At 58.7% G+C, this 56926-nt stretch carries 55 protein-coding genes and 1 tRNA gene (1 of these 56 cut by a window edge); 27 read left to right on the top strand and 29 right to left on the bottom strand.

All coding sequences use genetic code 11. From position 1 onward, the window contains the following. Window positions 1-1168, bottom strand: the 5' portion of a protein-coding gene (locus tag AC2FM5_RS06840; protein WP_170342821.1) for a metal-dependent hydrolase family protein. 218 nt of this gene lie to the left of the window's left edge; the window shows 1168 of its 1386 coding nt (coding positions 1-1168); the start codon lies at window positions 1166-1168; its stop codon lies beyond the left edge, outside the window. Between the two features lie 51 nt (window positions 1169-1219). Then, window positions 1220-2737: a metal-dependent hydrolase family protein gene (locus AC2FM5_RS06835; RefSeq protein ID WP_496734634.1), complete on the bottom strand. Its 1518-nt coding sequence runs from the start codon at window positions 2735-2737 to the stop codon at window positions 1220-1222. A 164-nt stretch (window positions 2738-2901) separates the two neighbouring features. On the opposite strand from AC2FM5_RS06835, the gene AC2FM5_RS06830 reads away from it, so the two are divergent. Next, window positions 2902-3972: a helix-turn-helix domain-containing protein gene (locus tag AC2FM5_RS06830; protein ID WP_170364437.1), complete on the top strand. Its 1071-nt coding sequence runs from the start codon at window positions 2902-2904 to the stop codon at window positions 3970-3972. Between the two features lie 340 nt (window positions 3973-4312). On the opposite strand, the gene terL is transcribed toward AC2FM5_RS06830, so the two are convergent. The 3 genes from terL to AC2FM5_RS06815 all read right to left on the bottom strand — a co-directional run bounded on the left by terL (window position 4313) and on the right by AC2FM5_RS06815 (window position 6089). Then, a complete protein-coding gene (gene terL / locus AC2FM5_RS06825; RefSeq protein WP_302477418.1) occupies window positions 4313-4969 on the bottom strand; it encodes a phage terminase large subunit in 657 nt (218 codons plus the stop codon). Window positions 4970-5045: 76 nt separating this feature from the next. Next, on the bottom strand, window positions 5046-5753 hold the full coding sequence (locus AC2FM5_RS06820) for an IS6 family transposase (RefSeq protein WP_496734631.1): 708 nt from the start codon (window positions 5751-5753) through the stop codon (window positions 5046-5048). 9 nt (window positions 5754-5762) lie between these two features. Next, window positions 5763-6089, bottom strand: coding sequence for a hypothetical protein (locus tag AC2FM5_RS06815; RefSeq protein ID WP_496734629.1), 327 nt, complete (start codon window positions 6087-6089; stop codon window positions 5763-5765). Window positions 6090-6328: 239 nt separating this feature from the next. Between AC2FM5_RS06815 and AC2FM5_RS06810 the strand changes: the two genes are divergently transcribed. The 10 genes from AC2FM5_RS06810 to AC2FM5_RS06765 all read left to right on the top strand — a co-directional run bounded on the left by AC2FM5_RS06810 (window position 6329) and on the right by AC2FM5_RS06765 (window position 21939). Then, window positions 6329-6994, top strand: a complete 666-nt coding sequence (locus tag AC2FM5_RS06810) for a hypothetical protein (RefSeq protein ID WP_496734627.1) — start codon at window positions 6329-6331, stop codon at window positions 6992-6994. A gap of 131 nt (window positions 6995-7125) precedes the next feature. After that, window positions 7126-7818 (top strand): MerR family transcriptional regulator, encoded by a 693-nt coding sequence (locus tag AC2FM5_RS06805; RefSeq protein WP_496734642.1) that lies wholly within the window; start codon window positions 7126-7128, stop codon window positions 7816-7818. A gap of 146 nt (window positions 7819-7964) precedes the next feature. Beyond that, window positions 7965-9275, top strand: coding sequence for a vWA domain-containing protein (locus AC2FM5_RS06800; protein ID WP_496734625.1), 1311 nt, complete (start codon window positions 7965-7967; stop codon window positions 9273-9275). Between the two features lie 87 nt (window positions 9276-9362). After that, on the top strand, window positions 9363-10223 hold the full coding sequence (locus tag AC2FM5_RS06795; RefSeq protein ID WP_496734623.1) for a BrxR family helix-turn-helix transcriptional regulator: 861 nt from the start codon (window positions 9363-9365) through the stop codon (window positions 10221-10223). Then, complete coding sequence (locus tag AC2FM5_RS06790) at window positions 10207-13230, top strand: sigma-70 family RNA polymerase sigma factor (protein ID WP_496734621.1); 3024 nt, start codon at window positions 10207-10209, stop codon at window positions 13228-13230. Before AC2FM5_RS06795 ends, AC2FM5_RS06790 begins: the two co-directional genes overlap by 17 nt. A gap of 25 nt (window positions 13231-13255) precedes the next feature. Then, complete coding sequence (locus tag AC2FM5_RS06785; RefSeq protein WP_496734619.1) at window positions 13256-14722, top strand: ATP-binding protein; 1467 nt, start codon at window positions 13256-13258, stop codon at window positions 14720-14722. Further along, a complete protein-coding gene (locus AC2FM5_RS06780) occupies window positions 14719-17607 on the top strand; it encodes a Z1 domain-containing protein (RefSeq protein ID WP_496734617.1) in 2889 nt (962 codons plus the stop codon). The genes AC2FM5_RS06785 and AC2FM5_RS06780 overlap by 4 nt, the downstream gene beginning before the upstream one ends. After that, entirely contained in the window at window positions 17591-18595 is a 1005-nt protein-coding gene (locus AC2FM5_RS06775) for a PD-(D/E)XK motif protein (RefSeq protein ID WP_496734615.1), read from the top strand. Before AC2FM5_RS06780 ends, AC2FM5_RS06775 begins: the two co-directional genes overlap by 17 nt. A 1-nt stretch (window position 18596) precedes the next feature. Beyond that, on the top strand, window positions 18597-20402 hold the full coding sequence (locus tag AC2FM5_RS06770) for an AIPR family protein (RefSeq protein WP_496734613.1): 1806 nt from the start codon (window positions 18597-18599) through the stop codon (window positions 20400-20402). A 217-nt stretch (window positions 20403-20619) separates the two neighbouring features. Next, window positions 20620-21939, top strand: a complete 1320-nt coding sequence (locus AC2FM5_RS06765) for an ATP-dependent nuclease (RefSeq protein WP_496734611.1) — start codon at window positions 20620-20622, stop codon at window positions 21937-21939. Window positions 21940-21990: 51 nt separating this feature from the next. Here AC2FM5_RS06765 and AC2FM5_RS06760 read toward each other — a convergent pair whose 3' ends face one another. After that, window positions 21991-23523, bottom strand: a complete 1533-nt coding sequence (locus AC2FM5_RS06760) for a DNA cytosine methyltransferase (RefSeq protein WP_496734609.1) — start codon at window positions 23521-23523, stop codon at window positions 21991-21993. A 67-nt stretch (window positions 23524-23590) separates the two neighbouring features. Here AC2FM5_RS06760 and AC2FM5_RS06755 point away from each other — a divergent pair, with 67 nt between their 5' ends. Both AC2FM5_RS06755 and AC2FM5_RS06750 read left to right on the top strand, forming a co-directional pair. Further along, entirely contained in the window at window positions 23591-24088 is a 498-nt protein-coding gene (locus AC2FM5_RS06755; RefSeq protein ID WP_496734607.1) for a very short patch repair endonuclease, read from the top strand. 79 nt (window positions 24089-24167) lie between these two features. After that, entirely contained in the window at window positions 24168-24437 is a 270-nt protein-coding gene (locus tag AC2FM5_RS06750; protein ID WP_496734605.1) for a hypothetical protein, read from the top strand. Here AC2FM5_RS06750 and AC2FM5_RS06745 read toward each other — a convergent pair. Beyond that, window positions 24434-25048: a ParB/Srx family N-terminal domain-containing protein gene (locus tag AC2FM5_RS06745; protein ID WP_496734603.1), complete on the bottom strand. Its 615-nt coding sequence runs from the start codon at window positions 25046-25048 to the stop codon at window positions 24434-24436. The genes AC2FM5_RS06750 and AC2FM5_RS06745 overlap by 4 nt on opposite strands. Before the next feature lie 398 nt (window positions 25049-25446). Here AC2FM5_RS06745 and AC2FM5_RS06740 point away from each other — a divergent pair, with 398 nt between their 5' ends. Genes AC2FM5_RS06740 through AC2FM5_RS06730 form a run of 3 tightly spaced genes read left to right on the top strand, consistent with a single transcriptional unit; the run spans window position 25447 to window position 27766 of the window. After that, a complete protein-coding gene (locus tag AC2FM5_RS06740; RefSeq protein WP_170404272.1) occupies window positions 25447-25677 on the top strand; it encodes a DUF3489 domain-containing protein in 231 nt (76 codons plus the stop codon). Then, entirely contained in the window at window positions 25674-26090 is a 417-nt protein-coding gene (locus AC2FM5_RS06735) for a DUF2924 domain-containing protein (RefSeq protein ID WP_496734601.1), read from the top strand. Before AC2FM5_RS06740 ends, AC2FM5_RS06735 begins: the two co-directional genes overlap by 4 nt. After that, window positions 26087-27766, top strand: coding sequence for a recombinase family protein (locus AC2FM5_RS06730; protein ID WP_496734599.1), 1680 nt, complete (start codon window positions 26087-26089; stop codon window positions 27764-27766). Before AC2FM5_RS06735 ends, AC2FM5_RS06730 begins: the two co-directional genes overlap by 4 nt. Window positions 27767-28145: 379 nt before the next feature. On the opposite strand, the gene AC2FM5_RS06725 is transcribed toward AC2FM5_RS06730, so the two are convergent. Then, a tRNA-Ser gene (locus AC2FM5_RS06725) sits at window positions 28146-28235 on the bottom strand. Between the two features lie 265 nt (window positions 28236-28500). Between AC2FM5_RS06725 and AC2FM5_RS06720 the strand changes: the two genes are divergently transcribed. The 8 genes from AC2FM5_RS06720 to AC2FM5_RS06685 all read left to right on the top strand — a co-directional run bounded on the left by AC2FM5_RS06720 (window position 28501) and on the right by AC2FM5_RS06685 (window position 35895). Then, window positions 28501-29604, top strand: coding sequence for an SPOR domain-containing protein (locus tag AC2FM5_RS06720; protein WP_496734597.1), 1104 nt, complete (start codon window positions 28501-28503; stop codon window positions 29602-29604). A gap of 13 nt (window positions 29605-29617) precedes the next feature. Next, window positions 29618-30784 carry a D-alanyl-D-alanine carboxypeptidase family protein gene (locus AC2FM5_RS06715; RefSeq protein WP_170357363.1) on the top strand — a complete coding sequence of 389 codons (1167 nt, stop codon included), beginning with the start codon at window positions 29618-29620 and terminating at the stop codon, window positions 30782-30784. Continuing rightward, window positions 30781-31407: a dTMP kinase gene (tmk, locus tag AC2FM5_RS06710; protein ID WP_496734595.1), complete on the top strand. Its 627-nt coding sequence runs from the start codon at window positions 30781-30783 to the stop codon at window positions 31405-31407. The genes AC2FM5_RS06715 and tmk overlap by 4 nt, the downstream gene beginning before the upstream one ends. Before the next feature lie 7 nt (window positions 31408-31414). Continuing rightward, on the top strand, window positions 31415-32536 hold the full coding sequence (locus AC2FM5_RS06705) for a DNA polymerase III subunit delta' (RefSeq protein ID WP_170404286.1): 1122 nt from the start codon (window positions 31415-31417) through the stop codon (window positions 32534-32536). Continuing rightward, complete coding sequence (locus tag AC2FM5_RS06700; RefSeq protein WP_496734592.1) at window positions 32533-33348, top strand: TatD family hydrolase; 816 nt, start codon at window positions 32533-32535, stop codon at window positions 33346-33348. Before AC2FM5_RS06705 ends, AC2FM5_RS06700 begins: the two co-directional genes overlap by 4 nt. Next, a complete protein-coding gene (locus AC2FM5_RS06695; protein ID WP_170341052.1) occupies window positions 33345-34142 on the top strand; it encodes an MBL fold metallo-hydrolase in 798 nt (265 codons plus the stop codon). Before AC2FM5_RS06700 ends, AC2FM5_RS06695 begins: the two co-directional genes overlap by 4 nt. A 61-nt stretch (window positions 34143-34203) precedes the next feature. Then, entirely contained in the window at window positions 34204-35136 is a 933-nt protein-coding gene (locus tag AC2FM5_RS06690; protein ID WP_170404291.1) for an AEC family transporter, read from the top strand. 63 nt (window positions 35137-35199) lie between these two features. Then, window positions 35200-35895, top strand: a complete 696-nt coding sequence (locus AC2FM5_RS06685; RefSeq protein ID WP_496734588.1) for a CbiX/SirB N-terminal domain-containing protein — start codon at window positions 35200-35202, stop codon at window positions 35893-35895. Between the two features lie 29 nt (window positions 35896-35924). Here AC2FM5_RS06685 and AC2FM5_RS06680 read toward each other — a convergent pair whose 3' ends face one another. The 5 genes from AC2FM5_RS06680 to AC2FM5_RS06660 all read right to left on the bottom strand — a co-directional run bounded on the left by AC2FM5_RS06680 (window position 35925) and on the right by AC2FM5_RS06660 (window position 40328). Beyond that, window positions 35925-36917, bottom strand: a complete 993-nt coding sequence (locus tag AC2FM5_RS06680; RefSeq protein WP_496734584.1) for a diguanylate cyclase domain-containing protein — start codon at window positions 36915-36917, stop codon at window positions 35925-35927. Continuing rightward, on the bottom strand, window positions 36917-37501 hold the full coding sequence (locus AC2FM5_RS06675; protein WP_170365909.1) for a heme NO-binding domain-containing protein: 585 nt from the start codon (window positions 37499-37501) through the stop codon (window positions 36917-36919). The genes AC2FM5_RS06680 and AC2FM5_RS06675 overlap by 1 nt, the downstream gene beginning before the upstream one ends. A gap of 144 nt (window positions 37502-37645) precedes the next feature. Continuing rightward, the gene (locus AC2FM5_RS06670) at window positions 37646-39205 is read right to left on the bottom strand and encodes a trimethylamine methyltransferase family protein (protein WP_170357356.1); all 1560 of its coding nucleotides are present in this window, start codon (window positions 39203-39205) and stop codon (window positions 37646-37648) included. A 119-nt stretch (window positions 39206-39324) separates the two neighbouring features. Beyond that, complete coding sequence (locus AC2FM5_RS06665; RefSeq protein ID WP_170357355.1) at window positions 39325-40017, bottom strand: HAD family hydrolase; 693 nt, start codon at window positions 40015-40017, stop codon at window positions 39325-39327. Between the two features lie 26 nt (window positions 40018-40043). Continuing rightward, window positions 40044-40328 (bottom strand): DUF3572 domain-containing protein, encoded by a 285-nt coding sequence (locus AC2FM5_RS06660; protein WP_093964931.1) that lies wholly within the window; start codon window positions 40326-40328, stop codon window positions 40044-40046. Between the two features lie 88 nt (window positions 40329-40416). Here AC2FM5_RS06660 and AC2FM5_RS06655 point away from each other — a divergent pair, with 88 nt between their 5' ends. After that, window positions 40417-41817: a diguanylate cyclase gene (locus AC2FM5_RS06655; protein ID WP_170434753.1), complete on the top strand. Its 1401-nt coding sequence runs from the start codon at window positions 40417-40419 to the stop codon at window positions 41815-41817. 5 nt (window positions 41818-41822) lie between these two features. Here the strand turns inward: AC2FM5_RS06655 and AC2FM5_RS06650 are convergent, their stop codons facing one another. The 4 genes from AC2FM5_RS06650 to AC2FM5_RS06635 are packed head-to-tail and all read right to left on the bottom strand — an operon-like array spanning window position 41823 to window position 43724. Beyond that, entirely contained in the window at window positions 41823-42293 is a 471-nt protein-coding gene (locus AC2FM5_RS06650; RefSeq protein WP_170341035.1) for a periplasmic heavy metal sensor, read from the bottom strand. Beyond that, entirely contained in the window at window positions 42290-42643 is a 354-nt protein-coding gene (locus AC2FM5_RS06645; protein WP_254429904.1) for a hypothetical protein, read from the bottom strand. Before AC2FM5_RS06645 ends, AC2FM5_RS06650 begins: the two co-directional genes overlap by 4 nt. Beyond that, window positions 42636-43250: an RNA polymerase sigma factor gene (locus AC2FM5_RS06640; protein WP_496734575.1), complete on the bottom strand. Its 615-nt coding sequence runs from the start codon at window positions 43248-43250 to the stop codon at window positions 42636-42638. The genes AC2FM5_RS06645 and AC2FM5_RS06640 overlap by 8 nt, the downstream gene beginning before the upstream one ends. A gap of 6 nt (window positions 43251-43256) precedes the next feature. Continuing rightward, window positions 43257-43724 carry an EF-hand domain-containing protein gene (locus AC2FM5_RS06635; protein ID WP_170340413.1) on the bottom strand — a complete coding sequence of 156 codons (468 nt, stop codon included), beginning with the start codon at window positions 43722-43724 and terminating at the stop codon, window positions 43257-43259. Window positions 43725-43942: 218 nt separating this feature from the next. Here AC2FM5_RS06635 and AC2FM5_RS06630 point away from each other — a divergent pair, with 218 nt between their 5' ends. Both AC2FM5_RS06630 and AC2FM5_RS06625 read left to right on the top strand, forming a co-directional pair. Next, on the top strand, window positions 43943-44341 hold the full coding sequence (locus AC2FM5_RS06630) for a DUF983 domain-containing protein (protein ID WP_496734573.1): 399 nt from the start codon (window positions 43943-43945) through the stop codon (window positions 44339-44341). A 24-nt stretch (window positions 44342-44365) separates the two neighbouring features. Further along, window positions 44366-45067 carry an NUDIX hydrolase gene (locus AC2FM5_RS06625; protein ID WP_496734571.1) on the top strand — a complete coding sequence of 234 codons (702 nt, stop codon included), beginning with the start codon at window positions 44366-44368 and terminating at the stop codon, window positions 45065-45067. Window positions 45068-45073: 6 nt separating this feature from the next. Here the strand turns inward: AC2FM5_RS06625 and AC2FM5_RS06620 are convergent, their stop codons facing one another. From AC2FM5_RS06620 to AC2FM5_RS06565, 12 genes are all read right to left on the bottom strand, one after another. After that, a complete protein-coding gene (locus AC2FM5_RS06620) occupies window positions 45074-46741 on the bottom strand; it encodes a ribonuclease J (RefSeq protein WP_496734569.1) in 1668 nt (555 codons plus the stop codon). Beyond that, complete coding sequence (locus tag AC2FM5_RS06615) at window positions 46738-47517, bottom strand: type III pantothenate kinase (RefSeq protein WP_093964922.1); 780 nt, start codon at window positions 47515-47517, stop codon at window positions 46738-46740. The genes AC2FM5_RS06620 and AC2FM5_RS06615 overlap by 4 nt, the downstream gene beginning before the upstream one ends. An 11-nt stretch (window positions 47518-47528) precedes the next feature. Then, window positions 47529-48278, bottom strand: coding sequence for a biotin--[acetyl-CoA-carboxylase] ligase (locus tag AC2FM5_RS06610; protein WP_496734567.1), 750 nt, complete (start codon window positions 48276-48278; stop codon window positions 47529-47531). Window positions 48279-48332: 54 nt separating this feature from the next. Then, window positions 48333-49775, bottom strand: coding sequence for an NADH-quinone oxidoreductase subunit NuoN (nuoN, locus tag AC2FM5_RS06605; RefSeq protein ID WP_496734565.1), 1443 nt, complete (start codon window positions 49773-49775; stop codon window positions 48333-48335). A gap of 15 nt (window positions 49776-49790) precedes the next feature. Then, window positions 49791-51332 carry an NADH-quinone oxidoreductase subunit M gene (locus AC2FM5_RS06600; protein ID WP_170340407.1) on the bottom strand — a complete coding sequence of 514 codons (1542 nt, stop codon included), beginning with the start codon at window positions 51330-51332 and terminating at the stop codon, window positions 49791-49793. Continuing rightward, window positions 51332-53458 (bottom strand): NADH-quinone oxidoreductase subunit L, encoded by a 2127-nt coding sequence (nuoL, locus tag AC2FM5_RS06595; protein ID WP_496734563.1) that lies wholly within the window; start codon window positions 53456-53458, stop codon window positions 51332-51334. Before nuoL ends, AC2FM5_RS06600 begins: the two co-directional genes overlap by 1 nt. A gap of 6 nt (window positions 53459-53464) precedes the next feature. After that, window positions 53465-53770: an NADH-quinone oxidoreductase subunit NuoK gene (gene nuoK / locus AC2FM5_RS06590; protein WP_005984024.1), complete on the bottom strand. Its 306-nt coding sequence runs from the start codon at window positions 53768-53770 to the stop codon at window positions 53465-53467. A gap of 4 nt (window positions 53771-53774) precedes the next feature. Further along, a complete protein-coding gene (locus AC2FM5_RS06585) occupies window positions 53775-54377 on the bottom strand; it encodes an NADH-quinone oxidoreductase subunit J (RefSeq protein WP_170340404.1) in 603 nt (200 codons plus the stop codon). After that, entirely contained in the window at window positions 54374-54796 is a 423-nt protein-coding gene (locus AC2FM5_RS06580; RefSeq protein WP_170341019.1) for a carboxymuconolactone decarboxylase family protein, read from the bottom strand. The genes AC2FM5_RS06585 and AC2FM5_RS06580 overlap by 4 nt, the downstream gene beginning before the upstream one ends. Continuing rightward, window positions 54793-55287 (bottom strand): NADH-quinone oxidoreductase subunit NuoI, encoded by a 495-nt coding sequence (gene nuoI / locus AC2FM5_RS06575; RefSeq protein ID WP_170341017.1) that lies wholly within the window; start codon window positions 55285-55287, stop codon window positions 54793-54795. The genes AC2FM5_RS06580 and nuoI overlap by 4 nt, the downstream gene beginning before the upstream one ends. Window positions 55288-55289: 2 nt before the next feature. Next, complete coding sequence (gene nuoH / locus AC2FM5_RS06570; protein ID WP_170340401.1) at window positions 55290-56327, bottom strand: NADH-quinone oxidoreductase subunit NuoH; 1038 nt, start codon at window positions 56325-56327, stop codon at window positions 55290-55292. Window positions 56328-56567: 240 nt separating this feature from the next. Then, window positions 56568-56926 (bottom strand): molybdopterin-dependent oxidoreductase (locus AC2FM5_RS06565; RefSeq protein WP_496734562.1); only part of this gene is annotated, 359 nt, incomplete at its 5' end.

The following is a 56926-nucleotide window of genomic DNA, read 5'->3' as shown; positions in this document are numbered from 1 at the left end:
GCAGAATGTCGAAGGGTTTGAACTTGGCCTCGTGCAGGTATTTGAACTCGTCGTTCATCTTCTTGTCCTGCTCAAGCGTCTGGTCCCAGTTGTTGATGAGATCGGTGCCCAGAGTGTAGAGGTCGATCATGCCCGGTGTCGTCTGGATCACCTCGATCATGTTGGCGGCGGCGTCACGGACACTCTTCCATTTGGCGAACGAGGCTGGCGTGTAGAAGGCTTCCGCCTGTTCGGTCGTCACCGAGTAGACCGGGGCTACCGCCGTCGCGAACATGATCTGCTTTTCGACCATGATCTCGGCGGCCTCCTTGGTCAGGAACGGGATGTGCTCAACGGTCTTTGCACCGTTGTCGATACAGTTGCGGATCGCCTGCTCGGTGAACACGTGGCAGGTGACGTAGGTGCCCCATTGCTCGGCGGTCTTGACCGCCATCTGGATCTCGTCCGCCTGGTACTGAAGCGAATGCAGCGGGTCGAACTCGGACGTGACCCCACCGCTGACCATGACCTTGATCTGGGTTGCCCCGCGCCGCAGGTTCTCGCGCACCGCCATGCGGATCTGCTCCGGGCCATCCGCGATGAAGCTCATGTCCGTGTCGACCCAATGCGATGGGCCTTGCCCCGACAGGGTTGGATGCCGGTCGTTCAGCTTGCGGAAATCGGCATGGCCCGATGTCTGCGTGATGAAGGCCTCCGAGGAATAGATCCTCGGGCCGGGGAACATACCGGTATCGATGATCCGCGCGATGGACTTTGCCGGTCCGCCGAGGTCACGAACCGTCGTGAACCCGTTCATCAGGATGCGCTCGGACCGGATCGTTGCAACGCCACCAAGATGGAAGGGCGTGATGTTCTGGCGCAACCCGTCACTGAGCGGGTTGAACACCAGCAAATGCACGTGCTGGTCATGCATCCCCGGCATGAGCGTGCGCCCGCCGCCGTCAATCATGGTTGCGTTGGGCGCTTCGATCCCGTCCGTCGAAATTTCCTTGATCAGGTTGCCTTCGACCAGAACGCTGGCGTTTTCGATCCGCGCCTCGTTCACGCCGTCAAAAACATGGACATTGGTGAACAGGGTCTGCGGCAGCGCTTCGTCCTGCGCAGAGGACATGCCGGCAGCGAGCGACACCACGCCCGCCAGTAATGTGGACTTGAAAAGATGCTTCATAAGTTTGCCCTTCCGCAATGTTGACGGCGGGGCCAGCGCCCCGCCGAAAGTTCAGTTCAACGTGTTCTTGTAGAACTTGCCGTCCTTCATGATGACGCGAATGCTCGGCACGTCCTGCCCGCGTGGCTCGGCATCGAACCATGTATCGACAGCGCCGATGGCAGTGATGTCTTCGAGCGGGTTTCCGTCAACGATGAGGATATCGGCATAGGCACCTTCCTCGATCACGCCGAGCTTGCCTTCGGGATAGGGGTTTCCGCGTCCCGTCAGTGCGGCCAGTTCGCCGCCATTCGAGGTCATCATCTGCAAGGCCCAGAGGTTGCCGAACTCACGCGCCATGAAAGCCTTGGTGAAGTCCATCGACTGCCGGTACGGCACACCGGTCAGCAGCACGTAGTCGGAATCGAACACCATCTTCGGCTTGTACTTCCGCACCAGATCAAACAACTGCTCGCTGTTTTTCCGCAACCAGAGGAACTTCGCCGTCGGCGGGAAGGTCGGGTCCTGGTGCATCGGATGCTCAAGCGCCTCGGGCGCCAACGCGGTCAGGTTGGGCGAGAAGAACGCTTCCTTCTCTACCAGCTTCTGCATCGTCGGTTCCGTTATGGTCAGGCCGTGATCCACCACTTTGACCCCGAGATCGAGCGCGCGCGACAGGTCGCTATCCATGAAGACATGCATGGCGACATAGGAATCCATGTCCCCGGCCACCTCGACGGCAGCGGCGATTTCTTCGTCTGTAAAGGCGGACTGGTAGATCGGGTCCTTGATGGAGGTCACACCACCACTGACCATGATCTTGAGGTAGTTGGCCCCAAGCGCAAAGTTCCGCCGCGCGCCGTGGAGCACTTCGGCAGGGCCGTCGACAAGCCGCGTGATCTCCAGCCGTTCAAGATTGCTTTCGTTCTTGCGTTGCCCGGCGATCCCCCAGTCGCCATGACCACCGGTCTGGCTGAGGCAGGCGCCGGACGAGTATATCCGCGGGCCCGGAAGCGAACCCTCGTCGATTACCGCACGAAGTCCACCATGTGCACCGCACATGTCGCGCACGGTTGTGAAGCCCATCGCCAGCATTTCCTGCGCAAAGGCCGCAGAACGTGCGCCGATCTCCTCCCATGTCGTGTCCTGAAGGCCCGGGATCGTGCCATCCTTGTACATATTCACATGCACATGGCTGTCGATCAGTCCCGGCATCAAGGTGCGTCCGCCGCCGTCGATCACATTGACCTCGACCTCTTTGGTCTCGATACCGCGTTCGGTCTGGATGGTGAAAGAATAGCCGTCGATACCGCCAACAGGATCGGGCAGGCGCTTGCTTCCGCCCGTTCGAACTTCGACTTCCCACGTGCCGGATTCGGGAATGTCCTCTGCAATCTTGTGAATCTTGTTCTTGACGACGAGCACGTCGACATCTTTCAAGCCGTCATTCACCCCGTCGAAGACCATCACGTTCTTGAACAGCGTGACCTCCGAGGGAATGTTGGGGATATCCTGCGCAATGGCAGGCGTCGTGAGCGCAATTGCCATTGACATGGCCGGCAGCAACGCCTTCAGGTTGAGTGCTGTCATTCGGTGTCCTCCCAGGGGTCGGTCTTCCTGCGGACCGATCCTCCCACTATGCACATGTGCCCCGAGATTCTTTTGACCCGCTGATCCCGTGGTGCATTTTTCTGACCCGATCCGGTCAATTTCAGCCAATTTCTGCTTGGCCGTCAGGCGCCCGCGCCCGTAGCGTGTCGGAGAGCGAAAGGGTGATGTGGATGCCGCAAGGAGAACAAAAGGACGGTTTGTCCCTCGTACGTGCTACGGTCCTCGGCCCCGTCGTAGCGATGATGCGGCGGCTCGATGCGGATCCGGCCTTTGCGCTCGGGCTGCATGGATTGAGCGAGGAACAGGTCCTGAACCCGGCCGAGTTCATCCCGCATGACACGGTCTATGCGGCGCTGGCCTCCATCGCCGACATAACCCGGCCGGATATCTGCGCCTTGGCGGGACAACAGACAGACCTGTTGAAGTTCCTGCCGCGTGGGGCGCTCCTCGGCCAGTCGGTGACCCTTGGCGATTTCTTCACCCGGTTCACCCAGATCGTCTCGAAGGAAAGCAACGCGGTGTCCTTCCGGCTCCTGATCGAGGAGGAACACGCCTACTTCACCACCAGTCGCAATTTCGAACCCGAGGTGTCGCCGGGCCATTCGGACGCCTTTCTCGTCGGGATCTGGATCTCCCTGCTGCACCGTGTTCTCGATTTCCGATGGGATCCAACCCAGGTTGTTCTGCGCCTCTGCGATCCGACCCTGTTGCCGGAGCAGTTTCATGGCGTGCGGGGCATCAAGTGCAACAACAGGGGATTCTCCATCCGCTTTCCGGCGGCCTGGCTGTCGCTTCCAATCAACCCCGAACTCCTCGTGAACCACGACAATGATATCGAAGAACCGGTTCAGGTCGATGTGCCCCTGGACTACCTCGAAGGCTTCGAAATTCTCGTGCGATCAAGGCTGTCCGATCCGGCGCTGACGGTGAGCGAGGCCGCCCGGATGTGCAGCATCACCACCAAGGTGCTGAACAAGCGCTTGTCCTCCTACGGAACAACGGCGTCCAAGGTGATCAACCGGCTGCGGATGGAAAAGGCCTCCGAACTGCTCACCACATCTGATCATTCGATCAAGGAGATCGCCCAATTGGTCGGCTTGTCCGAAACATCGGCACTCACCCGAGCCTTCACGCGGAACTTCGGCATATCCCCGAAAGATTGGCGCAATAAGGAGGCACAAGAGGCCCAAATTGCCGGAGCGCCTGCAGATTAGCCTGACCCCGCTGCGACTTCTCGACTACCGCAATCTCTTGGAACCTCGGTCGCCAATGGCAATGCCGAAGAGATGCATGAACCGGCGAGCCCTTCGCGGGGAGCAATCGATGGGAAAGGAGACCTCCATGCTATCCGCAGCGAACTCCCGCTTGCCGCCCATCGCGGCAGTTTCTGCGGAACGTGCCAGTGGGTATTCTGGGCTCAAAGCCGTCATCCGACGGCATTAGCGATTAGACCGGTTTGTGGTTGCGAGCGGTCATTGGGGCCGCTCTCAGGATTGGTCCGACATCGGCCCTCCCAGTACTATTCAACGAGTTTTCAAGCTCAACTCCGAGATCCTACCGTCGCCTGACCCTCTCTCGATTACGCTCCCGACGTTCGATGTTGATCCGGTGGTCGCGGCCCAATGCCCGGTAGAAGCCCGGTCCCTTGGACCAGTTCAGAAAGTGGGCAAAGCTGTCGACCTGATCGTCGTTGCGTCCGCGTGGAAAGGACTGAAGCTCCCGTTTGAATACCGGCAGCCAGGGTGCATCTGCAGGCAGATAAACCTTGCCCTCTTCGACAGGACCGCAAGCGGACTGGAACCGGGTTTCCTTGTCCTTGTCGGGTTTAATGCGTTCGTAGCGCCGACGGTCATCACGAAACAATTCGTCCAAAAGAGGTTTGCCGGAGGCCGCATCTTCGATCAGGACACGATCGGGATCCCAACGGCCGACAAGTTGCAGTGCCTTGGCTTTCAGGTCTGGGTAGTCTACCTGCCCGCGCCAGACGTCGATAAGATGCCACGCATTTTCGCGGAACCCCCAGGTTGTACAGACAGAGAAATCAGACCGGGGGTCTGCCGACATGCCCGTATCCCAGCTCTGAACCACCAGTTGGAACCAGCGGCGATCTTCGATGGTCTCGTAGGTGCCAAACCACTCCCAGCGCAAGGGCGACCCGTCGGGAGCAATGGGGTTCTGCTGATACTGGCAATTGAACACGGCCGCGCCCATTTCGCGACGCTTGGTATCCAGCGGGTGCTGTCAGACTAATTCGAACCAGTCTCAGTTTGCTGCGGAAACCGCGAACCTATCCGGAACAAAGCTGACGCCACTCGCTAAGAGCGGCGGCGCGGGTCAGCTTGAAGGTATCTCGACTGACTAGCGATCTTTCCCGGTTGAAGTGGTTGTAGACGGAAGAATGGACGGAGGCGAATTTCTGTAGACTTCGCATGCGCCTGAAACGCTGCCTCGCGCGTTCGCGTCGTCGAAACGGCAGGTGCGAATTCTCGGCGCGGTTGTTGAGCCACCTGCCCGTCTGTTGTTTTTCGAGCGCGCCCACTTTTCTGAGTGCCGCCTTGTAGGAGGCGAAGCGATCTGTGACGATCTCTTCGGCGCAACCGTGCCGCTTCATCAATTTCCGGAGGAATTTCAGTGCTGCGGCCTTGTTTCGGCGTTTCGTGACAACGACTTCCAGCACCTCGCCTTCGTGATCAACGGCCCGCCAAAGATAATGCCGCTTGCCATTCACTTTCACAAAGACCTCGTCGACGTGCCACTTCCATTTCGAGTATGAACGAAGTTGCTGCACCCGCTTCCGCCTGATCTCAGCGGCAAACATCGGGCCAAATCTGTTCCACCAGTAGCGGACGCTTTCATGGCTCACGTCGATGCCTCGCTCATGCAGGAGATCTTCGACATTCCGAAGCGAGAGCGGAAATCGGATGTACAGCATCACCGCAAGGCGGATGATCTCGGGACTGGTTTTAAAGTATTTGTAAGACGCGGGTCTGGTCATGGGCAAAAGCTACCCAACCACCCTGCCCGCCTCAAGCAAAGTTCTTCTGACAAGACCAGCCCGACGTTTCAGTTTGGTATCTGCCACTTCATAGCTGAACGGTCCAAGTTTGGATGGCGTCTCGACACGTTCCAGGAAGTCGGACCAGCCGCCCCAATTCCCAGACAGAAACGCGCCCTGAAACACAACATCCGGACCAGCGGCAAGCGCCGCGCGCGTGGCCTCGGCGTTTTCGCCAAGCTCACCACGCTCGATTTCCGTCACGGTTCGTCCAGACTCCTTAAGGCTGTCGAGATGCGCCATCTCATGCGCGTCGCCCTGCTTTTGAAGAAGCATGGCATCCTCAGTATCCTCGCCAGGCTCAGGTCCCTCGCCGCGCAAATACATGAGATCAAGAGCCGTTGCGTGTGCGCAGCCCGTAAAACGCATCAAATCCGACGCTGAAAACAATAAATGGCTTTTGAACTTCCCCACCTGCCTGTGAACCCTTTGCCCCCGAAATTGTCTCGTCGACAGCTCACATTATGGGGAATAGCATTGTTAAATCAAAGAAATCTCGGGAGCCGGGCTCGCCAATGACAAAAGCCATCGACCACGCCGCATTAAAAACCAAACAACGTGCCATTCGCGATGGCTTCCCTGAAACCATGGGATTACGCGTCCATCGCGCGATCAGTTGGATCGGGCGTGGTGAAGCCTGCGTCGATGATGATGACGCGCGCTTCATATTTCTTTGGATTGCTTTCAACGCGGCCTATGCAGACGAACAAGAATTTCAGTCGATAGCACCGGGAGAACGTGCAGCTTTCGTGGATTTTTTTGGAAAGCTAGACCAACTCGACAAGGATAGGCGGATCTACCAGGCGCTTTGGCAGCGGTTTTCAGGTCCAGTACGGATGCTCATGGAAAACCGTTATGTGTTCAATCCGTTTTGGCAGCACCACAACGGGATCGATGGATTCGACGATTGGGAGGACAGATTCAAAGCCTCCGCAAGATCCTTCGCACAGGCTTTTCAGGCTGGAGACACTGCGAGGGTCCTGAGTTTTGTGTTTGATCGCCTCTACGTCCTACGCAACCAACTTGTTCACGGTGGCTCAACCTGGAACAGCAGTGTCAACCGGTCTCAGGTTCAAGACGGCGCTGAAATCCTTGGGTTTCTTATGCCTGCATTCGTCGACATTATGATGGAGAATCCCAATGAAGATTGGGGCAAACCCTTCTACCCCGTCGTCCTTTGAGGCAATCACCGGACGGCCAAGTTCAGTCGACCATCACAAATTCATTCACTGATGTCATTGACATTATATCGCAGCTTCATTACATCAATCCATGTCATTAACATCTTAGTAGGTGAATGCACTTGGACGACATGGATGAACAATGGCAAGGATCAATCGATGATCTTGCTGCTCTGGCCGCGAAATACACGGCAGAAGTGGATGAGGCAGGGACGGAACCACGCCCAAACCCGCGCCTCATCCGTGACTACGTTGCGCGCGGCATCATGTCTAAGCCAGAACGGGTCGGCAAAGAAGCGCGCTATGACTTCCGTCACTTGGTGGAGTTCCTGGCCTGCCGGCGGCTTGTTTCTGATGGGTGGCCGCTAAGCAAGATTGCGGACGATTTTTCACGATCCTCCTTCGAGGAGATACGCGCCCTCATTCCAGGCCAAGATCAGACAACCGAAGCCCTCGACTTGATCCGGTCGTTTCGAGAGCCAGTCATGCGGGAAGAAGCAATGCATGACGTGGCACCGCGCGCCATGATGTCTGCTCCAGACCCCGACCTGTTTTCCGCGCGTTCGCGTCGCGACCTGCAGAACCGCGCTCGCCTGCGCGATTTCAAGAAAACCGATAAGTACAGGCATGCACTGAAGGAATTCGACGAGAGCCTCTTTAGTGTTATCCGCCAAGATATGACGGCTTTCCAACTTGCATCCTGGATCGTCCTTTTGATCGACCAGGATCGGTTGAACGACCTAACGCGCGACGACATCGAAGAAATAGGCGAAGCCGTCAAGGCTGCCCTTCTGGACCGGACAAATATCGGGGGGAGGTACTGATGTGATGCTCACCCAGCGCAAACGGGCGCTCTAGCGGCACCCGTACTAACCACGAACTGAAAGCCTCGGCACAATTTCAACGCGATGACGATGTCACCGTGCTGGAGGCCCTTTGCCAACGACTAGCCAGCGAAAAGGAATACGACATGATCAACCTCGAGCTCATCCCACTCAAACCGGCCGTTCTGCATGGCTTTGACAACGAAACTCATGTTCTGTTTCGCGCGTCGGCTGAAGCAGAGCCTAGGCAGTCGGACAACCGCAAGCCACTCAACGTCGCGATTGCCATTGATCGATCCGGTTCCATGAGTGGACCACCCCTTACTGAAGCTAAAAAATGTGCGATCGCGATGATCGAGCGCATGTCCCCCACCGATCGCGTTGCGATCATCACTTATGACAATGACGCGGAGGTTGTTGTGCCCTCGTCTCTGGTAACTGATCGGCGTGCGATCCAGGATCGCATCCGTGATATTACCGAAGGTGGGACAACAGCTTTGCACGACGGCTGGCTACTTGCCGCTGAACAGGTCGCAAAGCACCAGCAGAACAACGGAATCAACCGGGTTCTACTGCTCTCAGACGGAAACGCGAATGTCGGGCTTACCGATGTGGCGGCAATCGTTAATCAATGCGCAAAAATGGCTGAAGCCGGGATAACGACATCGACCTACGGCCTTGGTCATCATTTCAACGAAGAGCTCATGGTCGCTATGGCCAAAGCAGGGCTCGGCCAGTCCTATTACGGCGAAAGTGCAGTAGACCTCTCTGATTCCTTTGGAGAGGAATTCGACCTGATGCTGAACACGCTCGCCACACGACTTACCCTGAAGGCAACTGCAGCAGACGGTGTCGAGATTGAACTCGTCAACAAGCTCCATCAGCGAAAAGCCGGCTGGGCGCTGCCTGACCTGGCTGAGGGCGGCGACGTCTGGGCACTATTCCGCGTTTTCGTTCCAAAGCACATGTTGAACTCTTCCACGCCACTTCTTTCTTGTGAGCTCGAATACGCAGACAAGGACGGCCAGCTGCATTCCATGCAACATCCCATGCTTGCCGTGCCCGCACTTGACGATGCAGCATTCGCCGCGGTCGCGGCAAACAAGACTGTCTCGGCCCGAGTAACAGAGCTCCAGATCTCTGAACTGCAAGCAACTGCACGCAGCCATGCAGAGCGCGGCGAATGGGACCATGTCGACGAGGTAATCGCCAAGGCAAGAGATATGGCAAAGGAAAACCCTTGGCTTCGCTCCAATGTTGATGCCCTAGAACGCTATGCCAAGCGGCGTGAACGTGCGCGGTTTTCGAAAGAGGCAATGTACAGCGCAAGCCGCTTGAACGCTCGTTTGACAGATCGAACCGAAGTATTTGCCTCCTATGAGCCCCGACTGGAAGCCAGTAAACCTGCGTACCTTCGTCGGAAATCTGAGCGCGGAAAACGACTGAAATCCGATTGAACACTCAGGATTTCGCGGCTATCGTAGCGTGAGGCCAATAATTGTGCGCGCATAGTTTTCGTGCGTATGGAGCGATGGGAGGGCGAGTTGAGCAGCGAAAAATCGGAGCTTCGTTGGGGAGTCGCGCAGCGCCTCGAGTTCATCGAGTTCCGATTGTTTTGGGAGGGGCATGTGAACCGGAGCGATTTGATGGAGCAGTTTGGACTGTCGGTGAACCAAGCGTCCGCCGACCTGAACCGCTATATCGGTCTGGCTCCGGACAACATGGTCTACGATAAGAGCGCCCGGACGTATGTCCGAGGCCCCGAATATGCTGCACAGTTCCTGAAACCCGATGCAAGCCGCTACCTCGCACAGCTTCGGTCTTTGGCTGACGGCGTCATGGACAGCGACGACGCATGGATCGCCGAGCTACCAGCCTATGACGCCGCGCCCACTCCGGCCCGTGGTGTGAACCCCGTGACACTACGATCTGTTGTCGGTGCAATCCGCCGCTCTGAAGCGATCGAGGTGAAGTATCAGTCCCTTTCGCGCCCAGAGCCGAGCTGGCGGTGGATCGCGCCCCATGCCATCGGGTTCGATGGATTTCGATGGCACACTCGGGCCTACTGTAAGACTGACGAGATCTTCAAGGATTTCCTGCTTTCGCGCATCCTCCAGACGCGCGGTGTAGAGGCCAGCGGAGCCACGGATGCGGCCGATGCGGATTGGCAAGAACATGTTACGCTTGAGATCGGGCCACACCCCGCCCTTTCGGAGAACCAAGCCAAGGTCATCGCTCTCGACTACGGCATGCGCGGTGGCAGGGCAAAAATCAAGGTTCGGCGTGCGCTGCTCTATTATGCGCTAAGACGACTTGGGCTTGATACTGATCCTGGCGCAAGGAAGCCGCAGGATCAGCAAATCGTGCTTCTCAACAGGGAGGCCGTTTATGAAAATACTGGATAAATTGTCTCGAGTCCTGGGCGGTCGTGCCTCGCCTAACTACACACCCGAAAGCCAAGTTCTTGCCCCTTACGAGATCCGGCTGATTGCCGAAGGTAAGCTCGATAGACTTTCCGATTTCGCTGCGTCTGCACGCCTCCATTTTTCTGATCCGAAGGGAGACACCCCACTCCATCTGGCAGCACGGACGGGAAACCTTGCTCTATGCGATCTCTTCATCCGTTCCGGGGCCGACCCCAATACACTTAACCATGAACGGCAAACCCCCGCTGACGTCGCATTTTCAGAGGGTCACGGGTTAGCATCGCAGCTTCTGTCTTCGCTTGTTACAGAATCGCCTACCGAAGAAAAACCTGAAGAAGGCGGCATCACCCCAAGACCCGAAACCAGCAACGCGCTTAGAAACGATGTTTCAGAAAATCGATTCTCGCCAATCCCGCAAAGAACGCCGGAAGCGCCTTCGAAGCATGCTGATGAACAAATTGAGGAAAAGTATTGGACCGCAGAAAGAAATGAGGAATTGACACGACTGTGGTCCTTAGGCGCAGAACCAGGCCAGATCGCTCAAAAACTTGGCGGGCTCGTCACTCCCGGCGCAATACTCAACCAGACTCATTGTTTGGGTATATACGAGTTGAGGGGAACAAACAGTGAGCGCACGGAGCTCACCCAATACGAAGAAAATCCAAAGCCGTCCGCAAGGTCGTCTTGGCCAGAGGAGCGGGTCGACCTCCTGAAAAGAATGTGGGCCGAAGGCCGAAGTGCGAACCAGATCGCAAGGGAGTTGGGCGGGGTCAGCCGCAATGCAGTGCTGAGCAAAGCACATCGTCTCGGCCTGTGGAAAAAAGAGGGTGATGACGACAGCAGCTCCGAAACGGTAGCTGAAATACACCCGCCCGTTGCTGCTCCGCCCATTGCAGCGCAACCGGAACCGCTCAGCGCGGAGACTGAGCAATCTAATGCGGCACCAAGCCAACTAGATGACCTTGACGACTTGCTTGTTTTTGAAGCTGAGGAAGAGCCAGAGAATTTCTTCGGGGAGTCCAAGCGCGAAGCGGTTTCGGGGACATTCGTTGCGCTCGTCAGTCCCTCACCTGTAGTTTCCACGGATGAGCACGGAGATTGGGATCTCGACCTTTCACCAGCATCGATTGCCGGTGAAGGCATTGGTGCCGCCGCCGTAAGCTCGGATAATCGCACCGAGCATGATTTTCTCAAGGTACGTAACCGTGGGCGCCAATCAATCAAATCCGCGGTGGTTCAGAGCGGCACGCGACTGTCAATCGATCCGGAGAACTGCACCTCATGGGCCAAGGAAATTTTGCAAAAGGGGTGGTACTCATCCAGCGACATCGAAAACCTTCTCGCTCTATGCGACGGCAATGGTGATCTTGAGGAATTGCGCATCAACCTCCAGCGCAACCTTGAGGTCGGCGGCTTCGACGAGGTAGATTTAGCCTTCAGGCATAATGACGGGCTTTGGGACTCCCGAACGGAGATATCCGCGGATGAGCTTTCTGAAGCAATCGAGGCAGCTCTCACGAGATCGACGCGGCTGCCTGGAACACAACGCTTCGTCATGGACAAGTCCGATGAACGGAAACTCTTGGAGCCCATGGTCCGGGCAAAGCAAGAGCTTCAGTTGGGGATTCTCGCCTCCGAAGCCGCCGTCCAAACGATCCTTGATGTCGTCGACACCATCCAGAGTGGCGTCCGGAACCCAAGTTCTGTATCGCTAAAGACCATCATCCCCTCTCGCCCTGGCCACACCGAGACGGCCGAAGTCATGGCCGCTGCGGAATCCCTCAGGTCTTGGCAAGAAAATGGACGCGTTATGGATGGTAAACGGCGACGGCAAGCGCTTAACGCGCTTGAGGCGCTCGATCTATCTCTGGGATTCCTAAAAGAGCTCGTTAGTTCGATTGAACAAAACCTTGCCAGCACAGAGCATGTCAAAGAGCTGAATACCCAAATCTCGCTCTTTGAGGACGCCAACGAGCGACTAGTCCGCAAACACCTGCCTTACGCACGACGCTTTGCTGCACGGAGCGTGGAGGAAGGTGAAGACCCTGAGGACGTCTTTCAGGTGGCGTTCATGGGTCTACAGCGATCCACGCGGCGCTTTGATCCAGAGCGCGGTTATCGCTTCGTTGTCTATGCCTCTTACTGGATGCGGCAGGCGATCATGCGATGGCGTGCTGACGAGGGATCTACGATCCGCATCCCTGTTCATCGGAAGGAGAAAATTGCGAGGTTAGATCTCGCCATGGATAAGCTCGACGTTAGGACTGACAGCTATGTTTCCGAAAAGGATCTTGCAGCGGAACTGGAATGGACAACTGAAGAGGTGTCTCAGTTTCGTGGGTTTCCCCGCGAGGCTGTGTATCCAGAAAGCATCGACGACTGGGATGAGATATTCCCTGGTCAAGAGGACGCGAACGCCTTCGACGCGGCAGAAACAGAACTGATCATTGCAGACGCCCTGGCCGAACTGCCAGAGCGCGAGGCTGATATAATTCGGATGCGCTTTGGGATTAATCGCGATTCTGACATGACCCTTGAGGAGATCGGTCAGATCTATGGAGTGACGCGCGAGCGCATTCGACAGATCGAGGCAAAGGGCCTCGACAGGCTTTCTCATCCGGGCCGCATGCGACGTCTTGAGATTCTATTGGGGCGTGAATTAGGAAAGGTGGAAAATTCTTTTCCCTCTGCGGCATCTCAAAAAAAAAGTGATGGAGCCAACTCGGCAAAAGGCGCCGCATTCGCGCCAAATTCATTTGGACATCAAGACACTCAAGAACTCCCAAAGGATTCTGGTTTAGGGGCGAACAGAAATCACGGGAAAGGTGAAAATGGCGCACAATCCATAGGGCCAAGCTCTGATGATCTCTTTGATCGCGCCATGAAAATGTGGAGCTCAAGCGTAAATCCGGACGAAATAGCCCGAGAGTTGGGTGTTGATAGCTGGCAAGAAGTGTTCGGCCCAGGAAAAGCTGATGGCAGTTAGAAATGCCCCCCCGTACGCAGGTTCAATGCTCGAGTCACTTCGCGGGCTCGGCTATGCGCTTCCTACTGCACTGGCCGATCTGGTTGACAATTCCATTACGGCGAATTCTAGCGAGGTCGCCATCCATCTCGAATGGGCCGGCCCAGACAGCTGGGTAAGGATTGTTGACGACGGCGACGGCATGGACGACGCGGCCCTTGAAGCCGGAATGCGCCTTGGAGCGCGCGATCCTCGGGCGGAGCGCGCAGCCAGCGACCTTGGGCGCTTCGGACTAGGCCTTAAGACAGCAAGTTTCTCTCAAGCTCGAAGACTGACCGTTGCCAGCCGGCAGAATGGCGGTCCTGTTGTATGCCTGCGCTGGGATCTCGACCTAATTGGTCAGGAGCCGGGCGCCGAATGGCCCCTCTTTGAAGGGCCCGCACAAGGATCTGAGCAACTGCTTGCGCCCCTCGAGCAGATGGAACACGGCACTATCGTCCTTTGGGAGAAGCTAGACCGTATTGTGACCGATGGCTTCACCGCCCCCGACATGATCGAGCTCGCCGATCGCGTCGAAGCACATCTTGCGATGACCTTTCATCGTCTTTTGGACGGGCAGCAGCCGACGCTGCGCCTCCTTCTCAACGGTAGAGGGGTGAAGCCCTGGGATCCTTACATGATAGGACATCCCGGCAAAGCGCTCGAAAGCCCCGAGTATCGCATCCTTCATACGACAGGTGTGACAGTTCAGTGTCATGTCCTTCCGCATCGCGACATGCTCAAGCCCGCCGAACAAGAATCCGCAGCCGGACCCGGAGGATGGACGCAGCAGGAGGGCTTCTATGTCTATCGCAACCGCCGTCTCCTTCTTGCAGGGGGCTGGCTGGGCCTAGGCGATGGCGGCAAGCCATGGCCGCGCGATGAAGCTCACCGGCTCGCCCGCATAAGGCTTGACATACCAAACAGCGCGGACGCCGATTGGAAGATCAATGTTCTGAAGTCGACCGCCAATCCGCCGGTGCGTCTGCGGCCTCAACTTCACCGCCTTGCATCGGAGACGCGGGACACGGCGAGACGGGTCTTTGCCCACCGAGGTCATGTCGCGCCTGTATCGGGCACGCGCTCCAACGCGGTTGCGGAGGCTTGGCAAGTGCGGCGCTCCGCACAAGGGACCTCTTACCGGATTGCCCGAGACCATGACCTCATCGCCTCAATCCTGAAACGCGCAGGATCGCTCAAACCGGACATACTCGCTGTTCTCAGGCTCATTGAGGAAACCGTTCCAGTTCAGCGCATCTGGCTTGACACCGCAGAAGACAAGGAAACGCCGAGGACAGGTTTCGCCGGGGCATCGGACGAAGAAGTTATGGAGACATTGTCCTCGATGTTCGAAGCACTTGTGACATTTCGGGGTCTGAGTCCTTCTGAGGCGCGCGAACGGCTTGGTCGCACGCCCCCATTCGACAGGTATCTCGACCTAATTTCATCCCTTGAAGTGAAAGATCCACTATGACGGTTTCTAATCAGAAGGCCTTCGATTCAATACTTTCCATGGCGCAGAACATGCTGCGCCTCGCTGCGGAGCGGGCACAGAGCCCTGTGACGCCAGAAATGATCGAAAAGGAGCTGGCAAAGCTCGCAATGATGATGGAGGAGGATTTTGCCCTCGTCGATCGGGACGCGCTCGTTGACGAACTGATCCGTCGCTCAAGCCGCACCGTTGGTCAGAACGCCACCCTAATGAACGGTGAGAACCATATTCCCTGGCTCGACGCTGAAAGAAAAAAGGGGTGGACATACTGGCAACGCTACTCCGAATACATGGAAACGCGTATTCCGTGGTCGGCTCTCGACGCCCTCGACGTTGCTACCGATGAAGTTCTTTCAAACCTCGAGGATCCAGTCCGCGAAGGCGCTTGGGATCGCCGCGGTCTCGTCGTCGGCCACGTGCAGTCCGGAAAGACAGGCAACTACACCGGTCTGATCTGCAAGGCAGCAGACGCTGGTTACAAGATCATTATCGTGCTTGCGGGTCTTCACAACAACTTGAGGGCTCAGACCCAGATCCGCCTAGACGAGGGGTTCCTCGGCTTTGCCACGATCGCGGATGCCGATGAGCTTCCTGCGGTCGGGGTTGGATTGATCGACAACGACACATCTGTCCGTCCCAATGCCGCAACCAATCGAAGTGACAAAGGCGACTTCAACACAGCCGTTGCGGCCAAGATGAACATCAGTCCGGAGCAGCGACCTTGGTTGTTCGTCGTCAAGAAAAACAAGACAGTCCTTGAGCGCTTGTTACACTGGATCCGCAATCGCGTCGCCAATCACACCGATCCCACGACGGGTCGCAAGATGGTTACCAATTTGCCAATTCTTGTGATCGACGATGAGTCGGATCATGGTTCAGTAGACACGGGCGAAGACGTCGTAGATGATTTCGGCAATCCAGATCTCGAGCATCAGCCGAAAACCATCAACAGGCTCATCCGTGCGATCTTGCACCACTTTGCACGCAAGGCTTACGTCGGCTACACCGCGACACCCTTTGCAAACATCTTCATTCACGAGCGAGGTGAAACGCAGGAGCATGGTCCCGACCTATTCCCTTCCGCATTCATCACCAACCTAGCGGCACCATCGAACTACGTTGGGCCGGGACGCGTGTTTGGGTCCGCTTCAAGCGCGCCAGAAGACCTGCCATTGGTGCGCGCACTATCAGACGATGAATTCCAGCCCTGGATGCCCAGCAAGTCGACAACGTCGCCAGAAATGAAGCCGCACAAGAACGGGCATCGACCACGCTGGGAGGGCGAAGATCGCGTGCCGGACTCGCTCGCAGAAGCGATCCGGTCATTCGTGTATGCCTGCGCCGTACGGAAACTGCGCGGACAAGGCGACAAGCACTCCTCCATGCTCATCCACGTGACGCGCTTCACCTCAGTACAAAATGAAGTCTTCAATCAGGTGGCCACCTACGTGAGAGACATGAAAGGCCGATACACACGTGGCATCGAACTTGCTCCCCTCGAAGCATCCATGCGCGAAGAATATGAAGCGACCTTCCTCCCTGGTATGCGAGGGATCCGAGATGCGCTTGTGGAAGGCGAGACGCTGGATGACTTCTCATGGGCGGAAATTCGTGACGTTTTGCCGGACGTCCTGTCGGACATTCGCGTGCGCGAGATCAACGGCACGGCGAAGGACGCTCTGGACTATGCTGAGAACGACGCCAGCGGCCTGAAGGTTATCGCCATCGGTGGCGACAAGCTTGCGCGTGGTCTGACGCTCGAGGGTCTCTGCACAAGCTACTTCCTGCGGACCGCACGCATGTACGACACACTGATGCAAATGGGTCGGTGGTTCGGCTACCGTGACGGCTACCTCGATGTCTGCCGCCTATACACATCCGAAGAAATGGTGGAGTGGTTCGGCCATATCGCCGATGCAGCCGAAGAGCTTCGCCAAGAGTTTGATAACATGGTTGCGGCCGGTGCCACGCCGAAGCAGTTCGGCCTGCGCGTGAAATCCCACTCCGTGCTGACCGTTACGTCGCGGGCAAAGATGCGAAACGCGCGAGCGATGCAGTTGACCTATTCAGGCGATCTGCTGCAGACCATCGTGTTCCCAAATCGAAAGGACGATATCACGGCAAACTTCAATGCCACTGATCGCTTCATCAGCGCACTAGGCCCATCGAAAGACCTGAACCACCAGCTCTTTGTACCTGAAGGTCAGAAGTGGAACGGACACCTATGGCGAGATGTGCCAGCACTCAGCGTGATCTCGTTCCTTCGGGAGTACAGGACCCATTCGGCCAGCTTCCGGATCATGAGCCCGCTGATCGCGGACTTCGTTGAGGAAATGAACAAGGACCAGGAACTGACAGACTGGACCGTGGCCCTTATCGGAAAGGAACAACCCGGAACAGAAAAGTCGGTTGGTGGCGCATCGGTCAAAATGCTGGATCGCCGCAGAGCGGCCGAGCATGCGGATCGGTACTCCATCAAGACCCTCATTTCCCCACGCGATCAGGCTATTGATCTAACCGAGGCAGAGTGGAAGGCAGCCCTCGAACTCAGTCAAAAAACCTGGCGCAATGATACGGATCGAAACGAAGGCAAAGAACCACCTTCCGAACCCAGAGGACCGCAGATCCGCCACGTTCTCGGATACGGGGTACTTGACGCTGGCATTCCGGCTCGACGCGAACGTGGCTTACTGATGCTCTATCTGCTAGATCCTGCCGGTTCTGGCGTCCCTGAACTCGAAAATGCAGACCCTGTAGTAGCTTGGGCAATCAGCTTCCCATCGAGCACTTCCGAGAGAAGAGTTTCCAATTCCAAGTATATCGCCAACAGCGTTCTGTGGGGAGGTCTGAATGACTGGGTGGACTGAGGAGGGGCTTGAACGCGCTTGGCGAGCGCTCGCGCGCCAGGAGGCCAGTGAAGACTGGCGCTTTGTACATCTCACCGAGATGGGTGCTGTCTCTGTTGAGGCTGGCTGCCACTTCCCCCTGGGGCGAGAAGCGTTGATTGTTTCATTTCCCAGCTCGTGGTCAGTGAATTCGGCACGGTTGCCTGAAGGCAAGGGTTTCGATGTCGCCGTCATCGAGGGGCAGACTGTCGTTGCCGGAAAGACCGCCATCGCCTTGGTCAGACGGCCCGAAGGATCACCGGACATCTTCGCCATCATGGTCGTCGATGTCTTGCGAACATTGGAAGTCGCAGCAAACACGGCGAATCGTGATGTGATAGAGGCCTTCCTCGAACGGGTCAGGGAATGGCAGGCATTCATGGCCCGTACGCACCGCCCCCTTTCGCCCGATGCACAGATCGGCCTTGTCGGCGAGTTATGGATTTTGAGACTGCTCGCAGACACATCCTTGGGAGTTGGTGCTCTCGATTGCTGGCAAGGACCATTACGAGCAGCGCAAGACTTTCACGTGCGCGGAGGCGCGATTGAAGTAAAGAGCACTGTTCGGACCGGCAGCTTCCTCGCCCGAATCAACAGCATCGAGCAGCTGGATGGTTCTCGAGATCCAATTCTTCTTTGCGGGCTTCGCTTCGAGGAAAACACGGACGGATCTTCACTTGTCGATTTCGTGTCTGAACTCCGCGAAAGGTTTGAGCGTGCTGGGGTGCAGCGCAGCTTCGAAGCCCTACTGATGGTGATGGGGTACCTTGACGAACATGCGCCGCTCTATGGCCGCACGCTGATATTGAAGGATGCAAGGGGATTTCGCGCGGAAGGTCACATGCCACGCCTCACGCGTGCTGACCTGCCAATCGCCATCCGTTCTGCCGCCTATGTCCTTGACCTGGATGCCTTGGAAGTTCCTTCCATTACTCTTCCAGAGTTGATCAACGAGTTTGGACTGGATTGACATGAGTCTTGAAGAATTTCACTACAATTTTCGTTCCGACATGCAGACGATCATCGCCGAACGTGTTTCGGATGGAGAGGGTCCCTTTCCTTCTGAGGAACTCGTTTTTGCCGAAATGGTCATGGAGCACGTGGCAGAAACCGGGATATGCGACGCGCCCACCGTTTGTCATTGGAACGGCAAGGTCGGTAACGCCAAGCTGCGCATAACCGGCTATGCCCTCAGCTCCGATGAAACGGCGCTCGACCTGTTCGTGACCCACTATTTTGGAACAAATGAGTTAAACGATCTACGTGACTCAGATGCCACAAGAACGGCCAGCGAAGGCGTGCGCTTCCTCTTTCGCGCTGCGAGTGGCCAGCTTGACGCCAAAATTGATCCTACCCACCCGGTCAGGGACCTCGTTGCAACCATCCGTTCCCGATGGCACGACATCGACCGCTTACGGGTTTTCGTGATCACAGATGGACGAACCAAAACCAAGCGTTTCTCGAACAAAGAGGTTCATCAAAAGATGGTGGCCGTCGAGGCCATGGATATTGAACGGCTGTTTCGACACACCGAAGGAAAACCAAGAGATGAACTCGCAGTCAGTTTTGTTCAGTCGATAGGTCGACCTCTACCTTGTGTTCACGTTCCTGATCCTGACGCGGATTACGAGTACGCCCTGACTGCCATTCCCGGGCAACTTATTCGAGATCTTTATCTTCGTTACGGCACAACGCTACTCGAAGCCAACATTCGAACGTTCCTGGGAAACAAACGTGCAGTGAACAAAGGTATCGTCGAAACTCTACGAAAGGAACCGGAGCACTTTCTCGCATTCAATAACGGCTTGGTCCTAGTCTGCGACGAGGCTGCGTTCGAGCGTACTGATGACGGTAATCTGGGTTTGTCGTTCATGAAGGGATTGCAGATCGTGAACGGTGGCCAGACGACATCGAGCATCTATTTCGCGTCGCGCGACGACCGTACCATAGATCTGAGCCATGTCATGGTTCCGGCCAAGATCATCATTCTCAAGGCCTCACAAGACGAAGCGCGTGAGCGATTAATCAGTAATGTCTCGCGTTATGCAAACAGTCAAAACGCAGTTAAAATGTCAGATCTCTCGGCAAATCGCCCATTCCATCGAGAGCTCGAAAAACTTGCAAACGACACTTGGTGTCCTGATGGCGCTACCCGTTGGTTCTATGAGCGGGCGGCTGGCGCCTACAACGTCATGCTGCTGAGAGAGGGCACTACCCCTGCTAAACGCCGCAAGCTGAAGGAGATGATCCCACCGAGGCGCAAGCTGACCAAGAACGACCTTGCCAAATACCATGAGGCGTGGCGCGGAAAGCCAAACCAGGTCGCGCTTGGCGGCGAAAAGAACTTCGCAGCCCTCATGGCAGCGCTTGACGAGGATCCAAACATCGCTCCTAGTCCGCTTAATGCAAAGTGGTTTCGCGCAATGATTGCAAAGGTAATCGTGTTCAAAGCCATTGAGAGTATGATTAAGACAAAAGACGCGAAAGAGATCTTCCGCCAAGGTTATGTAAATATTGCCACCTACGTTGTTGCAGTTGTCGCAGATCGAATTGGAGACAGGCTCGACCTTGAGAAGATCTGGATGCGACAAGGCATCTCGGCAGAGTTCCGGGATCTGCTTTGGGACTGGGCAGTAATTGTGAATTCCGAGTTCAATAGGATCGCTCCAGGTCAGCAGTTTTCCGAAGTCGCCAAAAGACTCGAAACGTGGAACAAAATCAAGCTAGTCGCTTTTCCCCAGCAATATGGAGGAATTGATGAACTGCGGGAGAATTAACATGAGAAGATATGAATTGGCCTTTGCACACGTGAGCCGGATCCCTACAGAAATAATTCCGTCGTTGAACTGGTGAACAGTCAATAATCACAATTCAAAGACGGTACCAAAGTCTCATCTTTCGAGTTGGCATTGAACGGAATCTCACTCCACCTTTGCCAGCCGAACGAGGAAAATCGCAGACCGGCATTTACCAAGATTGTCAACAGGTGAGACCATGCCAAATGACCGAAAAATGGGCCGAGATAATCATGGACCGACCAAGGATCATGAGACTTCCTCGGAAGATCTTTCAGAACTTTCCCTCTCGGAGTTCAGTTCGGAGGTTGCGGCCGAGGACTACCATCGAGCGAGGCAAGCGGAAACCTCGAAAGGTGAATTCATCAAGGTTAGTCAGACTAAATGGGATCATCACGAAGTCGATTGGTCACTAGGCGACCTAGACACTGGGACGACACTTGCGACGGAGAGTTGCCAAGATGGGCAGCCTGCCCCTAAAGATGGAATTGAACGCACTGTTTCCGTCACGCCCGATACCTCGAATGCAAGCAAGCAAGAAGAGACGTTAAAGAGCAACACAACAACTTGCGAGCATGTCGCTTCCATCCAACTGAAGAATTTCAAAAAGTTTCGAAGCTTCAGAATTGACTGTGGAGCTACAAACATTCTTACCGGCAAAAACAACGCTGGAAAGTCAAGCATTCTTGACGCGCTCCGGGTCGGTCACGACGTGCTCAGGTACGCGTCAAGAAGAAAACCTGAAATATCCGAGTTCGAGGGAAGAAGCTGTGCAAGCTTTACCATGCCAACCAGTACGTTAAAAATTCCAATCGATAATATTGCATGGAACTACTCTGATAACCCAGCTTCAGTTCGGCTATCACTGAAAAACGGATCTCAATTTGTGATCCTTCTGCATCCAGATCAACCAATTAAGGCCTATCTCCTTTGTGACGGGCCCTTTCCTCGAACCACATCTGCCTTTCGGCGTCAGTTTCCATTGTCCCTTGTTGTCGTTCCAACTTTGGGTCCAGTTGAAGAGAATGAACAATATTTGACCGATAAAACGATCTCAACTAGCGAAAATACCCGCACCGCTCATCGACATCTGAGAAATATCCTCATTCGAAAAACAGAAGATGAGTTTGACGAATTTTCTGAGGCAGTGTCATCTGCATGGCCAGAAATATCGTTGGAGCGCCCGAGGGTTTTGAGCCCTGGGGAGCCGATGGAGATGATGTTTTTCGAAGAGGGAATCCCAAGAGAGATGTTCTGGTCAGGTTTTGGCCTTCAGGTGTGGATGCAAATGGTCTTACAGTTCATGCGTGGTTCCGATAAGTCTGTCTTGGTCTTGGATGAGCCGGACATCTATCTCCATCCTGAACTTCAGGTCCGCATGGTTGAATTGGCCGCGCGCAAGTTTGGTCAGATATTTATTGCTACCCACTCGCCCACCATCGTTGATTGTGCAAATCCCGAAGATGTACTGACCATTTCAGCAAAGGATGCCTCCGCTATCAGAGCCGCAAGGTACTAAGAAATCCCAATAGTTGGTGAGCGAAGTCAGGCTGCTCAAAGGTCACTTAAGCTAGTTGAGAATTGCATTTAGGAGTCTAGCAATCTGGATAGCAAGAAACGGAGGCACCGCATTACCAACCTGCACATACTGTTGCGTTCGATTGCCCATGAACAAGTAGTCATCGGGGAATGTCTGTAGGCGTGCAGCCTCGCGCACGGTCAGGCTGCGGCACTGGATTGGATCGGGGTGTATGAAGTAATGTCCATCCTTCGAAATATGGCTGGTTACCGTAGTCGCGGCCGCGTCGGCAAGTTGGACTCGAAATCGATCATTGAATACGCCGCTGTGCCAGTTCCGATGATCTGGGCTGAGCGCGAGAGGAAAATCGGCAGCCTTCGGGCTGTAGCCATGCACTGCCCCGAATACAGCTGCGAAGAGATACCGCCCGAGGTCCGAGGCCATATGCCCGCGAGTTTCGTGTTGGGTGATAGCACTTAGCTCTGGCCGCTCAAGCCAGCTCAGTAGTTCATCGTTTGAGTTACCGTATCCATCCGGCAGACATGACGCAGTTCGACGGTTCGGAGCCCGTGACTTCATTTGCTTGGCAACGGATGAGAATGCCTGCCGAAGAGGAGCGTTTTCTTTTCCCTTGTGTATGCCGGCCATTAATTTGGCCGCTTCGACAACTTCTTCTCGCCACGCCAATGAATCGTCTCGACCACGGCTAATACCGCTGCGTACGTCGGGCATTGTCCCGATGACGTCGCTAACCGTCCGCGTCAGACCCGAGACGGCAATCTCGGCGCGGGTTGCCTTGCCCGCAATATCGGATCGGATACCGACGATGATCACCCTGTGACGTCGTTGCGGCACTCCAAATTCTTCAGCACGCACGATGAAATCAGACGGTCGGACTGCTTCTTGCAGGCTAGCTTTTCCGTCTTCCACTCGCACTGCCAGCAAGTCGTAGTGATGATCTTGGCCCGTACCATGTGAGGACAGGTCCTCCATCAGCATCTCGAAGACAAGTCGACTTTCAACAGTCGAGGAAAGCATGCCTTTGACGTTTTCCATGACGAAAGCGGCGGGACGAAGCCTCTCGAGCACGCGGATGTACTCTCGGAATAGGTAATGCCGCTCATCATCTTCAGGCACATAGCCGATCTTGCCCTTGGCTCGGGCCCGCCCAACCAGGGAATAAGCCTGACAGGGCGGCCCGCCGATGAGAATTGTATCGTCATAGTTTTTGCGCAGCTTCGCGATGGCACCGTCAATCGCCTTCGCAGCAGCCTCAGTTCCAAGTTCGAGTGCACGAGCCTCATCGAGCGCAAGCTGCCAGGCTTCGGCGTCGACTATTGACCAATCCGGCTCGGGGACAAGCCCTGCATGGAAATCGATGAACTGATCGGGCAAGGCGCCTTGACGTGCCTTGTATTCACGCAGGAACGCGCGCAGCCTCAGCGTGCGATGGGCCGATGCCTCCTTCTCGACCGAGATGCCGATCCGGAACGGCGCTTGTCCGTCCTCGACAAGGGATGCAAACCCCTCACCAAGTCCGCCGGGGCCGGCGAACAGATCAACGATGCCGAAAGTCGAAGGCAAATCAGGCTCCTGACGAACTTCATTCAGTCGGTGTATACCAGGTTCCAGATCGAAGACCAGGGTGCACGTGGCCGATATCGTCGACAAACAGACCCGATCCCGGATGATGGCCGGGATCAAGGGAAAGGACACGAAGCCCGAACTAGTGCTTCGGCGGGCACTTCATGCCCGCGGCTTCCGTTACCGGCTGCATTCGAAAAATTTGCCCGGGCGACCTGATCTCGTGTTTCCAAAGCATCACGCAATCGTCTTCGTGCATGGCTGCTTCTGGCACCGCCATGAGGGCTGTCGTTACACAACCAGTCCATCGACCCGCCAAGAGTTCTGGCAAGCCAAGTTCACCGCAAATGTCGCTCGGGACGAGGCAGTTCGCGATAAGCTCCTGGAAGGCGGTTGGCGCATCGCCACGGTTTGGGAGTGCGCTCTCCGGAAACCGGATCAGATGAACGTCACAACCGACCTCCTATCAGCGTGGCTTCGGTCTAATGAGCTTCAGCTGCAGATCGGCGACGATGAGGCATCTTCCGTCATTCGAGCGGATGTCCGTTCAGCTGCTGACACCTAGCCACGCCAGAATCCTCTGAACACCTTGGCGCTCGGCCTATTTGGCGTATCAATGGCTTGAGCGGTTACGGAGAGAAGATGTGCTGAACCCCAGAGGTGATACTGGCCAAGAGCTTGATGCGAAATTCACGCTCGAGAAGCTACCGGACGGATTTGCCCTCACAGTTGAGTCCCGGGGCGGGTCAGACCATGGCCCTAACCCCAGCCGGAACAAGAACTACATCGATGGCATGCTTCTGCACCTGAAGCGCATGGCCGAGCATGACATGCGCCTGGACGAGATCCAGGTGGCTAGCGCGAAGGCGCTACGGCTGCCTGAATCTGAACGCGTTGTCTGGCCTGACGGCTAGCCGTCCGCTTCCAATGCATTGCCGCAGAGGATGCGGTGATCCCCGAGCAGCCAGATGTCGCCGGGCCGGGTGATGGCGACTTGTGCCGGGTTCGGCTCTTCAACGGTTTCCGGCTGACGCGCATCCGTGTCACCGGCACCGCTGATGAGGAGGTCGATCTCCGCCACCTCGAAGCCGGTGATGTCGAGACCGAACTCCAGCTCGCCATCCAGGCTCAGGTCCATCAGCTCGGCAAACTCGATCTGCAGCGCCGCCTGGTTCCAGTCGGACAGTTCCGCGAGCCTATTGTCGGCGATGCGCAGGGCGCGCACCTCGGCCGGGCTCAGGTGACCGGCCACCACGGTCGGTACCGTGGTGAGGCCAAGCGCCTTCGCTGCCTCGAACCGGCCATGACCGGCAATGATCACGCAGTCGCCGTCGACCAGGATCGGGGTGACGAAGCCGAACTGTCGTACCGAGGCTTTCAGCTTGTCGATGCTCTTTACCGTGTGAACGCGATTGTTCTTGGCGTAAGGCTTGAGGTTTGCAATCGGCGTCTGCACGACCTTTTCGGCCATCCAGACAGGGGCGGTCGATGCTGCGGCATCGCGGGGTTGGGATTGGGTACGCATGCGCGCCTCCATTCATCTGGGCTGTCGCAACAGCCGGGGATCGAATGGACCGCTTCGGGGAATTCGGAGAGAGCACGAACAGCAACTCCCCGGATCCAGCGATCCGGTTCATTGCCTCTTTCGATGCTCCCTTTGGGCGCTCGGGCCCGGTGAGTGCTTCTGGCAGGATTTGAAGGTCCTGCGTGAGGCACACCGAATATAATCACCCAACCAGCAAGAAGCAAGCTTTTGTTTTTTTCCAGTGCGTTAAGACACCCACGATTCTTCGTTAGCGCCAGCGGATTCAGGCTGGACTACCGGCGCGAACCACGCATCACTGGTCCCACGCCCGACATGTTCGGGCTCACCTCGGTACCGGGGCACGGCATCCCGCCCCCCTGAACACGAGGAGACCAGACATGCCCAAAACCAAACACACCAAGACCGATAGGGTGCAAACCCTGCTTCGCCGCCCCGCAGGTGCCAGCCTCGCGGACATCTGCAAGGCCACCGGCTGGCAGCAACACTCGGCCCGGGCCGCCCTCAGCATGTTGCGCAAGAAAGGCGCAACGATCGAACGCCGAGCATCGGACAAACCGGGCGCGCCGGCCACCTACCACCTCGTTGCCGAGGCGGAGGCGCAGGCATGACCTTCCCAGCGGAAATCGCCGAGCTGGAAGCGATGGATCGGAAGGGCTTGCTGTTGCTCTGGCAGCAGCTGTTCGACCGCCCTGCCCCGGCAATGCTGAGCCACCCCTTCCTGCGCCGTTTCCTCGCCTTCGAACTGCAGGCCCGCCGTCATGGCGGGCTCTCCCGGAAGGTGACGGCTGCGCTGGACAAGGGGGCGGACCAAAAGCCACGGCCGACGCCCCCTGCCCTCAAACCCGGGGGACGCCTGCTGCGCGAATGGAACGGGGTGACCCATGTGGTCGATGTCACCGAGGACGGTTTTGCCTGGAACGGTCGCGCCTACCGCTCGCTTTCGGCCATCGCCCGCGAGATCACCGGGGCGCACTGGTCCGGCCCCCGTTTTTTCGGTCTCGCTGGAAAGGGCGCCAGATGAGCCCGCGTCGCAAAGTCCGCTGCGCCATCTACACCCGCAAGTCCTCCGAGGACGGGCTGGACCAGGACTTCAACTCGCTGGATGCGCAACACGAGGCCTGCGCCGCCTATGTCGCTAGCCAGCGTAACGAGGGCTGGTCACTGCTGCCACAGCGATACGACGACGGCGGCCTCTCCGGCGGCACGCTCGAACGCCCTGCCCTGCAGCGGCTTCTGGAAGAGATCGATGCCGGGCGCATCGACATGGTGGTGGTCTACAAGATCGACCGGTTGACCCGCTCACTCACCGACTTCGCCAAGCTCGTCGAGCGGCTCGAACAGGCCAACTGCTCCTTCGTCTCGGTGACGCAGTCCTTCAACACCTCGTCATCCATGGGTCGACTGACCCTGAACGTGCTGCTGTCCTTTGCCCAGTTCGAACGCGAGGTGACGGCCGAGCGCATCCGCGACAAGATCGCCGCCTCCAAGAAGAAAGGCCTCTGGATGGGCGGCAACCTGCCCTTGGGTTTCGACCGCCAGCCTGATCCCAAAGCCCGCACGCTGGTGGTGAACCAGGAAGAGGCCAGCACCGTCCGGCGCCTCTTTGATCTCTACGCGGAACTGCGCTGCCTGCGCCGGGTGGCGGAGCGGGCCGCTGCGGAGGGGTTGTGCTCGAAACGGGTTGTCCAAGCTGATGGCACCGTCAGAGGCAATCGCCTGCTGTCGCGCGGCCAGATCTACTACCTGCTGCGCAACCCGGTCTATCGCGGCCAGATCCGCCACAAGGACAAGGTCTGGCCCGGCCAGCACCCGGCGATCATCGGCGAGGACCTGTGGGAGCGGGTGCAGGAGAGGATGCGGCAAGCCTCACAACGGTTCCGCGCGCAACCCTCACCCGACGCTCCATCCAGAGGGACAGACCCCGGCGCCTGGCTGACCGGCCAGCTGCGGGATGACACCGGCGACCGGCTCACCCCGACCCACACCACCCGCAAGGGCCGACGGCTACGCTACTACGTCTCCAACAGGCTGATCTCCGGGGGCACGGATCCCACCGGTTGGAGATTGTCAGGACCAGCATTGGAGACGGCGGTCATCAACATCGTGATCACACATCTGCAGGAGGCATCCGCATCGCACCGGATCCTCGCGCGGCCCGAGGCCGGGTCCGCATCTGTAATCAAGTCCGCGGTCGCAGAACTGGCCACCCGGCTCCGCGACACCGGCGGAACGATTTGCGCCGGCCTGCTTGCCTCTGGCACGCTCAAGCGCGGGCGGATCTGCCTCGACCTGGACGGCAAGGCCCTGGCAAGCGCGCTTGGCCATTCGCCAGACGATCTGAACCCGGACCTGCTCAGAATCGAAGCGCCTTTCGACCTGCGACGCCGCGGCGTCGAAGCCAAGATCATCGCCGGCGATGTGCAGCCTCACCCGGATCCGCATCTCCGCTCCATGCTGATCCGCGCCCATGGCTGGGTCCGTAATCTGAAAAGTGGCGTCCAGCTGGTCGACATCGCGCGCCGGGAACAGGTGCCCGCCTCCTTCATCCGCACCGGCGCCCAACTCGCCTTCATGTCGCCGAAGATCCAGGCCGCGATTCTCGACGGCAGCCAGCCGCCGGAGCTTACCCTCAAGCGCCTGGTCAGCGTCACCCACCCGCTGGATTGGGCGGAGCAGGAGCGCATCTTCGGCTTCTGAAACTCTCCAAAATTCCGGCTTCCCTGATACCCGGTGTGACGTCCCTGTTCCGGCGCAGAACTTCCCTGTTACCGTGAAAAAATTTCCCTGTTCCACAGTTTAGGGAATTTGGGGCGTAAATCATTGATATCACGCCATTATCACAAAGGCGAAATCAGGAGATTCCGCCAAAAATGCCGAAATTCGCTGTAAACTCCCTGTTATCAGGGAAAATCCGCCCAAAGCGACCCCGCGAAAATACGGAACTGAGACTGGCGTCAGAACCGTGCCTTAGTTGTGCTTGCTAGATCGTCTCTGATAGAAAACGGGTATGGTAAACCGCTGAAATTTCGGCAGAAATCCGGGACAGAAAGTATCCATGGAGTGAGACGGGAATGGGTGGCGGGGAGACAGGGATTCGAACCCTGGGGACGCTCTCACGCCCAACGGTTTTCAAGACCGCCGCATTCGACCACTCTGCCACCTCCCCGGCGCAGGCAGCGGTCTAGGACGAACATCGGTTGGTGGCAAGTCCAAAAGAGGGATTTCTTGCCGAAGCCGGACCCACGGTCTTTCCTTGAAACAACCCGCAGGTTATGATTTGCGCGATGACTGCAGGAGGCCGGCAAAAGAACCGGTCGAACCGCGGTTGGGGCCGGCCACGCAAAGGCCCTACAGGCAAGGGATAACACAATATGAAGCGAGCGACAGAGACACGCTTTGGACCGCGGCCGTTGGCGGTGCTGGTTGTTGCAATGACTGCGCTGACGGGATGTGACGAAGCTTTGAACGCAGGCAAGTCTTCCTCGGAGGCCGCCAGTGACGATGGGCAGACCCAAAGCAACACCACGGAACTGTTCCCCGAAGTCGCCAGCGGCTCTCAGCGCGATGTTGAAGCGCCGGACGTCTTTGAAGTGACCGAGGCCGGGCTCTGGGATGGGCGTCCCTCGTTGGGTGGCATCTGGGTCGCGCACCCCAGCGCGTCTCAGCCCGAGCGGGTCGCCATCAAGAACACAAGCAACAACAAGACCGTGACGGGCGCCTTGTTCCGCCGGGAACGAAACCTGCCCGGGCCGGCCCTTCAGGTGTCCTCGGCAGCGGCTGAAAAACTGGGAATGCTTGCCGGCGCTCCTGCCCGTCTGCAGGTGGTTGCACTCCGCCGCGAAACGATCGAGCCGGAGCCTGCGCCGGAACCCGAAGCAGCCCCGACCGAAGAAACTGCAAGCGCCGCCGAAGCAACCGCAGCCGAAGAAGCCACAGCGGCCGGACCCGACGAAAGTGCCGAAGAAAAGCCGGCCAAGCGGAAATGGTGGCAGAAAAAGACACCTGAAAACACCGGTGCCGTGGTCGCCGGTGCTGCCGCGGCCGGAGCGGCCGCAAGCGCCGCCGCCGAAGAAACTGCGCCCGCGATTGAGGAAGCGGCAGATGCGTCCGCGACCGCTGCATTGACGGATCCGGTCGTCGCACCGCCACCCGCCCAGAAAAAACGCAAGTGGTGGCAGAAGAAAGATCCCAATGAAATTACCGAGACGCCGCTGGACCCGATCGCAGGTGCTGCCGCCGCCATAGACGCATCCGAGCCGACGCCGGCTGCGGCGGCCAGTGCCACAGCCGCATCGTCGAACCTGACCAAACCCTATGTTCAGATCGGAACGTTCGGAGTTGAAGCGAACGCGAAAGCCGCCGCCGAAAAGGTCCGCACGAACGGATTGGCGGCCGAAGTTCTGGAACTGGAGTCGGCAGGCAAGTCGGTCTGGCGTGTACTGGTCGGCCCTGCCACAACGCGCGCCGAACGCAAAGCGATCCTCGGAGATGTGAAAGACCTGGGCTTTACCGATGCCTTTATCGTGAAGAACTGAACAGGAGGGTCCAATGCTGACCTCACTCAAATCGGCTGTTCTGGCCGCGGGCCTTGCCCTGCTGGCCCTGCCGGTTCACGCCTTCGACACGTCCGCGCGCGCGGCCTATGTGATCGATCAGACGACAGGCACTGTGCTGTTGTCGAAGAATGCCGATGAACCGCTCCCACCGGCATCGATGTCCAAGCTGATGACGCTCTACGTGGCATTCGAAGCCCTGCGCGAAGGTCGACTGACGCTGGATGAAACGCTTCCGGTCTCGGAACATGCCATGAGCTATGGCGGCTCGACCATGTTCCTGAACACGCAGGACCGGGTCCGGGTCGAGGACCTGCTGCGGGGCATCATCGTCCTGTCTGGCAATGACGCCTGTGTCGTGATCGCCGAAGCGCTCAGCCCGGACGGCACCGAGGCCGGCTTCGCGCGCTACATGACCCAACGCGCCAGGCAGATGGGCATGAACCACTCGAACTTCACCAACTCGAACGGCTGGCCTGCTGCAGGTCACATGATGTCGGTTCATGATCTCGCTGTGCTGGCCGACAGGCTGATCACCGATTTTCCCGAATATTATCCGCTGTTTGCCGAGGAAACCTTCGAATTTGACGGCCGCGCCCCGTCGAACGTGAACAACCGCAACCCGTTGCTGAAACTGGATATCGGTGCCGATGGCCTGAAGACCGGCCACACGCAAGAGGCGGGCTATGGCCTTGTCGGATCGGCCAAGCAAGGCGATCGCCGGGTGGTCTTCGTTCTTTCCGGGCTCGACAGCATCTCTCGCCGGGCAGAGGAGGCTGAGGCCGTGGTTAACTGGTCGTTTCGAAATTTTATCGAGAGGACAGTTGCCAACGCCGAAACGCCGATAGCACAGGCCAAAGTGTGGATGGGCGCGCAAAAGACGGTTGGGCTTGTGCCCGACGGTGACCTCACCCTTCTGTTCCCCGTACTGGGCGATCAGAACGTGCAGGCCGAAGTCGTGTATCAAGGCCCGATCAACGCTCCGATCGCCAAGGGCCAACAACTGGCCGAACTTGTGATCCAGCCCGAAGGTTTGCCCGAAATCCGGCGCCCCTTGGTCGCAGCCGAGGATGTGGCGATGGGCGGGTTCTTGGTGCGACTTATGACCGTGGGCGGCATCGTCCTGAAAGACATGATCAACACCCCGCTGGAGTCGATGTGAGCCGGCGCGGTCTGTTCCTGACATTCGAGGGGATCGACGGTTCGGGCAAATCCACGCAGGCCCGCAGGCTGGCCGAAAGCCTCGAGGCGGCCGGACATGACGTTGTTCTGACGCGCGAACCGGGCGGTTCGCCCGGGGCCGAGGAAATTCGCCGGTTGGTCCTGGAAGGCGACCCCGACAGGTGGTCGGCGGAAACCGAAATTCTTCTGTTCACGGCCGCACGACGCGATCATTTGGAGCGCACGATCGAACCGGCCTTGAATGCGGGTAAGATCGTGATTTGCGATAGGTTCGCCGACAGCACCCGAATGTATCAGGGCCTGTCGCGCGGAGATCTGCGCGCGTTGGTGGACCAACTCCACGGCCTGATGATCGGCCACGAGCCTGATCTGACCTTGCTGATCGATATGGATCCGGAAATCGGCCTCTCCCGCGCCAAGGGCCGGCAAGGCACCGAAGAACGGTTCGAGGATTTTGGCCCGGCCCTTCAAAAACGCATGCGCTCGGGTTTCCTTGCGCTGGCGGACGAGTTCAAGGACCGGTTCCGTGTGATCGATGGCAATCGCGACGTGGACAGCGTGGCCGTGGATGTGAGAGAAACCGTCCTGAAGGTTCTGCGGTAATTCACGAATGAGCGACGACACACCCACACCGGACCAGGCGCCCGGCGCGCTTCACCCGCGCGAGACACGCAGGCTGTTTGGACAGGATGCGGCCGAGCAAGCCTTCCTGACCGCCTTTGCGTCTGACCGGCTGCATCACGCGTGGCTTCTGACCGGCCCTCGTGGCGTGGGCAAAGCGACCCTGGCATGGCGCATCGCGCGGTTTCTGCTGGCCACGCCGCCGCAACAGGATGACGGGCTGTTCGGCGCGCCCGAGGCTCCGACGACACTCGACATCGCGCCGGACCACCCGGTTGCAGCGCGGATGCTGGCGGGGGCCGAACCCGGTCTGGCCGCGATCACCAGATCCCTGAATGATCAGGGCCGCCTGCGTAACGAAATCGTTGTCGATGACATCCGAAAATTGGGGCGCTTCTTCGGCCTCAGTTCAGCGGACGGCGGGCGCCGCGTGGTTATCGTGGATGCGGCGGACGAAATGAATGTCAGCGCCGCAAACGCGTTGTTGAAAATGCTCGAAGAGCCCCCTGCCCGCACGACACTGCTGCTGGTTTCGCATCAGCCGTCACGGCTGTTGCCGACGATCCGCTCGCGGTGCCGTACCCTGCGCCTGTCACCGCTGTCGCCGGAGGACATGAAATCGGCGCTGGCACAGACCGGGGCCGAATTGCCTCCGCAATCCGATCACCTCGCGGCATTGGCCGCCGGTTCCGTAGGCGACGCGGTACGGCTGATCAATCTGGGCGGGATGGAGATCTATGCCGAGCTGATCCAGATACTTGGCACCCTGCCCCGCCTCGACCGCCAGCGCGCGCTGGCTTTGGCCGAAGCGGCCGCGCAGCGCGGAGCAGCCGAGCGCTATGACCTGCTTTTGAATCTGATTGACATCGCCCTTTCTCGCCTTGCTCTGACAGGTGCGACCGGCGCGCCTCCGCAGCCCGAAGCTGCGCCAAACGAAGCCGAAGTTCTGTTGCGCCTGTCATCCTCGCGCCCACAAGCCTTGGGCTGGGCCGAGGCCGCATCCATCATCACGGCCCGTGCGCGGCACGGGCAGGCGGTGAACCTTGACCCTGTCGCCGTCGTCCTAGATACGGTGTTCAAGATTCAGGAAACCGCCGGTCCGAGCAGATGAGCGACACGCCCCAACCTCCCGCAATCACTGACAGCCATTGCCATCTGGATTTCCCGGATTTCGACGGCCAGTTGGACGCAATCATCGCTCGTGCCGCCGAAGCGGGCGTGACACGCATGGTGACGATCTGCACACGTCTGCGCAATGAGCCGACCGTGCGCGCGATCGCGGAAACATATGCCCCGGTTTTCTACGCTGCGGGCACCCACCCCATGAGCGCGTCCGAAGAGCCGCTGGCAAGCGTCGACGAACTCGTCGCATTGTCCCGACATCCGAAATTTGTCGGCATCGGCGAAACCGGGCTGGACTATCACTACACCGTCGACAGCGCCGAAATACAAAAACGCTCGTTGAGGGTTCACATTCAGGCCGCCCAAAGTACAGGCCTGCCGCTGATCATTCACGCCCGTGCAGCCGACGAGGACATGGCGGCGATCCTGCAGGACGAGTTTCGGAACGCACCTTACTCCTGTGTGATGCATTGCTTCTCGTCTTCGGCCGAACTGGCACGGGCAGCGTTGGATTTGGGGTTCTACCTCTCCATGTCCGGCATCGCGGCCTTTCCAAAAAGCCAAGAGCTGAGGGATATCTTTGCGGCAGCGCCTGTCGATCGAATTCTGATAGAGACCGACGCACCATACCTGGCCCCGCCGCCGCACCGGGGCAAGCGGAACGAGCCCGGCTATACCGCTTTCACCGCCCGGGTCGGCGCCGAACTGTTTGGCATGGACTACCCGGATTTCGCCGCGCAGACCCAAGCGAATTTTGATCGACTGTTTGCGAAGGCGGCCGCCTACCCGGTTGCCGAATGAGCATGCTGCGGTTCACGATCCTGGGCTGTGGCTCCTCTGGCGGTGTCCCCCGGTTGGGTGGGCATTGGGGAGATTGTGACCCGCAAAATCCGCGCAATATCCGCCGCCGGTGCTCGATGCTGGTTGAACGGGACGGGCCGGACGGCACGACCTCGGTACTGATCGACACGACCCCGGACATGCGCAGCCAACTGCTGGACACCGGAACTGGACGCCTCGACGCCGTTGTCTACACACACTCACATGCCGATCATGTGCACGGCATCGACGACCTGCGTATGATCGTTTTCAACATGCGCGCGCGAGTGCCCGTTTGGGCGGATGGCGACACGCAAAACGCATTGCTGGGGCGGTTCGGCTACGCCTTCATTCAACCCGAAGGCTCACCCTATCCACCGATCCTCGACCTGAAGACAATTGACGGTCCGTTCGAGATAGACGGTCCGGGAGGATCAATCCCGTTTCGCCCGTTCAAGGTGAACCACGGATCGATCGATGCGCTTGGTTTTCGTATGAACAACCTGGCCTATCTGCCTGATGTTGCGGAAATCTACGATGATGCCTGGCCCGAGCTTCAGGGATTGGACTGCCTCGTGATCGACGCGCTGCGCCGGAACCCACATCCGACCCATGCCCACCTGGAAAAGACCCTTGGCTGGATCGAACAGCTAAAGCCGGCTCGGGCGGTTCTGACCAATATGCACATCGATCTGGACTATGCAGCCGTCGATGCCGAGACCCCTGACCATGTCGAGCCTGCCTATGACGGCATGGTGATCCGGCAGCCATTGTAGGACATCGGATTGCACGCGCTTCCCCAAGCTCTGACCGAACAGCCTGGATTGAGGTCGTGACATGTTGCAAAGCCTGATCGACGTCATCCTTCCGGTCTTTCTTGTGATTGGGGCTGGTTATGTCTCGACGCTGACGGGCTATTTCAAAGAAGTTCATATCGATGGGTTGATGAAGTTCACGCAGGGGTTCGCAATCCCCTGCCTGCTGTTTCTGGCCATCGCCCATCTGGACCTGAGCGCCAGCTTTGACCCGCGCCTTCTGGGCAGTTTCTATACTGCCGCAGCTCTGTGTTTCCTTGCGGGGGTATTTGGCGCTCGCCTGATATTCAAGCGCGAATGGGAAGACTGCGTCGCGATCGGGTTCTGCTGCCTGTTTTCGAACTCGGTCCTGCTGGGCCTGCCGATCACCGAACGCGCCTATGGGCCCGACAACCTGACCGGAAACTATGCGATCATCGCGTTCCACTCGCCGTTCTGCTACTGCGTCGGCATAACCGTGATGGAGGTCATCCGCAACCGAGGCAATGGCGGTATGCGCATGGCCCGATCGGTGCTTTCGGCAATGTTCAAGAACGCGCTGATCCTGGGCATCGCTCTGGGCTTCATCGTCAATCTCACGGGCATCGGAATTCCGGCTGTGGCAGACGAGGCCCTGAGCCTGGTGACCCGTGCAGCACTGCCCGGCGCCCTATTCGCCCTGGGCGGAGTTCTGGTCAAATACAAGCCCGAAGGTGACCTGCGGACAATCGGCTATGTTTGCTGCGTTTCACTTGTTCTGCATCCAAGCCTGGTCTGGTTGTTCGGTACAGCGACCGCCCTGCCGCAAGATCTTTTCCGCTCGGGCGTTCTGAATGCGGCGATGGCGCCCGGATTCAACGCCTACATCTTCGCCAACATGTATGGCCGGGCCAAACGAGTTGCCGCCTCTTCGGTGTTGATTGGCACAGGCGTGTCCATTCTTACGGTATGGATGTGGTTGACGTTGCTCGGATAAAGACGAATTGACTTTGCGGGAGGGCGCCACACCTATCCCGAAACAGAACAAGGAAGCCCCAGCATGCCGACTGCCGTCATCGTAGCGCATGGCCAACCGTCCGACCCAGACCCGGCCGAGGCATCTCTGGCCAGACTGGCCGCTCAGATCGATCAACTGACGGATAGAGTCACAGTCAGATCGGCGACCCTCGCCGCGCCAGGCGCGCTGGAAAAGGTCCTTGATGAGATTCCGGACGGCAGCGCGATTTTTCCATTGTTCATGGCGAAAGGGTGGTTCGTGACTTCTGCGCTTCCCAAACGCCTTGAAGGGCGCGCAGTTCGGCAACTCGACCCGCTGGGCGTTGACCCGAAGCTACCCAACCTGGTGGCGCGCGCCCTGCAACCCTTGATCGACGAGCTAGGTTGGAGCACCACGTCCACGGATCTGCTTATTGCCGCACACGGCTCAGGCCGCAGCCGCAACCCGGCAGCCGTCACCCGCGAATTCGCTGACCGTTTGGCCGGGTTGATATCACTGAAATCAATCCGCTGTGGATTTGTCGAAGAACCCCCATCGATCAGTGACGCCGCCCAAATGACCGGGGATCATGCGATCTGCCTGCCGTTCTTTGCCTGCACCGGGGGCCACGTGTTAGATGATATTCCCGCCGAGCTGGGCAAGGCCGCATTTCGTGGCCCGGTGCTGCCTGTGGTCGGCGAGTTGGATGAAATCCAGTCGCACATCGCGCGGACATTGGACGGGGCTTTCGCTGAGTAGTCAAGCAACCAGCCTACCGACGCACCGGTCTACTCCGGTGCCCGCGCCTCTTCGGAATAGAAGCGATGGCACGACCGACCGTTTCGCTTGGCCTCGTAAAGGGCCAAATCCGCCGAGTGCAGAATCTCAGCCGGTTTCGGGGACAGAAACTGTGACGTAAGTGCGGTCCCGATGCTCGCCGAAATCGCGCAGGTCTCGCCCTCGAAAACCATCGGTTTCTGAAGGCGGCCAATCAGGCGATTGGCGATCCGTTCAAGCTGAGCCCTGCTCGACAGGCTTTTGAATATCAGAACAAATTCATCGCCGCCGATCCGGGCGACCGTGTCGTCGCTGCGGGTTTCTTCCAGCATGATCCGGGCGGCCTGGGACAGCACATAGTCGCCCGCGGCATGCCCCAATTCGTCGTTCACGGCTTTGAAGAAATCCAGGTCCAGATGCATCAACGCAAAAGTGGATTTCGTTGAAACCAAATGCTCGAGAATGTGGTCCATCGCGCGCCGGTTCTTGAGGCCGGTCAGAGTATCCGTATAGGCCTGTTCCTCGGCCGCAAGCATTGCCCCCTGAAGCCGCAGGTTCAACGACCTCGAAGCCTCCATCGCTGCAGACTTGGCTTCGACCAGGTAGAGCAATTCAATTGCGAGGTCGGTTCCCGAGAAATCCGCACTTGTCAGTGCATAATCCCGTACAGCGTCCAGGATCGAGATCCCGAAGGACAGGTTGATAACCGCGCCTGCATCGTCAGGCAGCGGCGCCACCAAACCCTTCAATGCTGTGCGCGGTTCATCGTGAAGCTTGAGATGAAGCTTGGTACCTGCCGTCGCCATCAACGCCGGCATAGTCGTCACGGTTCTGGGCCTTACCAGTTCAAATATTTCCAGAAATTCGCTGCCAACCAACGGCTGGTCGGGGCGCAGTTTTTGCAGTGTCGGCCCGACCTGAAGGATACGCCCATCCTGATCCACCAAGGTGAACATCGGGCACAACGTCTCCAACATCCTGCCCAGTTGATCCAGATCCATCATCAGTTCCGCGCCCCCAGATCAAAGTGACGACCCTCGGCAAAGGCGCTTTCGACCAGAACCATCGAGATGACGTCCACCCCGCCCCTCTGCCCGGCATGCCTCAGAATCACGAGCGCGCCATAGTCGTCCGCCATTGCTCGCAAGATCCCGATCATGACATTGGCATACCCATCCAGCCCGGGATGGCAGCGCAGTTCGAATTCTGTGGGCGAACGCTCCAGCAGTTCCAGGGCAGGCAATTCAAGGTCAGAGACCGCCAGTTTGACCCGGTCGGCCAGATCATCCAAAGACTGCAGAAACTCGACATAGGTAACGCCGCCAAAGCGCAGAAGGCGCCGCAATCCTTCCATGTTGGGGTGTGAGACCAGATAGGTTCCGAGATCTTCCAGAAACTCGTCCCGCGAACGGTTCAATTGATCGCAGACCACGTCCAGCAGGCGATATGACTTTTCCCGGTCGTAGACGAGCATCGCTTCGAACTCGGCGAACCCAAGTTCAGCGGCCTCGGTCGCCCGAAGCCAGCGCTCACGCCCATAGGTCGCGCATACAAACGATTGAACTGCCCTGTTGATCAATCCGTGCATGAATGCCCTCAAAAAGGTTTCATGCCGATCCCACCTCAAAGATCTTAACAAAGGCCAAATGCGGCAGTTCAAGATGCGGAAAATTCACGGAAATCTCAGGATGAGACATCTTGCCGTTCCAGCTGCCTGCCCGATGATGCGCTATCAGAAATCGGTCGGCGCGCCCCCTTCGGCTTTGCGACGTGCGACGAAGTCAGCCAATTCCTCTCGGATCGCCTCATCCATGGGCGGAGCCTCAAAGCTGTTGATGATCTCCTTGAACATCAGATGCGCCCGTTCGGCTGTCCAGATCCCGCCTGCGACTTCCCAACCCTCGTAGTTTTTCCAATCGCTCAGGAAGGGTTGATAGAACGCGGTGGTATAGCGATCCTGGGTGTGTTGGATGCCAAAGAAGTGCCCATCGTTCCCGACCGCTCGGATGGCTTCCAGTGCGATTTCGTCCGGGCCTGTGGCGCAGATCTCAGGCTGCATATACCTTTGGATTTGCTGCAATATCTCGCAGTCCATGATGAACTTCTCCGGGCTCGCGATCAGGCCGCCCTCCAGCCATCCGGCCGCGTGATAGACCATGTTGGTCCCCGACTGCACCGCCGCCCAGAGTGAATTCGACGTCTCCCAGACAGCTTGGCCGTCCGGCACATTGGCCGCGCAGACACCGGACGAGCGCAAGGGCAGCCCATAGAACCGCGCCATCTGGCCGGTCATCTGGGTCGACCGGATGTATTCAGGTGTGCCAAACGCAGGCGCACCAGACTTCATGTCGACATTCGAGGTGAATGTCCCGATGACACATGGGATGCCGGGCCGGACGTACTGGAACAAGGCAATCGCACACAGCGCCTCGGCCAACGACTGCGCAACGGCCCCGGCCATCGTCACCGGGGCCATGGCCCCAGCCAAAGTGAAAGGCGTGACGACAATGGCCTGCCCCCGCCGGGCCAGCCGCAGGCACCCGTCGATCATCGGGTGGTCGTGTTTCAGTGGCGAGGTCGAGTTGATATTGGTGTACATGCGCGGTGACGCCTCGAATTCCTCGTGGCTGAGACCGCCTGCGATGCGCACCATTTCCATGACATCTTCGACGCGCTCTTTGCCCAACGAATAGGCATGCATCGCCTTGTCCGTCAGCGTCAGCTTGTCATAAAGGACATCCAGGTGCCGGACGCTGGCGTGCAGGTCAACCGGCTCGACCGGGTAGCCTCCGGCAAAGTGGATGCAGTTGAAATACTGCGTCAACTTCAACAGGTTCTGGCACATTTCGCGGTTGCCGGGAACCTTCTTGCCGATCTCCATGTCCCAGTAGTTCGGCGGTGACGAGACATTTCCGAACAACATCGTCTTGCCGCCGATCTCGATCGTGTGGTTCGGGTTGCGCGGCGTGATGGTAAAGGTCGACGGCGCCTTGGCGACCATTTCCATAACGAAGTCACGACCCATGCGCACGTTGTCGCCGTTGACGATGCATCCAGCTTCACGCAGGATCTCCAAGGCTTCCTGATTGTAGAACTCGATGCCGATTTCCTCGAGAATACGCATGGCGCCGTCATGGATGGCTTCGACGCCCTCGGGGCCCAACGGTTCGGTTGGCCGGTCGATGTTGATCGGCGGGTTCCATGGCATCTGGTCGATGACTGCCGCACCGCGGCGCGCTGCAGCGCCTGCGCGTCCACCACCCCTGCGCTTGCGAGTATTCGTGTCGGCCATCTGTTCCTCCGGCGATTGTTACTCTCAAACAAGACCCGAAGTCCGGTCTCTGGCCGCTCTGTCTGCGACAGCCAAGGTCGGTTTCAACTCATGAACCGCCGATTTTCAGGCAAGGCGCTTTAACGAAGGTTCAGCCAGCCGGGGATGTGGCTGATATCGGGAAGAACGACATCAGCCATCGGTGCAAGATCCTCAACCTTTGCCAATCCAGTCAGAACACCGATCGTGGTCATGCCGGCGGCGCGACCGGCCTCCAGATCGTGCAGACTGTCGCCGACCATGGCGATCCGGTCCGGTGGGACGCCAACATGTTGGGCAAAAGCCAACAACTGGCCGGGCCCAGGCTTGAACCCGTGGCCACTGTCATACCCCGCAATGAAATCGAAATAGGTCTCGATTCCGACCGAGGCCAGGTGCCGTTTCGCCGGCATCTCGCCGTCATTGGTCGCAACACCCAGCTTCTTGCCGGCGTCTTTCAGGGATTGCAGAAAAGGTGCAAGCGCAACGGCCTCGACCTGAGGCGCATGGGCAGAAGCCGCATTCAAGGTCTGAACCAGATCCTCGCGGGACCAGCCGTCAAGGTCTGGGAACAAGGCGTCTGCGACCTCGTCGACGGTGCCAGCGATCACGATACTGTCCTCGGAATAGGTCTCTGTCGCGAAGTCAAAGCCAATGCTCTTTCCAAGCACGGACGCACGCGCATTGTCGCCCTCGCTCAGACGCAGCAGCACCGCCTTGCCGAACGCCCCCCACGTGGCGGCGAAATCAAACAGGGTTCCGTCCTTGTCAAAAACCAGCGCATCAATCGACATGCATTCTTGCTCCTGCGCGGACCCGTTCAGGTCCAATGAACATCCGCGCCGCCTGACAGGACGCTTCGGGCCTGGGCCGGTTGATCGTAGGGGACAGCGTTTGCGTCACAAAAGGCCAACACCCACGAATCGTCAAGCATCAGAAATTCCAGCACCGAAGCAAGAAACTCGGGCTCTGTGGCGCGGTCCCTCAGGTCATCCGTCGAGGCGCCGGTCGAACCAAGGAAAACAGGCAACAATTCATCGTTCCCAACAAGCCACCCAAGCGCTTTCAAGGCCAGAGTTTCGGCGAATTCGGCAGAGATCGGCATGATCAGGCCCCGGTTCGAAGATTTGGAAAGGGTTTGTTAACCAGACTCATAAACACTTTGGCAAGGCATGCAATCTACGGTGAAAACAATGTCCGTGCAGGGAACCATCCTTGTCCTCGACGGGGTCTCGACCAATCGCATCATGCTGAAGGTGCAGCTGACGGCGGCGTGGTATCATGTCGTGCAGGGCGAGAAGCTGGCTGGTCTTGGGGCGTTGCTACGGCGGACCCGGCCGGATCTGGTGCTGACGGCCCAGACACTACCCGACGGAGACGCGGGCGACGTCAAAAGACTGATGCTGTCCGTTCCGGCCCTGCAGGATGTCCCTGTGGTCGCGATTGCGCCTCAGAACGATCGGACCGCCCGGCTGCGGAACCTGTCCGAGGGGCTGGATGACGTTCTGGCCTATCCGTTCAAAGATACGCTGTTGCTGGCGCGTGTGCGAAGCCTGCTGCGCGCCCGTGCGGAAACTCAGGATCTGAAGAACAGTGGCAACCCTCAATCCGTGGGATTTGCCGAAGCCCCCGCAGCAATGATCACGCCCGCGCGGCATGGTCAGATCGCCGTCTTGGCCCACACCGCACGTACTCGCACGCTGTGGCACAAGGCCCTGAACGGACGAACGCAGCATTCGGTGTGCAGCCATACCCTGCCCAACCTCAGCGGAGTCTTGTCCGGCACCATACCTGACGCGATTGTTGTCGAATTGAACAGCGATCCATCCGGCCTGAACATGTTGGCCGACCTCAAATCCCGCACCGGCACTCGGCGGACCGCTCTGATCGGAATCATTCCCGATGACAACGCCACTCTTGCCGCCGAGGCCCTGGATCGCGGCGCCGATGCGATTTGCCTCGGAGGGTTCTGCCCTGACGAAGTATCGCTTCGGGTCGAGGCGTTGATTGCACGCAAGGCGCATGACGAGCAAATGCGCGACTCGTTGCGCCGTGGGCTTGAGGAATCGTGGATCGACACGCTGACGGGCCTGAACAACCGTCGTTTCGCACAGACCGCGATGGACCAATTGCTGCACAGTTCGGTGCACAAACAGCGGGGTTTTGCGATCATGCTGGCCGACCTGGACCATTTCAAATCCATCAATGACCGTTACGGCCATAGTGCCGGTGACAGGGTTTTGGTCGAGGCCGGAAAACGGATGAAGCGCGCTTTCGGACCTGACGGCTTCCTCGCCCGCATCGGAGGAGAGGAATTCCTGTTCGGACTGCCAAACGCGACCCGCGAAAAGGCGCTCAGGAAGGCGGCCGATATCTGCAGCGGCGTCAGCAGCGTACCGATCGTCCTGCCGGACATTCCTGCCCGGCTTCCGGTGACGGTCAGCATCGGGCTGAAGGTATGCGAGCCACCCTTCTCCCCACTTCCAGACGGCTCACTGTCGGCCGAAAGCCTGATCAAATGCGCGGACAAGGCGCTTTATGCGGCAAAACAGGCAGGCCGGAACCAGGTGTGGATGAAACAGAACGCGGCCTAAGCGGGTCAGTCCTTGCGTTTCTTGGGATCCGGGCGCCGCTTCAACACGTCTTCCAAGCGGTCGGCATAAGCTTTTCGTTCTTCGTCGGACATGGCCGAAACCCGAGCCAGCCATTGCTCTTGCAGTGCTGCCTGGATTTCGTCATTCGCCCGTGCTTGTTCTTCCAGCAGGTTCTGGACTTCATCGCGGTCGAACGGAATGGCCCGCAGCGCTTTGCCAAGCGCCTTGAAATCACGAGACCTTTTCTCAGCCCCGCGCCGATGCTTGTCGGCCAGATCGCCTCTCAACGCCTTGCGTTCCGGATCAGGAAGAGCGCGGTACAGGGCAGGTCCAAATCCGGGAGGAACATCGTCCCGCACACCGTGAAACCGCAGCGCAGTCCCGATGATCACCCCGGCGACCAGCAGGTTCAGGCCAAGGGATACCACCAATAGCACAGGCACCCAGCGCCTTGGGGGTTTAACGTCTTCATTCATTCCGCTTCCTCCAGAAACGCGGCCTCGAGACCGAGATTGGCGACCATGTAGGATGCATCCTGGGTCATTATGTAATTTGCCGGGTCCGGCAGAAAGGACGGCGCGGCAAAACCGACCCATGCGCCAACCACGCTGGCCGCCGCAAGCCCACTGAGCGCCTGCCAGCCCCCGAGACCGGCAACGAGATTGCCCAAAAACCCCTGTGACTTGGGTTTCGCTGTTTTTGTCGCCGCAAGCCGGATGGCCTCGGCATCCGTCAGGATACGAACGGCCAAATCGTCGGGCAGATCAACATGTGCCTGCCGTGCCTCGGCAAACAAAAGATCCAGTTCTGTATCTTGGTCAGACATGGTCATACCCCAACTCTTCCTGACGGCCTGACAGTATGGCCGTCAACGACCGCTTTCCGCGGGCAACAAGGCTTTCTACCGCTTCTACGGAAATCCTCATGATTCCCGCGATTTCCGGATTGGACAACTCCTCGATATGCCTGAGAATGACAGCTTCGCGCTGCCGTTCCGGCAATTGTGCCAAGGCCGATTGCAACGCATCCACGCGAGCGTTTTGCTGCATACGGTCCACGACACTGGGCTGGTCGTCCTCAGGCTCTGGCACATCGTCCAATGTGCCTGCCGTTTTCTTCCGCCGCAGATCGACACACAGGTTCAAGACCACGCGGTACAACCAGGTCGAGATCTTGGCCTGCCCCGGAACCCAGTCCGCCGCCACTTTCCACAGCCGAAGCATCGCTTCCTGGGTTACGTCTTCGGCCTCTGCCCTGTTGTTCAACATGCGCAGAGCAACCGAATAGCACCGCGGCCCCAACCGATCGGTCAACAGGCGTGCTGCCTGAGCGTCGCCTTCGGCAAACCGTTTCAGCAACACGTCGTCGCTGCGGGCATCCGCGGCGACCGTGTCGCCGCGGACAGTATGCGCAGAGGACGGCACGTCCTTCATCCTGCGTCAGTTGTTGTCTGGGTCCGGGCGGCCACCCTTCTTGTGGTGCCGACCCATTCCATCCCGTGCATTGGCGAACTCCTGCTCGGACAGAGATCCGTTTCCATCCGCATCAAGGCGGTCAAACATCTTGTCAGCCCGGCGCGGTTTCGGCAACTCGTCCGCAGTCAGAAAGCCGTCTTTGTCAGCATCATGACGCTCGAACATGTCGGAAACGCGATCGTTTGCCTTCTTCTGGGCCTCGGCCTGCATTTCTTCGACGCTGATCTTTCCGTCACCGTCGGTATCGGCCGAGGTGAACTTCTGCAGGCGATGGGCCTCCATCTCGGCCTTGGTCACCTGGCCGTCACCGTTGGCATCCAGCTCCTGAAAGCTGACCGGTTCACGGTCGCGAGGTCCTTTGGCCAGCGCAGCCGTCCCGGTGACGGCAACTGCAGACAGAATGATGGCCGAGATAAATTTTGCGCTCTTCATTGCTCGTTTCCTTTGTTGTCGCGGCCCTGTGCCGCTGCTTACATTCATTCAAACGCAGCCCGGCAAAGCTTCCGTCGCTGTCCGCGAATTTTTTTCCAGCATTGAAACCTGCATTTCCGGTCAATATTTCGGAGAGGGTCGGTGCAAAGCGACGCACCCCCCTTTTCTGCGGGATGAAACAAGCGCAATATCCCCGAAATCCGAGCGCGAGTATCAAGATGACAGATCAAACCATCGACACCCTCTGTCAGGAGGAACGCCCCACGTGGCCCGCCATCGTGAAAGGGTTCCGGTGCAAATGCCCCAATTGCGGCAAAGGCAAGCTGTTGCACAGCTACCTGAAGGTGAATGATACCTGCGCAAACTGCGGTCAGGAATTGTTTCACCACAGGGCGGATGACGGGCCGGCCTACTTGACCATTCTGCTGGTCGGACACCTTCTGGCTCCGGCGCTGCATGTCACATACGTCGGCCTGCGCCCGTCTCCGTGGGCCATGGCAATCGGCTTTTCGATAGCGTGCGTTGCGCTGTCGCTGTTCCTTCTGCCCAGGCTCAAAGGAGCGGTCGTCGGCTTTCAATGGGCCCGGAAGATGCACGGGTTCGACGACAGCAAGTGACCCGTCAATGCAGCTGAGCTTCTCATGACCGTGGACAAATCCGCAATTCGCGACGCCGCGACGATCATCGTTTTGCGCGACCGTTTTCGAACCCCGTCGATCCTGATGGGCCAACGTGGTGCCGCGGCGGCCTTCATGCCGAACAAGTTCGTGTTTCCGGGGGGTGCCGTGGATGCTGAGGACGCGCAAGTTCCGCTGGCCACTCCGGTACCCGAGATTTGCCAACAAAGGCTGAGCGATCAGGCTCCTGCCGGACTGCACGTGCCACTGGCGGCAGCGGCAATTCGCGAGTTGTGGGAGGAGACCGGCCTTATCCTCGGAGTCCGCGACAACTGGCCGGGTCCGGTTCCACATGCCTGGACCGGCTACGCGGAAAGAGGCTACATTCCGTCGGCCGAAGCGCTGCAGTTCGTGTTCCGCGCGGTTACCCCGCCCGGACGCCCACGCCGGTTCGACGCCCGGTTTTTTCTTTTGGACGCAGATGCCGTCGCCGGTGATCTGGACGATTTCAGCCAGGCCTCGGATGAACTGTCACATCTACAGTGGATTCCGCTGGAACAGGCGCGGGAGTTCGACTTGCCGTTCATCACCGAGGTTGTTCTGTCGGAAGTCGAGGCGCGCGTATCAGATACAACGCCCCCCGACTCTGTGCCGTTCTTTCTGAACAACGAAGAAGCCAGTCTGTTCCAGCGTCTCAAGGGCCACCCGATGCCCGAAACAGACTGAGCCGCCTTATTTCATTCGGCTTATCACAACCGTGACTTCGGGCTTTTTGCCGATTTCGATCTGCGCACTTTGTCGAACGATGCGACGCATGGCTTCTTCCAGTTTGTCATCGTCCCGCAGCGTTTTGACCTCAGCCCGCATCAGGAACTGGTTCAGGTCCTCTTCCAGCACCTCGATCAATCCGGCCCGCGACACGCCGGTTTCCGGCAGCCCCATGGTATCGCACCAAGGTTCGCCCAGTGGCTCATCGTCTTCGTCCAGGATGACAGTTACGGTCACGTGCCCGTTCAGAGCCATGCGGATACGGTCCCGCACCACACCGTCCAGCGCGCCAATCTTGACGGAACCGTCCAGGTAGGTCCGGCCGGTCTCGACATAATCCACGACCTCGGGCGCGTTCCCCGACAGATCCAGCATCGTGCCATTGACCGCCAGGACACCGGCACGACCAGCGGCCTCGGCCAGCTTGGCGTGTTCCCGCAGATGCCTGTGTTCACCGTGCATTGGAACGACGATCTGAGGATCGACCAAGGCATGCATCTGCTCAAGATCAGGGCGGTTGGCGTGGCCGGAAACGTGGTACAAGCCAGCGCTGTCATCGACCACGTCGACGCCTTTTTCGCTCAGTTGGTTCATGATGCGGATCACACCGCGTTCATTCCCCGGAATGGTCTTCGAGGAGAAAAGGAACAGGTCGCCATCCTTCAGCTCGATCCCCCGGTATTTGCCGCGCGCCAACTGCGCGCTGGCCGCGCGGCGCTCACCCTGGCTGCCGGTGACGATCAGCATCAGGTTCTGGCGGGGCAGATCCAAGGCTTCCTCAGCGCTGATCACGCGCGGAAAATCAGACAGGATACCGGTTTCAGTCGCAGCCTCGATCATGCGGCGCATGGCCCGGCCCAACAGAACCACCGAACGACCCGCCCGATGCCCGGCCTCGGCCAGCGTTTTGACCCGCGCGACATTCGACGCAAAGGTCGTTGCAACCACCATACCAGTCGCGTCCTCGACCAATTGGGTGATGGCCGGCCCAACCTCCGACTCCGAGCGACCGGGATGCGAGGAAAACACGTTGGTGCTGTCACAAACCAACGCCTTGACCCCAGGCTTGGCCACTTCGGCCCAAAGATCGGGATCAAACGGTTCGCCCACAACCGGATTGGTGTCCAGTTTGAAATCACCGGTATGCACGACACGGCCAGCCTGCGTGTCGATCACCAGCGCCGCACTCTCGGGGATCGAATGCGAAACGGGCAGGAATCCGACCGTAAACGGACCTGCCTTGATTTGCTCGGGCCAGGCGGAAACGGTGCGCACGGCTTCGGGCGGATGTCCGGCATCTTCCATTTTGCGGCGGGCGATATTCGCGGTGAAAGCACGCGCGTAGACCGGCGCGCCAAGGGCCTCATGACAATGGGCCACGGCGCCGACGTGATCCTCGTGCGCATGGGTGACGAAGATCGCCTCAAGCCGATCCGCACGTTCTTTCAACCACGAAATGTCGGCGTAGATCAGATCGACGCCCGGCGTTGTATCCATGTCGGGAAAGGTCACGCCCAGATCGACCAGGATCAGACGTTCCTGACCGGGTTTGCCATAGCCGTAGACATAGGCGTTCATACCGATTTCGCCCGCGCCGCCGAGCGGCAAGTAGATCAGTCTTTCGCTGCTCATGCCGAGCCAGTATCCTTGTTGTAGCGATGGATCACGGTAAGCCCGTGCATCGTCAGATCGTCTTCAATTGCATCAAAGCCCACATCGGCCTGATCGAACAGCGGTGCAAGACCGCCCGTCCCTATGACCTTCATGGGCATTCCGTATTCCGCCTTGATCCTGTCGATCAAACCTTCGATGAGGCCGGAATACCCCCAATACACACCTGACTGGATACATCCAACCGTGTTTGTGCCGATGACTTTCTCGGGACGCGTCACGTCGATATGCGGCAGAGCTGCAGCGCCCTGGTGCAAGGCCTCGAGACTGAGGTTCACGCCGGGGGCGATCACTCCTCCGACATAGGCGCCATCAGCGGCGACCACATCGAAATTCGTGGCGGTCCCGAAATCCACCACCACGACATTCCCGCCGTGCCGATCAAAGGCACCGGCCGCATTCGCCAGACGGTCCGGACCGGGAATCGTCCCTTCATCAACGCGCGGCGCTACCGGCAACTCGCAATCGGGCTTGCCCACCACCAACGGCCGGCATCCAAAGAACCGGTCGGCAAAGACGCGCAGGTTGAACACCACCCGCGGCACCGTCGAGGCAATGATGACGTCGGTGATGTCAGCCTCGATCCCGTAATGTTTCACCAGGGTCGAGTACCAGGTGAAATAGGCATCGGCCGTGCGGGCATGGTGGGTTGAGGTGCGCAGCGTGCACAGGAATTTCTCGCCATCCCAGATCGAGAAAACGGTGTTCGTGTTGCCGCAGTCAATGGCCAGAAGCATATGCGCCCCTTTCAGAAATAGACGTCTGCCGCCGGAATGCTGACGCGGCCCTTGGCGGTGTTTAGGACAAGGTTGCCGCCCGCGTCCACCGTTTCAAAGGTCCCGACGGTTTCCGAAGCACCTGTGCGCGCGGTAATCACCTCGCCCAGCTTCGCAGCCCGGGCCAGCCACGCTTGGCGGATCGGTTCAAACCCGTAGGTAACAAACTGGTGTTCGAGCTTTGCGTAGGCATCGGCGAGTTCGGTCAGAAAATCCTCGGCGGACACCTGAGCCCCGGTTTCCGACAACAACGAAACGGGCCGCAGAGCCCCCTGCTCGACTGACTCAGGACCGGGCGCGTCTGCGAGGTTCACCCCGATGCCGATCGCAAGGTGGGATACGTCGCGCCCCTGCCCCGTGCTTTCCAACAGGATGCCGGCCAGTTTCCCGCCGTTCAACAACACGTCATTCGGCCATTTCAATGCGAACCCCTGTGCGCGACCGGTGACCGAAACACAGGCATCAAAAAGCGCCAGCGCGGCAACAAAGCTGCGATGGGCTGCCTGCTCTGGATTGCCCTCGGGCCGCAGCAACAAGGTTGCTGCCAAGTTGCCCTGGGGGTTGGACCACGCCCGGCCGCGCCTGCCACGCGCGGCGGTTTGATGATGCGCCATGATCCAGACCGGACCTGTTGCAGTGGGTGCGATCCGCGCGGCCTCATTCAGGGTGCTGTCAACTTCCTGCAGGATATGCAGACCGTATCCTTGGGGCCAGGTGCTCATGCCAAAAAGGCCCGGCCTGATGGCCGAGCCCCTTTCCAGGTTTTGTTGAAACGGTCAGTTGACAAGCGTCGTCGCCGCGGCTGCCGCAGCGCCCTCGATCCCGAACTGGTAGACCACACCGATCAACATCAATGCGGCCGACCCCATCAGAGCAACCCACAATACCGGGGTCGAGCGGGTTTCGATCGGATCTTCGTTTTCGTCGCCGAAATACATGTAGTAGACGATCCGCAGGTAGTAGAAGGCACCGATCACCGAGGCGATTGCCGATGCAATAACCAACCCAATCAGGTCAGCTTGCACACCGGCCTGCCAGACGCCGAACTTGGCGAAGAACCCCAGCATTGGCGGTACGCCGGCAAGGCTGAACATCAGGATCAGCACTGCCAGCGCCTTGCCCGGGTCCCGCTTGGAATACTGGCGCAGGGCGTCGATGTCTGTCACCGGCTTGCCGTCGCGCTCCATCATCAGGATGAAGGCGAAGGTGCCGATATTCATGGTCACATAGATCGCCAGATACATCAGCATCGCTTTGACACCCAATTCGGTGCCTGCGGCCAGACCGATCAGCGCGTACCCCATATGTGCAATTGACGAATAGGCCATCAGCCGTTTGATGTCGCGCTGCCCGATGGCAGCCACGGCCCCCAGCAACATCGACAGGACCGAAAGCAGCACGATCACCTGCTGCCAGTCCGCGATGGCACCGCCGAACGCATCATGCAGAACGCGCGCGAACAAGGCCATCGCTGCAACTTTGGGTGCGGTTGCAAAGAAAGCCGTCACCGGAGTGGGCGAGCCCTCGTAAACGTCCGGTGTCCACATGTGGAACGGAACCGCCGAAATCTTGAATGCCAGACCCGAGATCAGCAGAACAAGGCCAAACAGAAGCCCAACCGAGACATCGCCGTGATGCACCGTGTTGATGATGCCCGAGAACAGCGTCGTACCGGTGAACCCATAGACCAGAGATGCGCCGAACAGCAGCAATCCCGAACTGAGCGCACCCAAAACGAAATACTTCAGCCCCGCCTCGGTCGATTTGGCGCTGTCACGGCGCAGGGCCGCCACGACATACAGAGACAGCGACTGCAGCTCGAGACCCATATAGAGCGACATCAGATCGCCGGCGCTGACCATCATCATCATGCCGACCGCTGCCAAAGCCACCAGCAACGGATACTCGAAACGCAGCAGGTTCCGGCGCGCCATGTACTCCTGGCTCATAACCAGAACCGCGGCGGCCGATAGCAGAATCGCGACCTTTGCAAATCGGGCGAACCCGTCGTCGATGAACATGCCGTTGAAGGCCACGTTGGTCCCCGAGCCGTTCGACGCGATCCAGAACGACAGCGCCGCCATCAGTCCGGCCGTCGTCCAGACCAGAACCGGAGCCAGCGCATCCTTGCTGGTGTAGACAGCTCCGATCAGCGCCGCCATCGCATAGATCGCCAGAATGATTTCCGGCAGAATTACAGTGAGATCAGCCTGGATCATGTCTCCAAAGCTCCCTTAGTGCGAAGCGACCTGGGTCGCGGCCTCGGCCGCGGCCAGAGCCGTGTCATAGTTCGAAATCAGCGCGGCGGTCGAATTGCCGATCACGTCGGTGACCAGCGACGGATAGACGCCCAGCAGGATGGTCATGACGATCAGCGGCGCAAAGATCAGACGCTCGCGTGTGCTCATGTCGGTGATCGACTTGAGGCTTTCCTTGATCAGGTCGCCAAAGACCACGCGGCGATACAACCAAAGCGCATAAGCCGCCGAGAAGATCACACCGCTGGCCGCCACTGCGGTCACCCAGGTGTTGACCTGGAAGGTGCCCATAAGCGTCAGGAATTCGCCGATGAACCCGCTGGTGCCCGGCAGGCCCACATTGGCCATGGTGAACAGCATGAACACCAACGCATAGGCCGGCATCCGGATCACCAGGCCGCCATAGGCCTCGATGTCGCGGGTGTGCATCCGGTCGTAGATCACGCCAACACAAAGGAACAGCGCGGCCGAGATGAACCCGTGGCTGAGCATCTGGAAAATCGCCCCGTCGATGCCCTGCTGGTTGGCGGCAAAGATGCCCATGGTCACAAAACCCATATGCGCGACCGAAGAATAGGCGATCAGCTTTTTCATGTCCTCCTGCACCAGCGCCACCAACGAGGTATAGACCACGGCGATTGCCGACAGCCACAGCACCAGATCGGTCATCACGGCCGACCCGACAGGGAACATGGGCAAGCTGAAACGCAGGAAACCATAGCCACCCATCTTCAGCAGAATTGCCGCCAGCACGACCGAGCCCGCCGTCGGTGCCTGAACGTGCGCGTCTGGCAACCAGGTGTGCACGGGCCACATCGGCATCTTCACCGCGAAGGACGCAAAGAACGCGAGGAACATCAGCGTCTGCATACCGCCGACAATGTGGACACCCAGCACGCTGAAGCTCTCGGACGAGAACTGGTGCGTCATGAGTGCGGCAATGTCCGTGGTGCCTGCATCCGCATACATCGCCACCATCGCCACCAGCATCAGAACCGAGCCGAGGAAGGTGTAGAGGAAGAACTTGAAGCTGGCATAGATCCGGTCCTTGCCGCCCCAGATGCCGATGATCAGGAACATCGGGATCAGCCCGGCTTCGAAGAACAGGTAGAACAGCACCAGGTCCAGCGCCATGAACACGCCGAGCATCAGCGTTTCCAGAAGCAGGAAGGCGATCATGTATTCCTTGACCCGGTCGGTCACGTTCCAGCTGGCCAGAATGGTCAGCGGCATGATGAAGGTGGTCAGCAGCACGAACAGAACGCTGATGCCATCCACGCCCATCTTGTACTTCAGGCCCAGCAGCCACTGACCCTCTTCCACCATCTGAAAGCCAGTGTTCGATGGGTCGAACTCGGTGTAAATCCCGATCGAAACAAGGAAGGTCACGGTGGTCGCAACCAGCGCGATCCACTTGGCATTGCGCTGTGCGGCCACATCGTTCCCGTGCAGGAACAGCGCCATCAGACCGGCGGAAATGGCCGGAATGAACGTTACAATGGATAGGATATTGTCCATCAGTTTGCGCCTCCGCCGATCGACATCCAGGTGACCAGGGCGGCGATCCCCAGAACCATCCAGAAGGCGTAAGTGAAGATGTAGCCCGTCTGCGCCTTGCCTGCGAGGCGGGTGAAGAAGGGAACGACGCCCATTGCTACTCCGTTCAGGAAACCGTCGATCGTCTTGCCGTCACCGCCCTTCCACAGGAACCGGCCCAGGGCCACGGTCGGTTTTACAAGGATCGCGTCGTAGATTTCGTCAAAGTACCACTTGTTCTTGAGGAACAGGTACAGCGGGCGCTGGTTCTCGGCCAGGCGACCCGGCAGCGCCGGGTTCACGATGTAGAACAGGTAGGCCAGCCCAAAGCCCAGAAGCATCGCGACGAACGGCGAGAATTTGACCCATTTCGGCGCCGCATGCGCATCGTCCAGAACATGATTGTCCGGCGCGATGTACAGCGCGCCCTCGCCCGGCTTGCCGACAAAGGCATAGTGGTGATCTCCGCCCTTCGCCTTGTCATCATGCGCAGCCTCGTCGCCATGGGATTCGGTGGCATGCGTGTCGTCGCCATGTTCATCGGCCTTGGCATGGTCACCGGCGTCGGCATGCGCCTCGGCAACCGGAATGCCGTAGAACTTGCCCACCTGATCGGCGTGACCGAAGAAGTTGTTGTACCAGATCATACCCGCGAACACGGCGCCCAGCGACAGAACACCCAGCGGCACCAGCATGACCATCGGGCTTTCATGCGCGTGCTTATGCGTGTGCTTGTCGCCCCGCTCCTCGCCATAGAAGGTCAGGAAGATCAGGCGCCAGCTGTAGAACGAGGTCATCGCGGCCGCGATCACCAGCGCCCAGAACCCGAAGGCCGATCCGCCGGCATAGGCGCTTTCGATGATGGCATCCTTGGACAAGAAGCCAGCAAAGCCGATCGTGGTCAGCGGGATGCCGACACCGGTGATGGCCAGGGTACCGATCATCATCGCCCAGAAGGTATAGGGGATCTTCTTGCGCAGGTTGCCATAGTTCATCATGTCCTGTTCGTGGTGCATGGCGTGGATCACCGAACCCGCCCCCAGGAACAAGAGCGCCTTGAAGAAGGCATGCGTGAACAGGTGGAACATCGCCGCCGAATACATGCCCACGCCCGCGGCCACGAACATGTAGCCCAGCTGCGAGCAGGTCGAATAGGCGATCACGCGTTTGATGTCCGTCTGCACCAAGCCCACGGTCGCGGCAAAGAAAGCGGTGGCAGCCCCGAGCACGGTGACGAACCCGGTTGCTCCTGGCGCGAACTCCATCAGCGGCGACATGCGGCAAACCAGGAACACACCGGCCGTAACCATGGTGGCCGCGTGGATCAGCGCCGACACGGGCGTCGGGCCCTCCATCGCGTCCGGCAACCAGGTGTGCAGGATCAACTGCGCCGACTTGCCCATCGCACCGATGAACAGTAGCACGCAGATGACCTCGATCGCGGTCCATTCGCCCCACAGGAAGGGCAGTTGCGTTTCTGCCAGCTGGGGTGCAGCGGCAAAGATATCCGAGAAGTTGATGCTGTCGGTCAGGAAGAACAGCGCAAATATCCCAAGCGCGAAGCCGAAGTCGCCCACACGGTTGACGATGAACGCTTTCATCGCCGCCGCATTGGCCGAGGGTTTGCGATAGTAAAAACCGATCAGCAGGTACGACGCGACGCCCACGCCTTCCCAGCCGAAGAACATCTGTACGAGGTTGTCGGCCGTCACCAGCATCAGCATGGCGAAGGTGAAGAAGGACAGATATGCAAAGAAGCGCGGCTTGTAGCTTTCGCCCTCGCGCCACTGCGGGTCGTGATCCATATAGCCGAACGAATAAAGGTGCACGAGCGCCGAAACGGTGGTGACGACGATCAACATGATGGCGGTCAGCCGGTCCAGACGAACGGCCCACGAGGTCGACAGCGAGCCGCTCTCGATCCAGCGCATGATCTCGATCTGCTGGGTCTGCCCGTCAAAGCTGAAGAAGACGATCCACGACAGCAAACAGGCCAGGAACAGCAGACCCGTCGCCGTCCACAGCGCGGCCTTTTCGCCTATGAACTTCCAGCCAAAGCCGCAGATCAGCGCGCCCACGAGCGGGGCAAAGAGGATTGTGGTTTCCATGATCCCTTACCCCTTCATCATGTTGACGTCTTCAACCGCGATGGTGCCGCGGTTGCGGAAGAAGCAGACCAGAATGGCCAACCCGATGGCAGCCTCGGCCGCGGCCACGGTCAGCACGAACAGCGTAAACACCTGCCCGACCAGGTCGCCGAGGAAACTGGAAAACGCCACGAGGTTGATGTTCACGGCCAACAGCATCAGTTCGATGCTCATCAGCAGGATGATGACGTTCTTGCGGTTCAGGAAGAGACCGAAGATGCCGATGACGAACAGCGTCGCCGCGACGGTAAGATAGTGTTCAAGTCCGATCATCGTCTCAAAGTCCCTGCCCCGGTTTCACGTCCTTCAACTCCATTGCCTTGGCCGGGTCACGCATCATCTGGCCGACGATGTCCTGACGCTTGATGTCCTTGCGGTGGCGCAGCGTCAGCACGATGGCGCCGATCATGGCCACCAGCAGGATCAGGCCCGCCAGTTGGAACAGAAGGAAGTATTGATCGTAAAGGATGACACCCAGTGCCTCGGTGTTGTGGCGGTCGGCAGGGATCGGCTGGGCCAGGTTGGCCGCCGCGCCTTGTGCGCTGTCCCAGGCGCCAAAGGCCATGACGAACTGCATCAGGATGACCAGACCGATCAGCAGGGCCAGAGGCATGTAGCGCGCCATCTCGGCCTTGAGCTCGGCAAAGTCCACGTCCAGCATCATCACCACGAACAGGAACAGCACCGCCACCGCGCCGACATAGACGATGATCAGCAGCATGGCGACGAATTCCGCCCCCAGCAGCACGAACAGTCCCGCCGACGAAAGGAAGGCCAGGATCAGCCACAGCACCGAATGCACCGGCTGCCGGCTGATCACGGTGAACAGCCCGCCGGTGATGGCGCTGATGGCAAAGAGGTAAAAGGCAAATACGCTCATTGGTCATCTTCCTCGTTTTCGCCCATGGCCTCCTGCGCCAGTTCCAGCGCCCGGGTCATGGCCGGGATGCCGGCAAAGACCGACATCTGACCGATCGTTTCCACGATCTCTTGTTTCTTGGCCCCTGCCTCGATGGCATGGCGTACCGTCTGGCGCAGGGCCGTGTCGGCCTGTGCGCCCTGACAGGTCAGCCCGGCCAGCGTCAGCAACAGGCGGGTCTTGGCATCCAGTCCGCCCGGATTGACGGTGTTGCCGAACATCATCTCCATGACCTCTTTGGGCATGGTCGGCCACAACGCCTCGAAGCCGCGCATCGCGTCGACGGGCGAATAGCTCTCCAGCGCCGGGTTGAACGCCTTGGCCATGTCATGCGCCTGTCTGAGCATCTGCTCGAATGGGTTTTTCGTCGGATCGCTCATCGGTAGGGCGCGTCCAGTTCCAGATTGCGGGCGATCTCGGCTTCCCAGCGTTCACCGTTGTCCAGCAGCTTCTGCTTGTCATAGAACAGCTCTTCGCGGGTTTCCGTGGCGAATTCGAAATTAGGTCCTTCGACGATGGCATCGACCGGGCAGGCCTCTTGGCAGAAGCCGCAGTAGATGCACTTGGTCATGTCGATGTCATATCGCGTGGTACGGCGGCTGCCGTCCTGGCGCGGTTCGGCGTCGATTGTGATGGCTTGCGCGGGGCACACAGCTTCGCACAATTTGCAGGCGATGCAGCGCTCCTCGCCGTTGGGGTAACGGCGCAGGGCGTGTTCACCGCGGAACCGTGGCGACAGCGGGCCCTTTTCGTGCGGGTAGTTCACGGTGGCCTTGGGCGCGAAGAAATACTTCAGCCCCAGCTTCATTCCGACCCAGAAATCCTGCAGAAGGAAGTATTTGGCCGCGCGGGTATAGTCGATATTTGCCATTGTCAGCCTCCTACGCTCCAACGGGCGAATGCCCCCCAGAACCAGTCGAACTTCGCCGCAAAGGCCACGAAGACCACCCACACCAGGCTGAACGGCAGGAACACTTTCCAGCCCAGCCGCATCAGCTGGTCATAGCGGTAGCGGGGCGTGATCGCCTTGACCATCGCGAAGAGGAAGAAGAAGAACGCCATCTTGGCGACCATCCACAGCACGCCATCGGGCAGGCCGGGGATCGGCGACAGCCAGCCGCCGAAGAACAGCAGCGTGGTCAGCGCGCACATCAGGAAGATGGCGATGTATTCGCCCGCCATGAACAGCAGGAAGGGCGTTGCCGAGTATTCGACCTGATAGCCTGCGACCAGTTCCGATTCCGCTTCCGGAAGGTCGAACGGCGGGCGGTTGGTCTCGGCCAGGGCCGAGATGAAGAACAGGAAGACCATCGGGAAATGCGGCAGCCAGTACCAGCTGAAGAACCCGAACGAGCCATCCTGCGCCCGCACGATGTCACCAAAATTCATCGACCCGGTCGAAATGATCACCCCGATGATGATCAGGCCGATCGAAACCTCATACGAAATCATCTGCGCGGCCGAGCGCAACGAGCCCAGGAACGGGTATTTCGAGTTCGACGCCCATCCGCCCATGATCACGCCGTACACCTCGAGCGAGGACACCGCGAACACATAGAGGATAGCCACGTTGATGTCGGACAGGACCCAGCCGTCATTGAACGGAATGACCGCCCAGGCGATCATGGCCAGGACGAACGACGTCAGCGGCGCCAGGATGAAAACAGTCCGGTCCGCGCCGGCAGGGATCACCACCTCTTTGACGACGTATTTCAGCGCGTCCGCCACCGATTGCAGCAGGCCGTAAACGCCAACCACGTTGGGGCCGCGACGCATCTGGACCGCGGCCCAGATCTTGCGGTCGCCATAGACCAGAAACAGCAGCGAGATCATCACGAAGGCCACGACGGCCAGCACCTGCGCCAATATGATCAGGGCTATTCCGCCTGGGGTGTCAAAGAATTCAGCCATTGGTCCTCACACCGTGGGTATTCCGTTTTCCGCTGCCATCGCAAGGCCCGACCGGCCGGTCGGAGACTCGCGTCGCCTGCGATTGGTTTGGCGAGTTGGTGTAAACAGCATCCGCTGCCTGCACGCCACCTTTTTCCTTCATTTCATTCGGCAAAACACACGACCACGCCCCTCGCATCTCCTCTGGGAAAAACGAGCTCGGGCTTCCGCCCGCTTTGCGGTTTATGGTCGTCGCAAGCCTCATTCCGCGGCAATCTTTTGGTCACCGCGCGCCTTGGCCAGCGCCGAAAGCTCGGCCATCAACTGCGAGGCTCGTGCAATCGGGTTGGTCAGATAGAAATCCTTGATCACGGTCCGGAAATCGGCCTGCCCCAAAGGTCCGGCCTCGATTGCCTGTTCTTCGTTCTCGGGCACTTGGTCGATCGCGGCCAGATGCGGCACTGCTTCGATCAGCTTTTGCCGCAGCTGGGCCAACGTGTCATAAGGAAGTTTCTCGCCCAACTCCGCCGAAAGCGCCCGCAGGATCGCCCAGTTTTCCTTGGCTTCACCCGGTGCAAATCCGGCCCGCATCGCCAATTGAGGGCGACCCTCGGTGTTGA

The organism is Ruegeria sp. BHSA162 (genome assembly GCF_059613385.1).
This window is presented reverse-complemented; position numbering and strand designations above follow the sequence as displayed.

Bases quoted from the DNA above. Each gene is read 5' to 3' on its own strand.
- AC2FM5_RS06835 (WP_496734634.1), bottom strand. From the start codon at position 2,737: ATGACAGCACTCAACCTGAAGGCGTTGCTGCCGGCCATGTCAATGGCA.
- terL (WP_302477418.1), bottom strand. From the start codon at position 4,969: ATGGGCGCGGCCGTGTTCAATTGCCAGTATCAGCAGAACCCCATTGCT.
- AC2FM5_RS06820 (WP_496734631.1), bottom strand. From the start codon at position 5,753: ATGACCAGACCCGCGTCTTACAAATACTTTAAAACCAGTCCCGAGATC.
- AC2FM5_RS06815 (WP_496734629.1), bottom strand. From the start codon at position 6,089: ATGCTTCTTCAAAAGCAGGGCGACGCGCATGAGATGGCGCATCTCGAC.
- AC2FM5_RS06810 (WP_496734627.1), top strand. From the start codon at position 6,329: ATGACAAAAGCCATCGACCACGCCGCATTAAAAACCAAACAACGTGCC.
- AC2FM5_RS06805 (WP_496734642.1), top strand. From the start codon at position 7,126: ATGGATGAACAATGGCAAGGATCAATCGATGATCTTGCTGCTCTGGCC.
- AC2FM5_RS06800 (WP_496734625.1), top strand. From the start codon at position 7,965: ATGATCAACCTCGAGCTCATCCCACTCAAACCGGCCGTTCTGCATGGC.
- AC2FM5_RS06790 (WP_496734621.1), top strand. From the start codon at position 10,207: ATGAAAATACTGGATAAATTGTCTCGAGTCCTGGGCGGTCGTGCCTCG.
- AC2FM5_RS06785 (WP_496734619.1), top strand. From the start codon at position 13,256: ATGCTCGAGTCACTTCGCGGGCTCGGCTATGCGCTTCCTACTGCACTG.
- AC2FM5_RS06780 (WP_496734617.1), top strand. From the start codon at position 14,719: ATGACGGTTTCTAATCAGAAGGCCTTCGATTCAATACTTTCCATGGCG.
- AC2FM5_RS06775 (WP_496734615.1), top strand. From the start codon at position 17,591: ATGACTGGGTGGACTGAGGAGGGGCTTGAACGCGCTTGGCGAGCGCTC.
- AC2FM5_RS06770 (WP_496734613.1), top strand. From the start codon at position 18,597: ATGAGTCTTGAAGAATTTCACTACAATTTTCGTTCCGACATGCAGACG.
- AC2FM5_RS06765 (WP_496734611.1), top strand. From the start codon at position 20,620: ATGCCAAATGACCGAAAAATGGGCCGAGATAATCATGGACCGACCAAG.
- AC2FM5_RS06745 (WP_496734603.1), bottom strand. From the start codon at position 25,048: ATGCGTACCCAATCCCAACCCCGCGATGCCGCAGCATCGACCGCCCCT.
- AC2FM5_RS06740 (WP_170404272.1), top strand. From the start codon at position 25,447: ATGCCCAAAACCAAACACACCAAGACCGATAGGGTGCAAACCCTGCTT.
- AC2FM5_RS06735 (WP_496734601.1), top strand. From the start codon at position 25,674: ATGACCTTCCCAGCGGAAATCGCCGAGCTGGAAGCGATGGATCGGAAG.
- AC2FM5_RS06730 (WP_496734599.1), top strand. From the start codon at position 26,087: ATGAGCCCGCGTCGCAAAGTCCGCTGCGCCATCTACACCCGCAAGTCC.
- AC2FM5_RS06720 (WP_496734597.1), top strand. From the start codon at position 28,501: ATGACTGCGCTGACGGGATGTGACGAAGCTTTGAACGCAGGCAAGTCT.
- AC2FM5_RS06715 (WP_170357363.1), top strand. From the start codon at position 29,618: ATGCTGACCTCACTCAAATCGGCTGTTCTGGCCGCGGGCCTTGCCCTG.
- AC2FM5_RS06705 (WP_170404286.1), top strand. From the start codon at position 31,415: ATGAGCGACGACACACCCACACCGGACCAGGCGCCCGGCGCGCTTCAC.
- AC2FM5_RS06700 (WP_496734592.1), top strand. From the start codon at position 32,533: ATGAGCGACACGCCCCAACCTCCCGCAATCACTGACAGCCATTGCCAT.
- AC2FM5_RS06695 (WP_170341052.1), top strand. From the start codon at position 33,345: ATGAGCATGCTGCGGTTCACGATCCTGGGCTGTGGCTCCTCTGGCGGT.
- AC2FM5_RS06690 (WP_170404291.1), top strand. From the start codon at position 34,204: ATGTTGCAAAGCCTGATCGACGTCATCCTTCCGGTCTTTCTTGTGATT.
- AC2FM5_RS06685 (WP_496734588.1), top strand. From the start codon at position 35,200: ATGCCGACTGCCGTCATCGTAGCGCATGGCCAACCGTCCGACCCAGAC.
- AC2FM5_RS06680 (WP_496734584.1), bottom strand. From the start codon at position 36,917: ATGATGGATCTGGATCAACTGGGCAGGATGTTGGAGACGTTGTGCCCG.
- AC2FM5_RS06675 (WP_170365909.1), bottom strand. From the start codon at position 37,501: ATGCACGGATTGATCAACAGGGCAGTTCAATCGTTTGTATGCGCGACC.
- AC2FM5_RS06670 (WP_170357356.1), bottom strand. From the start codon at position 39,205: ATGGCCGACACGAATACTCGCAAGCGCAGGGGTGGTGGACGCGCAGGC.
- AC2FM5_RS06665 (WP_170357355.1), bottom strand. From the start codon at position 40,017: ATGTCGATTGATGCGCTGGTTTTTGACAAGGACGGAACCCTGTTTGAT.
- AC2FM5_RS06660 (WP_093964931.1), bottom strand. From the start codon at position 40,328: ATGCCGATCTCTGCCGAATTCGCCGAAACTCTGGCCTTGAAAGCGCTT.
- AC2FM5_RS06655 (WP_170434753.1), top strand. From the start codon at position 40,417: ATGTCCGTGCAGGGAACCATCCTTGTCCTCGACGGGGTCTCGACCAAT.
- AC2FM5_RS06650 (WP_170341035.1), bottom strand. From the start codon at position 42,293: ATGAATGAAGACGTTAAACCCCCAAGGCGCTGGGTGCCTGTGCTATTG.
- AC2FM5_RS06645 (WP_254429904.1), bottom strand. From the start codon at position 42,643: ATGTCTGACCAAGATACAGAACTGGATCTTTTGTTTGCCGAGGCACGG.
- AC2FM5_RS06640 (WP_496734575.1), bottom strand. From the start codon at position 43,250: ATGAAGGACGTGCCGTCCTCTGCGCATACTGTCCGCGGCGACACGGTC.
- AC2FM5_RS06635 (WP_170340413.1), bottom strand. From the start codon at position 43,724: ATGAAGAGCGCAAAATTTATCTCGGCCATCATTCTGTCTGCAGTTGCC.
- AC2FM5_RS06630 (WP_496734573.1), top strand. From the start codon at position 43,943: ATGACAGATCAAACCATCGACACCCTCTGTCAGGAGGAACGCCCCACG.
- AC2FM5_RS06625 (WP_496734571.1), top strand. From the start codon at position 44,366: ATGACCGTGGACAAATCCGCAATTCGCGACGCCGCGACGATCATCGTT.
- AC2FM5_RS06620 (WP_496734569.1), bottom strand. From the start codon at position 46,741: ATGAGCAGCGAAAGACTGATCTACTTGCCGCTCGGCGGCGCGGGCGAA.
- AC2FM5_RS06615 (WP_093964922.1), bottom strand. From the start codon at position 47,517: ATGCTTCTGGCCATTGACTGCGGCAACACGAACACCGTTTTCTCGATC.
- AC2FM5_RS06610 (WP_496734567.1), bottom strand. From the start codon at position 48,278: ATGAGCACCTGGCCCCAAGGATACGGTCTGCATATCCTGCAGGAAGTT.
- nuoN (WP_496734565.1), bottom strand. From the start codon at position 49,775: ATGATCCAGGCTGATCTCACTGTAATTCTGCCGGAAATCATTCTGGCG.
- AC2FM5_RS06600 (WP_170340407.1), bottom strand. From the start codon at position 51,332: ATGGACAATATCCTATCCATTGTAACGTTCATTCCGGCCATTTCCGCC.
- nuoL (WP_496734563.1), bottom strand. From the start codon at position 53,458: ATGGAAACCACAATCCTCTTTGCCCCGCTCGTGGGCGCGCTGATCTGC.
- nuoK (WP_005984024.1), bottom strand. From the start codon at position 53,770: ATGATCGGACTTGAACACTATCTTACCGTCGCGGCGACGCTGTTCGTC.
- AC2FM5_RS06585 (WP_170340404.1), bottom strand. From the start codon at position 54,377: ATGAGCGTATTTGCCTTTTACCTCTTTGCCATCAGCGCCATCACCGGC.
- AC2FM5_RS06580 (WP_170341019.1), bottom strand. From the start codon at position 54,796: ATGAGCGATCCGACGAAAAACCCATTCGAGCAGATGCTCAGACAGGCG.
- nuoI (WP_170341017.1), bottom strand. From the start codon at position 55,287: ATGGCAAATATCGACTATACCCGCGCGGCCAAATACTTCCTTCTGCAG.
- nuoH (WP_170340401.1), bottom strand. From the start codon at position 56,327: ATGGCTGAATTCTTTGACACCCCAGGCGGAATAGCCCTGATCATATTG.